Origin of the sequence: Stieleria mannarensis (assembly GCF_014154935.1) — a bacterium.
In the GTDB taxonomy this organism is placed as follows: domain Bacteria; phylum Planctomycetota; class Planctomycetia; order Pirellulales; family Pirellulaceae; genus Stieleria; species Stieleria mannarensis.
Genome location: NZ_JACEHH010000001.1, coordinates 230,685 through 288,355 on the forward strand (window position 1 = coordinate 230,685; position 57,671 = coordinate 288,355).

The 57,671-nt window shown below is 60.4% G+C and carries 37 protein-coding genes (2 of these 37 cut by a window edge); 8 read left to right on the forward strand and 29 right to left on the reverse strand.

Features of this window, described 5'->3' with window-relative positions; translation table 11 throughout:
* From H1B37_RS00755 to H1B37_RS00765, 3 genes are all read left to right on the forward strand, one after another.
* Window positions 1-3,657, forward strand: partial view of a patatin-like phospholipase domain-containing protein gene (locus tag H1B37_RS00755; RefSeq protein ID WP_182864838.1) — the 3' portion only. It extends 1,533 nt beyond the left edge of the window; 3,657 of the gene's 5,190 nt are visible here — the last part of the coding sequence; the start codon falls outside the window, past its left edge; the stop codon is at window positions 3,655-3,657.
* 130 nt (window positions 3,658-3,787) lie between these two features.
* Window positions 3,788-7,591 (forward strand): S8 family serine peptidase, encoded by a 3,804-nt coding sequence (locus tag H1B37_RS00760; protein WP_182864694.1) that lies wholly within the window; start codon window positions 3,788-3,790, stop codon window positions 7,589-7,591.
* A gap of 123 nt (window positions 7,592-7,714) precedes the next feature.
* The gene (locus tag H1B37_RS00765; RefSeq protein ID WP_182864695.1) at window positions 7,715-9,232 is read left to right on the forward strand and encodes an MBL fold metallo-hydrolase; all 1,518 of its coding nucleotides are present in this window, start codon (window positions 7,715-7,717) and stop codon (window positions 9,230-9,232) included.
* A 117-nt stretch (window positions 9,233-9,349) separates the two neighbouring features.
* On the opposite strand, the gene H1B37_RS00770 is transcribed toward H1B37_RS00765, so the two are convergent.
* From H1B37_RS00770 to H1B37_RS00780, 3 genes are read right to left on the reverse strand one after another with little or no spacing between them, the layout of a single operon-like run.
* Window positions 9,350-10,582 carry a two-component system sensor histidine kinase NtrB gene (locus H1B37_RS00770; RefSeq protein ID WP_182864696.1) on the reverse strand — a complete coding sequence of 411 codons (1,233 nt, stop codon included), beginning with the start codon at window positions 10,580-10,582 and terminating at the stop codon, window positions 9,350-9,352.
* A 12-nt stretch (window positions 10,583-10,594) separates the two neighbouring features.
* The gene (locus H1B37_RS00775; protein ID WP_182864697.1) at window positions 10,595-11,851 is read right to left on the reverse strand and encodes a DUF1552 domain-containing protein; all 1,257 of its coding nucleotides are present in this window, start codon (window positions 11,849-11,851) and stop codon (window positions 10,595-10,597) included.
* Window positions 11,848-14,232: a DUF1592 domain-containing protein gene (locus H1B37_RS00780; RefSeq protein ID WP_182864698.1), complete on the reverse strand. Its 2,385-nt coding sequence runs from the start codon at window positions 14,230-14,232 to the stop codon at window positions 11,848-11,850. Before H1B37_RS00780 ends, H1B37_RS00775 begins: the two co-directional genes overlap by 4 nt.
* A gap of 211 nt (window positions 14,233-14,443) precedes the next feature.
* Here H1B37_RS00780 and H1B37_RS00785 point away from each other — a divergent pair, with 211 nt between their 5' ends.
* Both H1B37_RS00785 and H1B37_RS00790 read left to right on the forward strand, forming a co-directional pair.
* Window positions 14,444-15,808: an SGNH/GDSL hydrolase family protein gene (locus H1B37_RS00785; RefSeq protein ID WP_182864699.1), complete on the forward strand. Its 1,365-nt coding sequence runs from the start codon at window positions 14,444-14,446 to the stop codon at window positions 15,806-15,808.
* Between the two features lie 395 nt (window positions 15,809-16,203).
* Window positions 16,204-16,515 carry a winged helix-turn-helix transcriptional regulator gene (locus H1B37_RS00790; protein ID WP_182864700.1) on the forward strand — a complete coding sequence of 104 codons (312 nt, stop codon included), beginning with the start codon at window positions 16,204-16,206 and terminating at the stop codon, window positions 16,513-16,515.
* Between the two features lie 4 nt (window positions 16,516-16,519).
* On the opposite strand, the gene H1B37_RS00795 is transcribed toward H1B37_RS00790, so the two are convergent.
* From H1B37_RS00795 to ilvB, 6 genes are all read right to left on the reverse strand, one after another.
* Entirely contained in the window at window positions 16,520-17,149 is a 630-nt protein-coding gene (locus H1B37_RS00795; RefSeq protein ID WP_182864701.1) for an arsenate-mycothiol transferase ArsC, read from the reverse strand.
* 27 nt (window positions 17,150-17,176) lie between these two features.
* The gene (arsA, locus tag H1B37_RS00800) at window positions 17,177-18,985 is read right to left on the reverse strand and encodes an arsenical pump-driving ATPase (RefSeq protein ID WP_182864702.1); all 1,809 of its coding nucleotides are present in this window, start codon (window positions 18,983-18,985) and stop codon (window positions 17,177-17,179) included.
* A gap of 25 nt (window positions 18,986-19,010) precedes the next feature.
* Window positions 19,011-19,382, reverse strand: coding sequence for an arsenite efflux transporter metallochaperone ArsD (gene arsD, locus H1B37_RS00805; RefSeq protein ID WP_182864703.1), 372 nt, complete (start codon window positions 19,380-19,382; stop codon window positions 19,011-19,013).
* Between the two features lie 116 nt (window positions 19,383-19,498).
* Window positions 19,499-19,825: an ArsR/SmtB family transcription factor gene (locus H1B37_RS00810; RefSeq protein ID WP_182864704.1), complete on the reverse strand. Its 327-nt coding sequence runs from the start codon at window positions 19,823-19,825 to the stop codon at window positions 19,499-19,501.
* A gap of 140 nt (window positions 19,826-19,965) precedes the next feature.
* Complete coding sequence (locus H1B37_RS00815; RefSeq protein ID WP_182864705.1) at window positions 19,966-22,236, reverse strand: DUF255 domain-containing protein; 2,271 nt, start codon at window positions 22,234-22,236, stop codon at window positions 19,966-19,968.
* A gap of 356 nt (window positions 22,237-22,592) precedes the next feature.
* Window positions 22,593-24,374: a biosynthetic-type acetolactate synthase large subunit gene (gene ilvB / locus H1B37_RS00820; protein ID WP_286177261.1), complete on the reverse strand. Its 1,782-nt coding sequence runs from the start codon at window positions 24,372-24,374 to the stop codon at window positions 22,593-22,595.
* 146 nt (window positions 24,375-24,520) lie between these two features.
* On the opposite strand from ilvB, the gene H1B37_RS00825 reads away from it, so the two are divergent.
* Both H1B37_RS00825 and H1B37_RS00830 read left to right on the forward strand, forming a co-directional pair.
* Window positions 24,521-24,913: a fluoride efflux transporter FluC gene (locus H1B37_RS00825; RefSeq protein WP_182864706.1), complete on the forward strand. Its 393-nt coding sequence runs from the start codon at window positions 24,521-24,523 to the stop codon at window positions 24,911-24,913.
* Entirely contained in the window at window positions 24,910-28,017 is a 3,108-nt protein-coding gene (locus H1B37_RS00830; RefSeq protein WP_220497973.1) for a hypothetical protein, read from the forward strand. The genes H1B37_RS00825 and H1B37_RS00830 overlap by 4 nt, the downstream gene beginning before the upstream one ends.
* A gap of 5 nt (window positions 28,018-28,022) precedes the next feature.
* Here H1B37_RS00830 and H1B37_RS33575 read toward each other — a convergent pair whose 3' ends face one another.
* From H1B37_RS33575 to H1B37_RS00845, 4 genes are all read right to left on the reverse strand, one after another.
* Window positions 28,023-28,208: a hypothetical protein gene (locus tag H1B37_RS33575; protein ID WP_286177262.1), complete on the reverse strand. Its 186-nt coding sequence runs from the start codon at window positions 28,206-28,208 to the stop codon at window positions 28,023-28,025.
* Entirely contained in the window at window positions 28,205-28,696 is a 492-nt protein-coding gene (locus tag H1B37_RS00835; RefSeq protein ID WP_286177263.1) for an SGNH/GDSL hydrolase family protein, read from the reverse strand. The genes H1B37_RS33575 and H1B37_RS00835 overlap by 4 nt, the downstream gene beginning before the upstream one ends.
* 271 nt (window positions 28,697-28,967) lie before the next feature.
* Window positions 28,968-30,035 (reverse strand): carbohydrate porin, encoded by a 1,068-nt coding sequence (locus H1B37_RS00840; protein ID WP_182864708.1) that lies wholly within the window; start codon window positions 30,033-30,035, stop codon window positions 28,968-28,970.
* A gap of 441 nt (window positions 30,036-30,476) precedes the next feature.
* Window positions 30,477-31,757, reverse strand: a complete 1,281-nt coding sequence (locus H1B37_RS00845; RefSeq protein ID WP_182864709.1) for a tyrosine/phenylalanine carboxypeptidase domain-containing protein — start codon at window positions 31,755-31,757, stop codon at window positions 30,477-30,479.
* Window positions 31,758-31,998: 241 nt separating this feature from the next.
* Between H1B37_RS00845 and H1B37_RS00850 the strand changes: the two genes are divergently transcribed.
* A complete protein-coding gene (locus H1B37_RS00850) occupies window positions 31,999-33,840 on the forward strand; it encodes a cyclic nucleotide-binding and patatin-like phospholipase domain-containing protein (RefSeq protein WP_182864710.1) in 1,842 nt (613 codons plus the stop codon).
* Between the two features lie 140 nt (window positions 33,841-33,980).
* On the opposite strand, the gene H1B37_RS00855 is transcribed toward H1B37_RS00850, so the two are convergent.
* The 16 genes from H1B37_RS00855 to H1B37_RS00930 all read right to left on the reverse strand — a co-directional run.
* The gene (locus H1B37_RS00855; protein WP_182864711.1) at window positions 33,981-36,458 is read right to left on the reverse strand and encodes a glycogen/starch/alpha-glucan phosphorylase; all 2,478 of its coding nucleotides are present in this window, start codon (window positions 36,456-36,458) and stop codon (window positions 33,981-33,983) included.
* A gap of 89 nt (window positions 36,459-36,547) precedes the next feature.
* Window positions 36,548-38,599 (reverse strand): glycogen debranching protein GlgX, encoded by a 2,052-nt coding sequence (glgX, locus tag H1B37_RS00860; protein WP_353620746.1) that lies wholly within the window; start codon window positions 38,597-38,599, stop codon window positions 36,548-36,550.
* 142 nt (window positions 38,600-38,741) lie between these two features.
* Window positions 38,742-41,078, reverse strand: a complete 2,337-nt coding sequence (locus H1B37_RS00865) for a transporter substrate-binding protein (protein WP_182864713.1) — start codon at window positions 41,076-41,078, stop codon at window positions 38,742-38,744.
* A gap of 65 nt (window positions 41,079-41,143) precedes the next feature.
* Complete coding sequence (locus tag H1B37_RS00870; RefSeq protein ID WP_182864714.1) at window positions 41,144-41,866, reverse strand: LOG family protein; 723 nt, start codon at window positions 41,864-41,866, stop codon at window positions 41,144-41,146.
* Complete coding sequence (locus H1B37_RS00875) at window positions 41,863-43,563, reverse strand: mechanosensitive ion channel family protein (protein WP_182864715.1); 1,701 nt, start codon at window positions 43,561-43,563, stop codon at window positions 41,863-41,865. Before H1B37_RS00875 ends, H1B37_RS00870 begins: the two co-directional genes overlap by 4 nt.
* A gap of 40 nt (window positions 43,564-43,603) precedes the next feature.
* Window positions 43,604-45,400, reverse strand: coding sequence for a V-type ATP synthase subunit A (locus H1B37_RS00880; protein WP_182864716.1), 1,797 nt, complete (start codon window positions 45,398-45,400; stop codon window positions 43,604-43,606).
* Entirely contained in the window at window positions 45,384-46,046 is a 663-nt protein-coding gene (locus H1B37_RS00885) for a DUF2764 family protein (protein WP_182864717.1), read from the reverse strand. The genes H1B37_RS00880 and H1B37_RS00885 overlap by 17 nt, the downstream gene beginning before the upstream one ends.
* A gap of 122 nt (window positions 46,047-46,168) precedes the next feature.
* Window positions 46,169-46,819, reverse strand: a complete 651-nt coding sequence (locus H1B37_RS00890; RefSeq protein ID WP_182864718.1) for a hypothetical protein — start codon at window positions 46,817-46,819, stop codon at window positions 46,169-46,171.
* 132 nt (window positions 46,820-46,951) lie between these two features.
* Window positions 46,952-47,398, reverse strand: a complete 447-nt coding sequence (locus H1B37_RS00895; protein WP_182864719.1) for an ATP synthase subunit C — start codon at window positions 47,396-47,398, stop codon at window positions 46,952-46,954.
* The gene (locus H1B37_RS00900) at window positions 47,389-49,263 is read right to left on the reverse strand and encodes a V-type ATP synthase subunit I (RefSeq protein WP_182864720.1); all 1,875 of its coding nucleotides are present in this window, start codon (window positions 49,261-49,263) and stop codon (window positions 47,389-47,391) included. The genes H1B37_RS00895 and H1B37_RS00900 overlap by 10 nt, the downstream gene beginning before the upstream one ends.
* Window positions 49,260-49,889: a V-type ATP synthase subunit D gene (locus tag H1B37_RS00905; RefSeq protein ID WP_182864721.1), complete on the reverse strand. Its 630-nt coding sequence runs from the start codon at window positions 49,887-49,889 to the stop codon at window positions 49,260-49,262. Before H1B37_RS00905 ends, H1B37_RS00900 begins: the two co-directional genes overlap by 4 nt.
* 54 nt (window positions 49,890-49,943) lie before the next feature.
* On the reverse strand, window positions 49,944-51,278 hold the full coding sequence (locus H1B37_RS00910) for a V-type ATP synthase subunit B (RefSeq protein ID WP_286177266.1): 1,335 nt from the start codon (window positions 51,276-51,278) through the stop codon (window positions 49,944-49,946).
* Between the two features lie 134 nt (window positions 51,279-51,412).
* Window positions 51,413-54,490 carry an efflux RND transporter permease subunit gene (locus H1B37_RS00915; protein ID WP_182864722.1) on the reverse strand — a complete coding sequence of 1,026 codons (3,078 nt, stop codon included), beginning with the start codon at window positions 54,488-54,490 and terminating at the stop codon, window positions 51,413-51,415.
* Window positions 54,491-54,650: 160 nt separating this feature from the next.
* Window positions 54,651-55,871 carry an efflux RND transporter periplasmic adaptor subunit gene (locus H1B37_RS00920; RefSeq protein ID WP_286177267.1) on the reverse strand — a complete coding sequence of 407 codons (1,221 nt, stop codon included), beginning with the start codon at window positions 55,869-55,871 and terminating at the stop codon, window positions 54,651-54,653.
* 56 nt (window positions 55,872-55,927) lie between these two features.
* Entirely contained in the window at window positions 55,928-57,391 is a 1,464-nt protein-coding gene (locus tag H1B37_RS00925) for a hypothetical protein (RefSeq protein WP_182864724.1), read from the reverse strand.
* Between the two features lie 125 nt (window positions 57,392-57,516).
* On the reverse strand, window positions 57,517-57,671 hold the final stretch of the coding sequence (locus tag H1B37_RS00930) for an SgcJ/EcaC family oxidoreductase (RefSeq protein ID WP_353620747.1). It continues 745 nt past the right edge of the window; the window shows 155 of its 900 coding nt (coding positions 746-900); the start codon falls outside the window, past its right edge; it ends in the stop codon at window positions 57,517-57,519.

Sequence of the window (57,671 nt, forward strand, 5' to 3'; positions counted from 1 at the left end):
CAGACGACCGGCGTTGCCGCGACCGTGCGTCGTGAATTCGCTCAGTTGAAATCACTCCGCAAGACGCAACGGATGCAGTTGCGTCGATGGAATCAATACCTGGAGAGCCCCGATTTGACCCGCGCATTGCTGGCCGGAATCGGAATCTCTCGCTGGGAAACCAAGCCGACAGTGGATTTCCCGAACTCGTTGTACAAGAACGTCATGGCATTGGTGTCGTCGAATGACTATGAGATGTCCAAGCAGCAGCGAAAGTCGATCGCCAACGCGGCCCATCGAATCCATTTGATTGAGCTTGCCCCGAGTGCGTCGCCGCCCACGACCCCCAGCGATCGGCTCGCCTATGCCGACGTCAACCGGTTGTTGTTGGAAGCCTTGTACCCCAGAGCGGTTCGCGCCAAGGACATCCCCAGCACCTACGTCGTGCCGCCGTTCGACCAACAAGCGCGCCGGTCCTGGCTCGGATTCTGGATGTTGATGGCGACGATCGGTGCGATCGGCGGAGTGTATCGTCACCAAGTCGCCACGGTGTTTCGGTTTTATCGAAAGCAGCTGGGCGCGAATTTTTTGGTGCGTTCGCACCGTCGCGACGAAGCGCTGGGGGAAGTGCAGCTTCATCAACTCGACCCGACACGCGATGGGCTTCCCTACCCGTTGATGTTGGCCGCCTCGCTGGAACCGGCGACCGTCAACGGAGGCTACGTGATCGCCTCGCGGGCGTTCATGTTCAGCCCCCGATACTGCGGCGATCTGGACGATCCCAACAATCGCATTTGTACCAAACAGGTCGCGTTGTCGAAGAACTCCCAAGCCAAATCGGTGACGCTGGCCGATGCGGTGACCTTGTCCGGTGCCGCGGTGACGGCATTCATGACAACCAACCGATGTCTGTCGTTGTTGGTCGATTTCTTCAACACCGGCTTGGGAATGCAGGTCTATCGGACCGAAAAGACTGACGTCAAAAGTGCCAGGCCGGACAATCTGGTGTGGTTGGTGACGGCGGGAATCGCCGCCGCCTTTGCGGGGTTGATCTTCGGGGTGATGCGGGGTGACTGGCCGACCACGCTGACGGCGTTTGCGCTCTCCTGGATCATCGGCAGTTGCGTGATTCACGAAAAAGGTGTGCCGCACTTCCTGAAGATGTTGCTGTTGCCTCGCGAAGTCGGCCCCCACGCGCCTAAAGAGCAACGTGAACGATCGGCCAAGTCGTTTTATGTCGCCGACGGCGGGTTCACCGACTATCTGGGCGTCTCCGCACTGCTGAAGCGTCGCTGCGAACTGATCGTGGTCAGCGACGCCGGGGCCAACGTCGGTGGCGATCACCTGGGCACGTTGGCCAAGATGTGCGAGAAAACCTCGGCGGAGTTGGGGATTCGTTTCGTCGACCTGGATCATGAAGCGCCCATCGATTTCGGTCGCTTGCTGTTCGACGAACAACGCTTGGTGCATCAGCCGTACCTGTGCATGCGGGTGCGTTATCCAGACGGGACCGAAGGCCTGTTGATCTATTGCCAGATGGCGATCTCGGATTCCGATCCGATCGAAATCCAACAGATTCGGCATCGTTTTCCGACTTTCCCCGATGAACCGACCGTCAATCAGTTTTATTCCGAAGATCAGGTTTCCGCCTATCGAATGCTCGGGTACCACGTGGCGTCTAAACTGTGCCGCGAATTGGAACGCTGGACGATGGGACGCCCCGACGCGAGCACCGCCGTCGAAAATGCCCAACCGGTTGGCGAGGGGGCGGAAGACGCGGCGACACGGCCGCTCGGATCACAGGCCTCGTCACCGCCCGGCGCCGCGGAATACGAACGATTTCAGCGTGAACTGCGGCAGGTTCCCGAGCCTGCCGCACGCTCTCCCCAGGACGGCGTCCCTTACTTTGATGTCCTGCAGGAACGACTACTGACGGCGTATCGATTGGCGTGTTATGAGGAAGTGACCTATCGCGAGGACGACATTTTTAACGAGGCGATCTGGCCGATCTCGACCTATGCCTTTCCAAATCTGCACCAACACGTTCGCTCCCTGCAAATCGATTCCGACCCGACGTCGCTGGCCGAATCCTGGCTGCGGATCTACGAACGAAGCGCCGACCTGCGGAGCGTCTATCGCAAGGCGGTGTTGGAAGACATCAATGTGCTGGACACCGGTGCCCAATCGTTTTGCGCGGCGCTTTTTGACCGACTTGCCCAGGAACGACACCCCGGATCGGACTGCAAACCCTTGATCGCGGCACATCTGGCGGCGATGGCCACGGCCTGTCAAGAAGTCCATCGCGGCCGCCCCCATTCGGCCTTCCAGGTCGGCGGCCGCCGCAAAGTCATCGACTTGTGTGAAAACTTGGCCGACACCATCGATCAATCACTCGCCCGACCGCCCTCGATCGCACCCGACCAGCAACTCCGCGATGTCTTGAGCAATGTCGTCGCGGAAATCTCGGAACTGGAACGATCGGTTTTCCAGGGCGGCGAGCACGTGACCACCATCTCGTTTGCACAGTGCGTGTGCGTGATGTGGGGGCGTTTGTCGCGGGGGAAACGCCCCTGTGGCTGGGGAATCGATGGCGTCGCCGAACGAGGCAGTTTGGTGTTTCAAACCGGACGCAAGACCCCGACCGAATCCCGCATGGTCGCCGCGCGTCACGAACTCGATTACGGACTGCGACGCGTCGATTTAAACCGCATCTTGGACACCCTGACCCGGTTGTGGTACCTGGGCTATTTTCATTCCGACGCCGACCCGTTGCTGAATCAGCGGGCTTTTAAAGGGTTCCGGGTTTCCGGATTCAAACGCTGCGTCCGAGCGATGGTCAGCGACGACCCCGCCAAGTGTGTTCGGACGTGGCTGCGGCAGTGTGAATTGAACCGGCGGATTCGACGCGCTTACGAAGACGCGATCGCGATCGATGCGATGGAGTTCAACGTCGGCGCAGATTCCAAATTGGTCGAACTGTGGAACGATCTGAGGCGGTGCGCGACATCGGTCCGAGCCGATGCCGCCGACCAACCGTTGATGGCAGCCCACTTGGCGGCGCTGGCAACGTCTTATGTCCGCCGTGAAAAAACGGAGGCCGACGTGCCCGAGGTCTTGTTCGCCCCGCGGGGAAGAGAACGCCTCTCACAGGCCTGTGTGGAAATCGCATCGCTGATCACCGCCGGCACGAATCACGGCGCCTCGCAGGTCGATGATACCGTGGTGGACAACATGGCCACCAGGCTAGGCGACTCAATCGCCGGGCTGCTTGATTCAGATTTGGTGCATTGCAATGCCAAGGCGATCGGCCATTTCACCCGTTCGATCATCAGCCTCTCGGCAGCCGTCATTTGCAGCACACGCCCGAGGCTGACGGTCCGGCTTCACCACGAAAAAACAGTTGAATCGCTCGATCGATTCACACCCCCCGATGACGAACAACAAATGAAAGACTTCGTCGATCGGTTGGACCAGGAACTGGCCGAAGCGATTCGCTCCGGTGCCCCCAAAGCGGTCCCAACACTGATGCAACTGTGGTATGTCGCGTTGGCCCATCGAAGCGAATTCGAACCGCCAGATGAACCCCCAGCGGACACGCAGGAACTGAAACAAAAGAAAAAGAAGAAAAAGCGGGGAAAAGATCCATCGTCGACACCTGACCGGGACGGCGACGATTAATCGTTGTCGCACCGATGGTCAGAAACGTCTGGCACGAAGGGCACGGGCATGCCTGTACACCAACACGTATTCCCGGCTCATTCACGCCCGACACCGAGATCAAAACCATCACGCTTGGGAGATACACCGGATGCCGCCAATCAATCGCCCGATCAAGGGGTTGTTACTACGTGTTCCCAGGGCCGCGAATGAGGCGCCGGCGGTGGCCGGTCAATCAATCGCCGCGTCAAGCGACAAGTTCGACTTGGAATGGTTGTTTTCGACGTCACCGGCGGAAACCGGATTGGCCGCCACGTCGGCAGGCCAAGCTTGGATGCTCGCGCGGCCCCAAGAGTCCGTCGATGGGGCGAATCCCTGGGACCTGGTGCACGACGCGCGTGAAATGATGTCGCGCGGTGTCGGATTGACGGGCGACGTCGTGCCCGATCTGATCGAACCGGATTTGGTCCAAGACTGGTTGCCCGAGATTCCCGGCCGTGAGATTCCAGATCACCACGCGGGACTTGCCGCCGCCGAGCAGGTTTGTGTCTTTGAGGACCAGAACCGCGAACTGCCCACGCGACCGGGACAGTTTGCCTGGCATTTGGGGGACGCCTATTCACAATTGGCCAGTGCGCGGGCGCAAATCGGCAGCGATCCCGCCGTGGTGCGAATCGCACACCTGGACACCGGGTATGACCCCGAACATCAGACCTTTCAAAACGAGTTTGTCGAAAGACACCTGCAACGCAATTTCGTCGACGGCGGCGCACCGGACGACGCCCGTGATCCGGGCAACACCGGACCGCTACGGAATCCCGGTCACGGAACCGCAACGTTGGCCTTGCTGGCCGGGGGGCCGTTTCAGTTTCGCGGGTCGGGGTATCAGTTTGAGGGGCTGCTGGGCGGCGCGCCGCAAACCCACATCGTGCCGCTGCGTGTCGGCAATTCAGTGGTTCAATTGACGACCAGCAGCGTCGCCCGGGCGATCCACTACGCCGCGAAATTGTGCGACGAAGCGGAGACCTGCGTGCACGTGATTTCGATGAGCATGGGCGGAGTCGCCTCACAGGCCTGGGCCGATGCGGTCAACCAAGCCTATGAAGCCGGGATCATTTACGTGGCCGCGGCGGGCAACAATTTTTCGGCCGGATTTTTCGGCGTCCCCACGCACCAGATCGTCTATCCCGCGCGGTTCCGTCGTGTCATCGCCGCGTGTGGCGTGATGGCCGATCGCACGCCCTACGACGACCTGGGCTTCGGAACGATGCAGGGCAATTGGGGACCGCGATCGGCGATGGCGACGGCGATGAGCGCCTACACCCCGAACATGCCCTGGGCCCGCATCGGTTGCAACGAATTGGTCAGCATGGATGGCGCGGGAACATCCGCGGCGACACCACAAATCGCCGCCGCGGCGGCGCTGTACCTGCAGCTCCACGCGGACGAATTGTTTGATCCGCAAAAGTACCCCGAACCGTGGATGCGTGTCGAAGCGGTCCGCCGGGCGCTGTTCATGTCGGCCGACAAGAGCGCCGATGGTGGCAGCCGGAAAAGGCTGGGAAACGGGATCTTGCAGGCCCTCAAGGCGTTGAGCATCGCACCGGCCGGCAGCACCACGCTGCGCAAAACCGCGACCGATTCGGCCGGGTTCCCGTTCCTGAACGTCTTGTTCCGACGCGGACTGGTCCCATCGCCGGAGGACAGGATGCTGCAATTGGAAGCCACCCAGTTGATCCAGCGTTGGCACAGCACGCAGGAGGAAAACCCGTTGGAATCCGCCGTGGACGACCCCGATTGTCCGCCGCAGGACGTGTCACAAGACCAGGTGATCGCGTTCCTGGAACAAGTCAGCCAGCACCCCGACGCATCAAAGGTCTTGAAAGCCCGAGCCAAAGACTACTTGGATTCCGCGTCAAGAAAATCCAGCAAGCCGAAACGTGCCGCGGCCCAGGCACCGCCCCAAACGCCAATCGAAACCACGACGGCGAAGAGTGTTTTCCAACCGCCATCCCCGCCCTATCGAACGCTGCACGCCTACGCCGTCGATCCCAGTCTGACGACGTCGTTGGAAACCGTCGGCATCAGCGAAGTCGAACTCAAGCTGCCCTGGGAAAAACTTGAACCCGGACCGATCGGCGAGTACTTGGAAGTGGTCGATGTCGATCCGCCCAGCGGCTGTTTTTATGAACCGGTCGATTTGGATGCCCCGGCGCTATTGGCCCAAGACGGATTGCCGCCGTCGGAAGGATCGCCACAGTTCCATCAGCAAATGGTTTATTCCGTCTGCAGCCTGACGATCAACAATTTCGAACGGGCGCTCGGACGCAAATCACTGTGGCGTCCCGGTCCGCCGGCCGAGGGCGCCCATCGGAAAAACGATGCTCACTATGTCCCCCGGCTGCGCGTCTATCCGCACGCGCTGCGCGAAGCCAATGCGTACTATTCGCCGTCAAAGGTGGCGTTGTTATTCGGCTATTTCAACGCCTCACGCGATCGCCCCGGAAACCAACTGCCCGGGGAACGCATCTTTACCTGTCTGTCGCACGACATCATCGCCCATGAAACCACGCACGCCTTGTTGGATGGCATGCACCGCCAGTTTCTGTTGCCCAGCAATCGCGACGTCCATGCCTTTCACGAAGGCTTTGCCGATTGCGTCGCGATGTTACAGCATTTTACGTTCCCCGAATTGGTCACCCACCAGATCGCCAACACACGCGGGGCAATCGACACGCATGAAAACTTGTTGGTGCAATTGGCGTCCCAATTCGGACATGCGACCGGTCGGCGAATGGCACTGCGGGATGCGATCGGCAAGGTCAACGAACAGAGCGGTCGATGGGAATTGCACCGGCCCGATCCGCGAGAGTATGAAACCATCGAAGAGCCCCACGCCCGTGGGCGGATCCTGGTCTCGGCTGTCTTTGACGCGTTCTTATCGATCTACAAACGTCGCACCGCCGATTTACTGCGTTTGGCCACCGGCGGCACCGGCATCCTCCGTCCCGGCGCCATCCACCCCGACCTGGTGGACCGCCTGGCACGCGAAGTCACACGTTCGGCCCAGCACGTGTTGACGATGTGTATCCGAGCGTTGGATTATTGTCCACCAACCGACATCACCTTCGGCGAGTATCTGCGGGCGATCATCACCGCCGATCACGACCTGGTCGCCAACGACGACTTGGGGTATCGGGTTTCGATGATCGAGGCGTTCCGACAGCGGGGCATCTATCCGCACGGTGTTCGCACGCTCAGCGAAGCCAGTTTGCGGTGGCGGTCGCCGGAGTCGGAAGACCCGATGCCGTCCGAAGCACTGATGCAGTACCTGAAAAACCTTCGCGGGGCGGGGAACGAGCACCTGTATGCCGATTCACGCAAGGAGATTTTCAGGCTGCAGCGAAAGATGCGTTATGAACTTCACTCCTGGCTCAGCCGACACCTGAAATCGACCGACGAAAATCATCGTGACGCCCGGTTCCTGGGGCTCGATCCGCAAAAGTCGTTCGAGGTCCATTCGGCGCGGATCGCCTGTCGCGTCAGCCCCGATGGCGACGTGCTACCCCAACTGTTGATGGGACTGTTACAGACGACGACTCAGCCGGTGGACCCCGGTGACCCTAACGGGCCACGCATGTCGTTTGAAGGCGGCTGCACCGTTGTCGCCGATCTCCGCGCCAGTCGCGTGCGTTACTGCGTTCGAAAGAACCTGCAAAGTGCTTCGCGGTTGACGCGACAACAGGAGTTCGCACTGGGCGAATTCGATTCCCTGCAAGCGACCTACTTGGGCGCCCGTTCGTTGGATGTTCGATCCCTGGGCGCCAGATCCCTGGGCGTCAGATCGCTGGGCGAGACGTCCGCCGATGACGATTCGTCGCCCGCACAGGACGATCCGCCGTCTGGGCGTCACGATGAACCGTTCGCACTGCTCCACCGTGGTCCATCCCTCTAGGCATCTGAAATGGCAAAACGCAAAACGGCCGGCAAGAAAGGCAAAACGCGGGCGCAGGCTTCGACCAAGGCCGGAGGGGCGAAACGTAAAACGAGCAAACGCAAGCGTTCGAAACGTAAGACCGTGACACCTAAAACTGCCAAACGAAAGACGTCCAAACGAAAATCCACGAAGCGAAAGAAAACGTCAACGCAAAGCGACCCGCCCGCCGTTCGTGTGCGGATGTTCCGCCAGGGTCTCGGGGATTGCTTTCTGGTGACGTTTGATGTCGGCGGTGACGAACGTCACATGCTGATCGATTGTGGCACCCTGGGAAACAAGGTTTCCGATGTCAAAACCGACGACATCGTCAAACACCTGAAAACGACGATTCTGAAGGACGCTCGGCTGGACGTTGTCGTCGCAACGCATGAGCATCAAGACCACCTGTCCGCGTTCCGGACCAAGGCGATGAAGGCAATCGTCGGGAAGGTCGATCACGTCTGGTTGGCCTGGACCGAGAACCCCAGCGACCCGGATGCCAAGACGCTTGCCAAGTACCGAGACGATCTGGGGAAGGCGTTGGCCGAGATCGCGGCGGCATCGCCCGATTCCGAGGTCGGCAAACAAGTGCACGACTTGATGGGATTTGCCGGCGAACCGTCCGAAGATCCGCTAGCCTTTGCCAAGACCGTCAACGAAGCGATGGAGTTCGTTCGCAGCGGATTGGGAGTCAAACCGACCTACCACGACCAGGGCGCGCTGATCGAAGCCGACTGGTTACCGGGTTTTCGTATTTATGTGCTCGGACCGCCCCGCGACAAAGAACTACTGAAGGATCTCGGCAAGCACGGTAGCGATGAACTGTACGGTTTGATGCGTGCGGCGAAATTGCACGCCGCAACCGCGGAACGTCCGCTGTCGGTTGCCGATCAGGAGGCGTCGGAGCTGGAACAGCCGTTCGATTCGCGGTTTCGTCTTCGTGGTGAAGAGCGAAAACGCGAGTTGTATCCGGGTTACTCGGATGATGAGAACCGCTGGCGTTCGGTCGACGGCGGCTGGCTGAACGCGGCCACCCATTTCGCCCTCCAGCTGGATAGTTTGACCAACAACACCTCGCTGGCGCTGGCGATCGAACGGGTCGCCGACGGAAAAGTGTTGTTGTTCCCCGCCGACGCCCAGCAAGGGAACTGGCTGTCGTGGCACGCCCCGGACCTTCACTGGTCGGTCACCGACGGCGACGGCACGACTCGCAAGGTCACGGCCGCGGACTTGCTATCGCGAACAGTGTTCTACAAGGTGGGCCACCACGCCAGTCACAACGCGACGGCACGTGGCCAGGGATTAGAACTGATGGCCAACGAGGACGAATTGACGGCTTTCATTCCGGTCGATCGTGAACTGGCGCTCGGTCGCAACCCCAAGGGATCCTGGCAAATGCCCGCCCGACCGTTGTACCTGCGGCTCTTGCAAAAATGCCAAGGCCGCGTCGTCCGAGCCGACACGGGGTGGGCGGCGAAAGCGAAGCCAGGCGACAAGATCGAAGAAGCATTGATTCACTTGGCCGACGACCCCCAATGGACCGCCTGGAAGAAATCCCAGACCGCCGCCAAGCACGTCCAAACCGACAACAAGCTGTTCGTCGAGTACACGCTAAGCTAGTATTCCGCCGCAGCTCAGTTTTTCGGCTGGGCTGGACACCGACGGTTACCGAATCTTTCTTTCGGACTCCGTATCGCGAACGGCCAGCGGAGGCCAATTCTTTGAATGGACCAAGCGTTACGTTTTGCCGTCCAACCGTCTCGGCAACCGCACGCGAAAGCGGCTGCCTTGGCCGGGGGTGCTGACGACATCGATCGTGCCCTTCATGGCCTCGGCCAAACTGTGCGTGACTGACAATCCGAGTCCCATGCCTTGACCGACCGTTTCGGTCTTGGTGCTAAAGAACGGGTCAAAAATCTGGTCGATGTGCTCGTCGGCGATCCCGCACCCCTGGTCGGTGACGGTGACGGTCAACCAGTCGGCGTCGGTTTCGGCGTTGATCACAACCGATTGTCCAGGCTGCGAAGCCTGGATCGCGTTGTGCACCAAGTTCAGCAGCACCTGTTTCAATTCGCCTTCGCGCAACACGACTTCGTCCGGCGCAAGGCCCGCGACGGCTTGCAATCCCGCGCAGTCGACTTTGGTGGCGACGTTCATCTTGCGCGCCAGTGGCCGCGCGAGCGAGACGACCACTTCGATCGTTCGCCGAATTGAAAACTGAGTGGCGGCTTGTCGACTGGGCCGATACAGCTGGTACATCTGGTGCGTGATGCCGCTGATTCGATCGATCTCGCGGTCGATCATTTCAAACTTGTCGGCGTGTCCGATGTCCGCGGGCAACCGGCGTTTGATCAACAGCAGGGCGTTGCGGATGCCGGCCAAGGGATTGTTGATCTCGTGTGCCACCCCGGCGGCCAATTCACCGAGTGCGGCAAGCTGCTGCATTTTTGCGCGGTGCTTTTCCAGTTCCGCCACCTGTGCGGTGCGTTCCTGGACCAGTTGTTCCAGGTGTTCGTTGTGCAGTCGCAACTGCTCGCGCATTGCACGGCGGTCTTCGATGTCGCGGATGCTGACGCGAAACCCGAGCGATCGGCCGGCTTGGTCGGTCATCGGTTGCCAGGACACGGCCACCCAGCGGCTAGCTCCGTCGCGGCGTGCGACTTTGAATTCGATGTGGTTGCCCGTGCTGCCCTCGGCCATTTCCTTCAAATAGCCGGCCAACCGGGCTTGGTCCTGCGGGTCAAACAAGGGCAGCGGATAGTCGTCCATCTGCAAACATTCCGCGGCCGAATAGCCCGTGAATCGTTCGACGGCCGGGTTGACCCACAGCAGTTCGCCTTGCGCGTCGTGCCACGCTTCCCAGTCGTAGGTGCAGTCGGCGATCGCCCGAAAGTACTCCGCCGGAATCAGCTGGCCGCGGCGCGGCAGCGGGGGATCAAGTGGATGGGGTTTGGTTTCCTTCAATGTCATTGCGGTTCGTTTTCACCCGATCGGTTCCAACCCGGTCATCGTGCCATGCCCGGTCCCGAAGCGATCGGTTTCCATGCCCAGGCGTTGCAGCATCGAGACGAACAGATTGGGCAGCGGGTAATTGTTGTTGCGGTCGAACGCCAAGTGTTGACCGTGACGGAATCCGCCGCCGGCCAGCAGCATCGGCATGTTCTTGGTGTCGTGGCTGCTGGCGTTACCGAGGTTCGATCCGAACAGCACCATGGTCGAATCAAGCAGCGATCCGTCCGCTTCACCGCTGGCCTGCAATTTGGCAAGAAACCTGCCAAACTCCTCGATCAATGCCGACTCGATCAGTGTCAGTTGAGCGATCTTGTCCGGATCTTTGCCGTGATGTGACAGGTTGTGATAGTCGGCGTCGACGCCGGGGATCACCGGAACGGCGTTCATGCCGGCGATGTTGTAGGTCAGGAAGCGTGTCGAATCGGTTTGGATCGCCAGGTGCATGACGTCGTACATCAACCGCATGCACTCGACGATCCGTTTGCTGTCCGGTTCGTCACGTGGCGGATCGACGTCGACCGTCGGTTTGGGCTTCTGCTGCCAAGCTTCCGCTTTGGCCAGTCGCCGCTCGGCCTGGCGGACGGCTTCAAAATACTGGTCCAGCTTTTCACGGTCGCGTGAGGTCAGCTTTCGTTGCAGCCGACGAGTTTGATCCATCACGACATCCAAGACACTTTGACCGTCTTGCAACCGCTGCATCTGGCGCGCTTGCTGATCCGCTTTGCCCGCCAGAAACAGTTTGCGAAACACGACTGATGGACGCGTCAGCGTGGGGATTTCGACGCCGCTTCGAGACCACGAGAGCCCCGGACCGGAACTGCTAAGGGAGAGCGATGCGAAACGTGTTTCACTGCCGAATTCGGCCGCCGCCAACTGGTCCAGCGAGATCGTGTTGCGAAACCCCGCGCTGTTGGGATGCGGGGCACAGGTCAGGTAAGATTTATAAGACGTGTGTCCGCCCCCGACTTCGGGATGCGACGCCCCTGAGATCACGGTGAATTGGTCGCGAAAATCCGCCAACAGCTTCAGGTAGGTTGGCAACTCATAATCGCGTCCAGACTGTTGTGGGATGATGTTGGGGGCATGCAGGCCCAATCCGATGTCGATCGCGACGATGCGTCGTGGTCGGGTCTGTGTCGTCGCGGCCGAAGCGGTGGATTCAAAGAACGGCAGGGCCAACGCCACACCGCAACCGCGGAGCAGCGTTCTGCGTTGAAATCGTGTCATGGTTTCTCAAAGGCGGGGTGTTGAACGATCGCGTGAATCAGCGAGCGGAAACCGTAGTCGCTTTGACGCGTTTGACGCACGATCTGGTCGACCGTCGCCCGGTCTGAAAAACCGATCTTGCGCCCCAAGGCATACGTCAACAGTTTAGCGGTCAGATTGCGTGCGAGCTGGTCGGGATCGGCGGCGAGAATTCTTTTGAAATCGCGAATGTCCTCGATCGATCGTCCGTCGTCCATCTGTGCGGTCGCATCCACGGGCAATCCGATCCGATACCGCACCCATGCGTAGGTGAACGGCGACTGCTTGATGCCCGGTCGTTGTCCCTCCGCTGCCATCGTTCGGTATCGATCTCGATAACCGCCGATCGGGTCGAAACATTCCAGCACGAATCCCGGCGGATCGATCTGGCGATGACAGGCGGCGCACGAGGGGATGTCGCGGTGTTTGGCCAGTTGTTCTCGGATGGTGGTCGCCCCGCGAATGTCCGGCTCGACCGACCCCACGTTGTCCGGCGGCGGTGGCGTGGGTTGCCCCACGATATTGTCCAAAATCCAAACGCCGCGCTGCACCGGTGAGGTGTACGTCCCGTTGGCGGTGACCTTCAAAACACTTGCCTGCGTCAACAGCCCTCCGCGCAAACCATCGGGTGGCAACGAAACTTTGCGAAACGTCTGGCCGTCGATACCGTCGATACCATAGTGGCGAGCCAGGCGGCCGTTGAGGAACGTGAAGTCGGAGTCCACAAAGTTGACCAGGCTGAGGTTCTCTCGCAGGATTTCGTCGAAAAACATTTCGGTCTCCTGCACCATCGAGATCCGCAGCAGTTCGTCAAACTCCGGGTACAGGGTCGCGTCCGGCTGGGTGAAATCGATGTCGCGCAGGTCAAGCCATTGGCCGGTGAAGTTTTTGGTAAACGCCGACGATTCGGGCGAATCCAGCAACCGTTCCACCTGTTGCCGCAGCACGTCGCTCCGGCGAAGCGATCCGTCGTTTGCCAGACGTGTCAATTCGTCATCGGGCATCGAACTGCACAGGAAGTAGGACAGCCGCGATGCCAACGCGTGTGGGCTGATCTGCGAGGTTCCCGCTTCGTGCAGGAAAAGGAACTCGGGCGAGCAGAGGATCGCCTTCAAACTGACTCGCAAGGCGGATTCAAAGGACCGCCCTTCGGCGACGGCAGCCGCGAACAGATCGACGTAAACCTCCGCTTCGCCGGACTCGACCGGTCGGCGCAAGGCCCGCGGCAACAACCGACCGATGATCTTGCGGGCATCGTCCTGGCCGGCCGTTTGCAGATCCAGGTCGCCCAGCAGGTGAACGCGTCCGGGCGGCGGCCAGTTCTCCAAGGGGCCTTCGATCACGATGTCGCTGACTTCAATGCCCGGTTCGGGCCAGGTGTCGGCGTCCTTGCGTGTGTCGCGTGTGCCATAGCACTTGGGCTGAAACGTCCCCCCGGCTTCGACCAACCGATCGGTAAACTCGATGGTGGTCCACCGGTCCGGGGGCACGTCGTAGTATCCGACCAAGTGGCGTTCGCGGCGATTGACGATCGTATCGCCCGCGTAGATTCGCAGTGTGACTGGTTGGTCGCTTTGCACCGCGCGGACCCGAAGCGTGCCCCGATAGGTCCCCGCGGGAGCCCGCAAGCGGGCAAAATTCACCAGGTTGGTGGGGCAATAGCCCGATTGAAAGATCACCAATCCGTCATCGGTGCGGCGGAACATCTTGCCGATCTGGTTTTCCAATTGCGGACGTCCTCGCCAGTCGACTTGGTCCAGCAAATTGGTCTCGTGACGAATCCGCTGGGGCGGTTGATCGCTGCCGAAAACGGCGTCAAGCACCTGGTCGGCGGCTTCCAAGTAGGCTGCCATCGCTTCGGCCGACACCGCCAGCCCTTCGCCGACCGTGTCGAAACCGTCGGTCGACGAATCCTCGGGCAACCCGTGGATCGTCACCGAAATGTGAAACAGATCCCGAACCGTGTTCTGGTACTCGTGCCGATTAAGGCGACGCAAGACCACGTCGCTGCGATCCGTTTCTGCCTCCATCAAATGGCTGGACAAAGTCGCCAGAAATGCCGCGGATCGTTCCGCGACCGGCTCGGTTTCCTCCGGCGGCGGCATCTCCCCGGCTGACACGCGATCGTGGACGCCGATCCAACGCCGCGCGGTTTCCTGGTCGGACAGATCAAAGTCCAAGGTGTCGAAACTCAAGCCGCCTTCCGGATCGTCGCCGCTGTGGCAATCGACGCAATGGGTGTCGATGAATGCGGACAGGGCTGACGGCGTTTCCCCCCGAGCCGTCGATGCTTCACCAAGTGCCATGCCGACAATCATCGACCAGGAAAAAAATGTGACGGCGACGACCTGTAAAGGATTCATGGGGGACGGTCTATCAGGAATTGGTGTTGGCAATCGCACATCATACTCCAGTTTCGACGCGTCGATACAAAGCCGAGCTGACCGGAGGATTGCGGCTGTCGCAGGGGATGCTTTGGTGGGAAGGAATCAGGATGCGGGGAACGAGCGGCGGCGGCTATACTTGCGTCTCGTTGCATTGATCGATTCTAACCTACCTGACATTAAAGCTGCCATGCACCTGTCACGCCCGACCTGGACACTCTTGTTTGTCGCCTTGATCACCGCCACGTTTCATCGCCCGGCGGTCGGGCAACGTGCTGCGACAACGACGCTTGGACCGTACCGCTATGAAACCAAGCCAGATCATGAAGCATTCGTCGCATTCAATCCGAGTCTGGCGCCGCCGATCGGTGATCTGTTGCTCCGCGAGGGAGATCGGTTGGCGATCTGTGGTGATTCGATCACCGAACAGAAAATGTATTCACGGATCATTGAAACCTACCTGACTGTTTGTGTACCCCAGCTGCGAATCACGGCCAGACAATATGGTTGGAGCGGCGAGAAAACAGACGGTTTTCTGCGCCGCATGGAACAGGATTGTTTGACGTTTCAGCCCACCGTCGCGACACTCGCCTATGGCATGAACGATTCACGCTATCGGCCCTTTGATGTCACCAATGGTCGCTGGTATCAGGACCATTACTCGGCGATCGTCCATCAATTTAAAGAGCGTGACGTGCGCGTGGTCGTCGGATCGCCGGGGTGCGCGGGAAAAATCGCCAGTTGGGTAAAAAGCCGATCCGGTACATTGCAACAACACAACCTGCATCTGTGCGCCCTGCGTGACATCGCGATCAATGTTGCCGATGAGCACGACGTCCGGTTCGCCGATATTTTTTGGCCGATGTTCCAGGCCCAGGTGTTCGCCCCCGCACAACACCAAGCAACCGCTGAAAAACCCTACTTGGTCGCCGGGCAAGATGGGATTCACCCCGGCTGGGCCGGACACGTGATCATGGCCTGGGCGATGTTGCGGGCGATGGGGCTGGACGGGCAAATCGGCACGATCACTGTCGATCCAGACCAGGGCGAAGCGACGGCGACCGAGGGGCATGTGGTGGAGTCTTATAATCACGACACGTTGACGATCACCAGTTCACGTTATCCGTTCTGCGCCCGCGGCGATCTTGATGATCACAACTCCATTCGCTCGGGGATGACACTGGTGCCGTTTGCCGATGACCTGAACCGATTTGTGTTCAAAGCGATGGTTCCCGTCGGGACACGTTGGCAGGTGAAGTGGGGATCGGAGGCCAATACCTATACCGCCGAGGAACTCGCCGATGGTATCAACCTTGCCTGGGATTTTCCCGAAAATCCGTTTTGCGATGCCTTTGATCGCGTCGATGATGCGGTCGCAAAAAAGCAAGCTTATGAGACCCGGCAGGTGAAGAAAGTCTTTCATGGCCGAGAAGGAAAGGTCGACTTTGATGCCGCGGTGGCGCGAACCGAGGCGATTCGCCGGCCGTTGGCCGCTGCGGTCGCCGAAGCGATGCAGCCCGTGACCCACACCATCGAATTGCATCCGGTCCCATAAAATTATCGGTACGATGGTCCCAAAGGGGCTCTGTCTTCATAGGATCAGCCCTCGATTGGCTCCTCCCGAAACCGGGGCGAAGGGTGTTGCGGCCCCTCTCTGGGTGGCGTTGTCTGGCATGAATACGCCAAAATAGGCTGCATGCGTAGGCGTGTTTAGCAAGCACGGTGCTTTACGATCACCTGCGATTGCTTCTTTAGGCGGCCACTGGCCATTCACGAGCTGTCTTAATAAAGATTATGCGAATTTTTTTCGTATAACCTGCTGGTATTTGTATGGAAAAACGGGACGATCATGTAGGTTGACCATAACATAGGCGGCATTGACATGCGTCATGACGCCGGTGTCAGCTCTCTTCTTATTTTCTACTTTCCTTCCCCCCACAGCATTGAACGATGGCCAAGAAAGCAAACAAGCAAGAAAAAGTCATTGACTACTTGAAGAAGAATCCCGAAGCGACCATTGCGGACACCGCCAAGGCTTGCAATGTGTCGGTCCCCACCGTCTCCGCGGCGAAACGTAAGGCCGGATTGACCAGGCGGTCCGCCAAGGCGCCGGCAACCCGCAAGGGAGCCAAGGGCAACGCTTCGTCGGTGATGGATCAGTTGGAGCCCGCTCTGATGCTGATCCAGTCTTGCGGCGACGCCAAAGCGGCCAAGGCTGCAATCGACGACGCCGCTCGCGTATTGGAAATCGCTCGCAAATAAGCGATCAGACTTTCGAGACCATGTAAAGCATCTCGCGACAGATCTGTCGCGAGCGTTCGTCGTACACCGTCGCCTCCTGCGGTGTGCCGTCGGCGACTTTGGGATCTTCATAGCGGATCGGCGATCGCAGGTCACACCCCGAAACCACGGGACATGCTTGATCGGCACTTGAGCAGGTCATCACGGCCGCATAGTCGCTCCGTGGATTCGGTGAATCACTGAAGACCTTTGAAAAGCATTCCAGCGGCTTGCAATCCTCTGAATACCTGACGCGATATCGCGGGTTGTCGGCTTCTTGGTTGTCGGCGTCGACGGCAATGCCGCTGCGTCGAAGCGAATCGACCACCCGCGGATTCATCGCGGTGGCCTCGGTTCCGCCGGAGTACGTCGTGACGCCGGTCAGCCCATGTGTGTCTGCCGCCACCTTTGCCCAGATCTGGGACAGGTGACTTCGCCGCGAATTGTGCGTGCAGATGAACGTCAATCGGGCGGTGCCGGTCTTGTCTAATTGAGTGCGAACGTAGGCCGCGACCTCTTCAAGCTCTGATTTTCGCGCCTCGGGAATCTGCTCAAACTCCCCTCGACGCTCGTCAATCCAGCGGGCAACAGCGGGGTACAATTGGATCGTTTCCATGGGGTTGCTGATGTTCCTTTTGTAGGGTTAACCGCTTGTGGTCGACACGAGAAACATCTCTCGCAGACCCTCGGCGCCTGTCGGTGGTGTCGTTTGCCAGGCGATGATTGCGGCCTGACGCGCGTGTTCGTTCAAGACTTCGTGAACAAATTTTTGTTCGTGTGCTTGCCGGCCGACGAGGATCGGATCGGTGATCTGGAGAGGGCCGAGTGACTGGTTGACGACCCAAGCAAACGGCTCGATCTTTGCGCGGCGAAGGTCGTCTTGCAATTGGGCGGCTTCGTGAACGGGCGTCGATTCGGGCAGCGTGACAATCAGCACCCGCGTGAAGTTGGGGTCGCGCAACCGCGGCAGCAAATTCTCGACCGATTCGGGCATCTGACTGGATTGACGTGTCACTTCGCGATGGTAGGCGAGCGCCGAATCGAGCAACAGGATCGTGTGCCCGGTCGGTGCGGTGTCGACCACGACGAAGCGGTCCTGGCCCTCGGCCACCGTGCGAGCGAAGGCTCGGAACACGGCAATTTCTTCCGTGCAGGGTGAACGCAAGTCTTCCTCCAGTAACGCCCGGCCCTGTTCGTCCAGGTCTGCGCCGGCGGTCCGCATCACCTCCTCGCGATACGCCTGGATTTCTTTCGCCGGGTCGATGCGGCTGACCGATAACCCGTCGATGTTGTCGGCGGCCATCGTCGCGGCGACATGCGCGGCCGGATCGGTGGTGGACAGGTGCACGGGAAATCCTCGTTCGGCCAACGCGACCGCAACCCCGGCCGCGACCGTGGTCTTGCCGACGCCGCCCTTTCCCATCGTCATGATGACGCCATGTCCTTGGGCGGCCAATTCGTCGACCAGTGAATCCATGGCAACCGGCTGGGCGGAGTCATTGACGGGCGCAGGAGCATCGGGGGAGGCGATCTGGGATCCGTCGATCGAGCCGGGGGCCTCTTCCGCCGCAACATCCACGCCCAGTTGTCGCAGTGCATCGACACCGACCAGGCCACGGGCAGCCAGCGGAACCGAAGTGCGATCGAGTTTCTGCAGGCTGATCGGCATCACTGCGATCGCCTGGTCGCAGCGGGATTGCATCGCCGTTGCGACGGGATCCGAGGCATCGAGCGCCCGGAAGACGCCGTTGATGGCCAGGTGTTGATTGGTCACGCCAAGCACGCGAAGCTCTCCGCTGGTGCGGTCGGCTTCGGCGAGTGCGGACGGTTCCGGGCGGGTGACCAAGATCAGCGTGGTCCGCGCGGCATCGCCGAGTGCTTCCACAGTTTTCTTGTAGAGTTTCTGTTGGGCTTGCAGTCCGGCCAATGGCCCCAGGCAGGAGGTGCCCGAGGTGTTTGTTTCCATGAACCCCGACCACGCCGATGGCAGCGTCAGCAACCGCAGGGTATGACCGGTCGGTGCGGTGTCGAACACGATGTGGTCGAATTCCTTTGTGGCCTGCGCGTCGCCGAGTAGCTTGGCGAATTCATCAAAGGCCGCGATCTCCAGCGTGCAGGATCCCGAAAACTGCTCCTCCATGCTTTGGACGGCAGCATCGGGCAGTACGCCGCGATAGGGAGCCACCATCCGGTCACGGTAGTCTTGGGCCGCCTGCTCCGGATCAATGTTCATCGCCCAAAGGTTCGGCACCGCGTCGACGGCCGTCGGCTCGCTGCGGAGTGTCGTTCCCAGCACTTCGTCCAGGTTGGACGCGGGGTCGGTCGACACCAGCAGCACGCGGCGGCCTTGATCGGCCAACCGGATCGCGCTGGCGCAGGCCATCGAAGTCTTGCCGACCCCGCCCTTGCCGGTGAAAAACAAATTCCGCGTCGGGGTCTGTAGAAAATCCATCGCTCTTGCTCCTGTCTTGTAAAACCTAGCAGCACCCCGTGTCGCCACAGCAACCGCCCGAGCCGGCTACCGGAAGCGTGCCCTTGGGGGCCAGTGCGGTCCCGGTCCAAAGCGCCAGGTTTTCGCGAGACGGATACTCGTTGCGGCTGACGACGCGGCCATCAACGATCACCAGCGGCAGACACTCGACGCCTTCGGTGCCGAGCAGCGATTGCACGGTCGGGTTCTTGGTGAATTCCGCCGCGTCCTGGGCGAGGTTGAATCGTTGCACGTCGTGCCCCTGGCTTTTCAGCCAGTCCAGGTCGGCGGCAAACTTTGGCAGCACGGGGTCCACTTGGGGGCCACAGACTCCGGTGCTGCAGCACATGGCGCGGTCGTAGATTTGAACGGTGCTCATTGGGAATTCTCCTCGGGTGAAAGGGCGAACGTTCATCGCCGATAGGCGATTTTGTGTCAATGAAAATCGGTTGATCGGATGCGTTTTCGCGGGGCGTCGTACATGGAGGTCGGTCGTTACAGCCCCGCCACCAAACGTTTCAGTTGTTCCAGTCGTTTCGGGTTGACGCAGTAACAGACCTTCGGTCCGTCGACTTCGCCTTGGATCAAGCCGGACTCTTTGAGGATCTTCAGATGCTGTGAGACAGTCGACTGGGCCAGGGGCAAGCAGTCGACGATTTCACCGCACATGCAGGCGTCGCGGCCGATCAACAGTCTCACGATCTGGACCCTGGCCGGGTGTGCGATCGCCCAAGCCAGCTTTGCCAATTCCTCCGCCGTCGGGTCCGCCTTGAGCTTCGCCGGCGAGGGGTCACACTTCTTCTGGGACTGTTTTTTGGCCATTGAGCCCGACTCGTATTAACGTCTATCGTCGATCAACGATTTGATCTTAAGCCGCGTTCGAGAATTTGGCAAGTGCGGGAATGAAAATTGATGCGTGTCGGCACGCCGCTCGGCTGCCCGATTTGGCCGCAGGCTGCCCGTTAATCTTTGCCCGCGACGTTGACACTGACGCCAATCGTTGTCTTGGCCGGCTTCAGGCACCTGGCGTCATCACACGCCTGCCAATCGACGACGACCTTGAGCGTCGACTCGCCAAGCGTCGCCGCTTGGTTGATGGTGACCGGGACCTTGAATTCAACCTTCCCGGCGTACGTGTTAAGCTTTTGTTTCAGAATCGGATCCACTTTTGAATCAGGTTTCGGCGCAACGACCTCGCCGGCCGTGATTTCGGGATCGCCCGCCACGGAAACCGTCGTCGGGATCAAGAACTCCGCCTCGGGGTTGGCGGCGTACAGGTGCCAGCCGTCGTCGATGTCCAGTGTCACGGTGACCGTCAGCTGCTCACCTGGGCTGACTTCGTGTTTCGACAGATCGACCTGGAAGGTGACCGGGTCAGCCCGCCGGGTGTTCCCGCCGCTGGCTGTCGCGCTGGCCGCTTCCGCCGGTGTGCTCAGGTAGCGAGCGACCCCGATCAACAGGTGTTCGGTCGTGTGAGGTTGCTTGGCCATCGCTCCGGAGAGCGATTGCAGCGTTTTCTGGGCGGATTGGCGATACTTGTCCCGCCCGGTCCGCTCGGCCAGGTCGACCAGCACCTGGGCGGCGATCCCGTTGGTGTTGGGCATGTTGCCCCCGCCGCCAAGATTTTTCGAACGCGCCATCAACGCTTCGTGCGAATCACCGGTAAAGAAGAACCCTCCCTCGACGTCGTCCTCAAATTCATCGAGCATGATGTCGGCCAGGCGGACCGCTTGATCAAGCCAGCGTTGATCGTCGGTTGCCGCGTGAAGTTCCAGCAGGGCATTACAAAAGTAAACGTAGTCGTCCAGGTAACCGGGCAGCTTGGCCGTCCCGCTTCGGAACGTGCGGAGCAATTTTCCGTCGCGGGTCATCGACTGAAGGATAAATGTCGCCGCGGCTTCGGCGGCATCGATGTACTTTGGTTCGTCCAGCACCCCGCCGGCGTGGGCGAGTGCATCGATCATCAATCCGTTCCAACTGGTCAGGACCTTGTCGTCTTTGTGCGGTTGTGGCCACGTCAGTCGATGGTTCAGTAGTTTCGTTTCGATCGCGGCGATCCGATCCAGAAAGGCTTGCTCCCCCAGCGGATGCGTCTTGGCGGTTTCCTCCAGTGGCGAATTCAGGTGGGGAATGTTCTCGCCGGTTTTGCGTCCGGTCGACTCTTCCAGGAAGTTGCCGTCGGGAAGGAAGTTGTAGGTTTCCATGTACAGCGCGGCGTCTTGTTCACCGAGCACTTCTTTGACCTGCTCCGCCGTCCAGACATACGCTTCGCCTTCTTTTCCGACTTCGCCGGAATCGAGCGCGCTGTAAAACGCCCCGTCGGGTGAGGTCATTTCGCGCCGCACCCAGCGATCGATATCGTCCACCGCTTCCCGATAGCGGTCGTTGCCGGTGATCTGGTAACCGTCGACATAGATCCGCATCAATTGAGCGTTGTCGTAGAGCATCTTTTCGAAGTGCGGCAGCAACCAGTCGGCGTCGGTGGCGTAGCGATGAAAGCCGCCGCCGAGATGGTCGTGCATGCCGCCCAGCCACATGGCGTCGAGCGTCCGGGTGATTGGCACGAGCAACGACTCCTCGCCGCTGCGTCGGTAGTGATCGATCAGCAATGCCAAGGTGCCGTGCGGTGGAAACTTGGGGGCGCCGCCGAATCCGCCGTTCTCGGGATCAAACTGCCCGACCAGCTTTTGGGTCGCCTGATCGACCAGTTCCATCGTCAGCGGCACGGGCTCGATGGTCGACGTCGTGCTCGTCTGCTCGGCGGCCTTGGCGAGCGCGTCGGCTTGGCGATCGACGTCGTCGCGGCGATTGACCCAAAACTCGTTGATCTGTTTCAGCACCGAGATGAACGTCGGCTTGGGGAAATAGGTTCCCGCCATCCAGGGCTTGCCGTCGGGGGTCAGCCAAACGGAATTCGGCCAGCCCCCGCGTCCGGTCATCAATTGGGTGGCCAGCATGTATTGCTCGTCGATATCCGGCCGTTCCTCTCGGTCGACCTTGATGGCGACGAAATACTTGTTGATGACCGCGGCGACTTCGGGGTCTTCAAACGATTCGACCTCCATCACGTGACACCAATAACAGGTCGAATAGCCGACCGACAGAAAGATCGGCTTGTTCTCCCGTTTCGCTTTGGCGAACGCTTCCTCGCCCCAGGGGTGCCAGTCGACCGGGTTGTGCGCGTGCTGCAGCAGATACGGACTGGTTTCGTCGATCAATCGGTTTGTGTGCATGTGCTCGGGCTCCTGCGTGGAAACCGGTCGCCCAAGAGCAAACAACGCCATGGCGATGGCTAATAGAGAGGTGCGCATGCGTTGACGCCGATTGACCATGATCGCCACTTGAATGAGTCGTCCAGAAGTGTGTCGGACGGTTCATTGTAGCGGGTGGCACGATCGGCTCCGCGGAGTCACCCTCCCTCTGGGAGGGTCGCGGAGGAGTGAGCGACGACGCGGGGAGGGTTCTCTGTGGCTCGGGGCACTTAAACACCGTGAATCGACCCTCCCCTCGCTACGCTCGACCCTCCCTTCCAGGGAGGGTGAGGTCGTTCACTACCGTGAACGCAGCAACCGCGGGTGCACAGCGTGACTTATTGCAGGATCATGTCGTCGACGGTCATTCCGCCGGGGATCATCGGCAGCACGTGCTCTTGGTAGGGCACTTCGACGTCCAGCACGTAGGGGCCGGGGTGGGCGATCATTTCGCGGATCGCACCTTCCAGGTCGGCCTTCTTGCGCACCGTCGCCGCGCCACAGCCGTAGCCTTGGGCGATCTTCACAAAGTCGGGGTAGCGTTCTCGGGCATAGGAGAACCGTTCCGCTTCGCTGTTCCCTTTCGCTTCGTCGTGATGGATCGGCCCCAGGTAGGTGTGGGCACGGTTGCGATCCATGAAGCGGTCTTCCCACTGCACCACCATGCCCAGGTGCTGGTTGTTCAGCAAAAAGACTTTGACGGGCAATTCTTCGCAGAAGCACGTCGCCAGTTCTTGGACGTTCATTTGGAAACTGCCGTCGCCATCGATGTCGATGACCAACGAGTTCGGCAGCGCCGCTTGAATGCCCATCGCACACGGCAATCCGAAACCCATCGTGCCCAGGCCGCTGCTGGAGTGCCAGGTGCGGGGGCGCCGGAATCGATAGAACTGGGCCGCCCACATCTGGTGCTGTCCGACGCCGACGGAGATTTGCGCGTCCATGTCGGCCGTGACGTCGCTGAGCGTCTTGATGGCGTGTTGCTGCAAGATGCCGTCGAATTCCGAATCATACTTGAACGGGTACTTCGACTTGAGTTCTTTGCAATGATCACGCCACGGATCGATGTCGCATTTGGTGACGGTTTTGTTCAGTGCGTTGAGCGCTTGTTTGACGTCACCGCGGACCGGGATATGGGCTGCTTTGTTCTTGTTCAGCTCGGACGCGTCGATGTCGATATGGATGATCTTTGCGTCCTTGGCAAACGCCTCGACTTTACCGGTCACGCGGTCGTCGAAACGGACGCCCAAGCCGATCAACAAGTCACAATCCCGGACGGCATAGTTGGCGTAGGCCGCGCCGTGCATGCCCAACCAGTCCATCGAGTTTTCGTTGTCCGGCGGGACGGCACCGATGCCCATGACGGTGGTCACGGTCGGGATACCGGTTTTGTTGATGAACTCGTTCAGTTCTTCGCTGGCGTTGCCCGCGATGATCCCGCCACCGGCATAGATGACCGGCCGACGGGCCAAGCGGATCGCCGCGGTGATCCGGCGGATCGTTTCGCTGGGCACCGGGGGCGGGGCGGCTTCGTAGCCGGGCAGGTCCATCGGGGGATCCAGGTCCAAGTTGCTCGTCACGTCGGACAACTGGACGTCTTTGGGCAAATCGACCAGCACCGGCCCCGGGCGTCCGGAGCTGGCGATGTGAAACGCCTCCTTCATCACCCGCGGCAATTCCTCGATGTGGGTGACCAGGTAGTGGTGTTTGGTGATTCCGCGGCAAACTTCGACCATCGGCGTCTCTTGAAACGCGTCCGAGCCGATCGCACGGGTGGGAACCTGGGCGGTCAGACAGACCATCGGGATGCTGTCCAGTTTGGCGTCGGCGATCGCGGTGACCAGATTGGTCGCCCCCGGACCGCTGGTTGCGAGCACCACGCCGACCCGGCCGGTCGATCGGGCATATCCCTGGGCGGCGAACGCCCCGCCTTGCTCGTGACGCGGCAAAATGGTTCGAATCGAGTCGCCGAATCGCGTCAGGGCTTGGTGCAACGGCATGCTGCATCCGCCGGGATAGGCGAACAGTACATCGACCCCGTGATCTACCAGCGATTTGACAATGATGTCGGCTCCGGTCATCACGCGATTTTCAGTGTTGGCAGCTTTTGCGGTGCTCATGAGTGGGAAATTGTTAGCTCGAAATGGAAATGGAGACGTCGAAAGTAGGGAAACTGACATTTACGTGGCAGGGAGAACTTCCGAACCTAGCTGCTTAACGTAAGTGGGGGCCGAAGCTTAGGCAATGCGAAAAACACCCGGCACAGATGACTAGTTGGCTCAATTTGGCAGCGATCGCCCTCGGCGGTGCCGGGGGATCACTCTGCAGGTACGGCGTGACGCTGCTGGCCGCCGCGTTGCCGGGCGGGTCGACGATGCTGGGGACCACACTGGCCAACGTCATCGGATGTGGCCTCTTGGGGGCGTTATCCTCCCTTGCCCCCGCGGATTCGGAGTCGATTGGGCGATTAATGCTGGCGCTGCGGGTCGGTTTCCTGGGCTCGTTGACCACGTTTTCCACCTTCGCCGCCGAATCTTCGATGCTGGCCGGCGAGGGACGTTGGGGGGCATCAGGGGCGTACGTTTTGGCCAATCTGGGCCTCGGTTATTTGACGTTGATTCTTGCCGGAAGCCTGGTCAGGGGATGGATCCAAACATGAAATGCAGGACTTTCAAGACCAGTGGTGCTCCCAGGGGCAACTCCAATCGGTGCGGCGTGTCGTTCAACACGCTCGCAGCCCTGCGACGATCGGCAGACACTCGTTTGACACCAACTGGTTCGCGCAGCCGCCCACGCCACGCTAAACCTCTCCTGATTGCGATCCTGGCCACCACTTTGGCGGCCATCTCACCCGCCGCGGCTCAGGATTTCACGAACGTCCGCGATCCGCTGCGATCGCTGCCTCCGATCCAAGCCGCCCCGATCACATCCGGGCCCACTGCGATCGGGCCCACTGCGATCGGGGCCACTGCGATCGGGGCCACTGCGATCGGGGCCACTGCGAAGGGGATTGCCCCCGACGCGCTGACCTCACCGGACTATTGCGATCACCAGACGCTGCGCGCCTCGGCGACGATCCGCGCGATCCGATTCGCGGGCCAGCGACGAGGCGTCGCGGTCGGTGACCACGGCAGCATCTTGGTGACCGACGACGGCGGCCGATCCTGGCACGCGGTGGAAAGCGGCGTGCAGTGCCGATTGAATGACGCTGTTTGGGTCGATGCCCAGCGGGTGATCGCCATCGGCGGTGGGGTCGATGTGGTCACACGCATCACGCGCGGCGTCGTTCTGGTCAGTCACGATGCGGGAGCTTCGTGGCGCCGATCCGGTGATTCCGAATTGCCGCTGTTGCACATGATCGAGCAAACCGACGACGCAGGTCTCTCCGGCGGTCGACGCCCGACGATCAGCGTGCGCGGTGCAGCGGATCCGATCACCGGGGCGACCTTGTTTCAATCGCGCGACGGCGGCCGAAGTTGGCAGTCGACAGTCGACCCGCAGTCGAACTCCAACCCGGAGCCGCAGCGAGGCTCATCCCCAAAGGGGGCAACGGCCGAACAGTCGGCGTCGCTGGCAAACATGATCCAGACGCGCTCGGTCATCCGCACCTTCTGTCGATTGGACGATCCAACGATGCTCTGTGCCGGCGACCATGGAAACCTCTTTCGCTCAACCGACGGAGGCCAAACCTGGTCCCCTGTGCCTCGGTTGTCGTCCGAGCACTCGCTCGCTTCCACGTCCGGTGGACCCTCCGCGTGCGCGATGCTGGTGATCGCGGCCAATGTCGATCAGATCCCGTGGACGCTAATCGGACGCGAAACGCTGGAGAAACGCTTGCGTTGCAACCTGATCGTCGGCACGGCCGATGGGCGTGTGACGCATGCCCTGGAACAGGCCGCGATGCAGTTGGGTGTCGCAGCGGTGGACACGTTTCGCGAATCAGACACGGACACCTCGTTGGCGACACTGCGGCGTTGGATCGACGTTCATCAGCCACCCATTTTGGCCCTCGCCGCGGGGCTGCCCGCCGAGACGCAAACCGCCCTATTGCAACACGCCGTTGCCGGCGGCAGCGAAAAAGTCGTCCACTATGCGCTCCACGGCCAGGGGGAAACGTTGTTGCACGACAGCGCGATGTTGCCCGATAGCGGCGTGCTGGCCGGTGACTTTGCCGATGACAGTTTGATGTTGGTCGCCGACTTCGATCTGCACGCCAGCCCACACCACGCCCACGCTGGTCCCGCCGACAACCCTTGGGTCGCGATCAACACACGCTACAGCAGCGGTTCACAATCGGCTCGCGGCGACAGTTTGGGCGTGGGCGTTCGACTTGGCCGCGGACATCGATTGCCGCCGCGAAAATCCAAAGCCAGTCATCGTCGATTGCAGGTGATCCAGGGACGGTTGAAGCAGCAAGCCGCGATCAAGAATCTGTTCACTCTGGAACCTGACAAGTTCGCCGACGCGATGCGTCGCTTGTTGGACCAAACGAGTCGTGAAGACCAATTTCGATCCGCCTGGTCGATCGCCCGCCGGTCGACCACCGCCCCGTCGATCGCCCGAGCCAGTGTGGTCACCGTGTGGAACGAAATCGCGCATCGATTCGAGGGATCATCGGCCGCCCAGTTGATGCAGCTTCACGCCCGGGCGCGTCACCAGAGTCTGGAATGGGATCGGCACCCGGTGTTGACGACCAGCCTGGATCCCGCGGGCCGGTCGCTTGCCGAGACCGAGACATCGGCGAGGTCCACCGGAGAGCGTCAATCGCTGCCCGAGACAGCCCACGAATTGCTTCCCACACGCGGCGGTCACGCCGCAATCGTTTCGCCGTTCCAGTCCCACACCTCTCTCGCCGACAGCGCGTCGATGCTGGAGTCGCAATCGCGCGTCATCCAAGCCTCGGCGACACTGCCGCTGGGAGGCAGTCGCCGCAACGGGTTACTCACGCCGTTGCGCCCGACTCCGCCGACACGTAAGCAGGAACTCGATTTGGCGTGGCAGATGCATCCGGTGCGACTGATCACCGAAGACGCCATCGCGCGGCGGCAGCACGGCGTCGCCGATCAAACCCGAACCGAATCCTCCGACGAACCTGCCCCCGCCGACGAACCCGCCCCCGCGACGCCCCAACACGACTTTTCGGCCGACGTGCGCCGCATCGCCGATCGCCAGTCGCCGTGGTCCAGTTTGCTCCAGTCGGCTTCCGAGCAAACCGCCGTTGCCGTCGCGACCGCCTTGCCGCCGCGGCTGGACGGTTTACTCAACGAATCATTCTGGAACACCGACCGCGCCCGACCGGCACGGACACGTGGATCGACGCCATCGACATTGCGATTTGGCTGGGACGAGCGATTCATATACATCGCCATCCAAATCTCCGAGACTCATTTTGCATCGACCGACCAAACCGAACCGGTCGGTCGTCGTGACGCGGACCTGACGCAATCGGATCGCATCCTCCTGGGGCTGGACATCGATCGCGACCTGCTGACGGCGATGAATCTGGGGTTCACACGCGACGGCCGCACGCACGATGATCTGGACGGTTCCGATCACTGGAATCCGACCTGGTACGTCGCCACGCATCGCTCCGATGACGGCGTCGTGACCGCAGAGATCGCGATCGAACAAAACGGACTGGGGGCCTCGGTCCAAGCGGGCGACACCTGGTTCGTTCAAGCCCGATCGATCGCCGCCGGACGGCTGCGACGTTACCCGATGATGCCCGATCCGATGACACGCGTCCGAGTGGACTTCCGTTAGAGCCGCTATTCCAAGTCGCCGATCAGCATCAGCGACGATGCATACCAAGTGTGCCCCTGATACTTTTCGGGTTTGGAATCGAAATCGGCTCGATTGCGTTCGAACAGAATTTCGCGTTTGTCGAGTGTTTCGGATGTCAGGGTGACCTTGACCTTGTGACGCCCCGGCGGCAGGTCCGAGGCAATGGTCAAAGTCGCCATCCGGTGGTAGGTGCAGTAGCCGTCGATCCGCTGACGTGTGACGCCGCCGTTGTCGTCCAAGTGAATGACAACCTCGCCGCCGTGCAGGTTTGACGCACGATGCCTTCCATCGCCTTGTGGATCCGTTCCGGTGACGCTCCGCCGTCGTTGACCGCGAACTCCACGAACAGCAAGTCGGGATGATGCTGCAGTACGTCGCGGCCGAGCCGAAACACGCCAAGATCCGACCCCGTGCCGCCGATCGCCGCGTGAATTTCGTTGACCGTTGCCTCGGGATACTGCTCTTGTAGCCACTGTCGCGACTGAACACGCCATCCGGGCGCGGCAGTGATGCTGCCCCCAAGGTATGCGACATGAACCGTTTCGCCCGCCTGTGCTTTGGCGATGAAGTTCGGCAGCCCGCCGCGGGGATGGCATTCAACGGCCTCGCGGAGCGAATCGTCGCCCAGAGCCGCAGCGGTGGCGGGTATGAAGAGCATCAAGAGAGCAAAGCAACGAATCGAGTCGATCATAGGAAAACGAAAACGGGGAAGAAACAAAACTCGGGGAAAAATAAAACTCGGGGACAGGGCACAAGTCAAATCCGCTGCCGTCACAACATGCTAGCAAAAAAGAGGAGCGGGGGTCGTGGTGCCATGTCCCCGAGCCCATCTGTCCCCGAGCCCATCTGTCCCCGAGCCCATCTCCCACGTAGGACATCCCTTTCGGGGTGTCCTCCTTCAGCCCCCGGCTGAACGCGCGGGGTGCGTGTTAAAGTTGCAGTTCGAAACGGGTGCCGACGGCGAGTGCATCGGGATAGATTCCCGATGGAGTGGAGATGTATTGCAGGTCGGGTTGCACGGTCAGCTTGGGTGTCAGCCTGGCTTTGTAGAACAGCTCGACGACGGCTTCCTCGTTGGCACCGCCTTGGTGGAGGCCTGCCCAGGCATAGCCGGCACCGGCGACGTCCCCGTCACGCCCGGGAATCAGTCCGGTGTAAACCACTCCGCACACCAGCGCGTCGTCAATCGAACTGATCGGGGCCGACCCGTTGGCGAATCTGGGAAAGTACGATCCGAAAATGCCCAGGCCTTGAACCGGTTCTTCCTGCCGCGGCGTCTCGCGGAACAACGTTTGTTCGACCTGGACATAGTAACCGTAGCCCGACGAGAGGGAGGCTCCTGGCACGACCTGGCCCTCTGACTGGTATCCGACTCCCACGTCCAGCGTTCCAGGCAAGTCTCCATCGGCCAGCGCATAGCGATACTCCAGCTCAAGAACCGAAAACGTCACCTCGTTGTCCGAGAATCCCCATCGGCCGCCATCGGCGAGGCTGTCCCAAAAGCCAACTTTGAGCGTCGCTGAGTCGGTCAGCTTTGCCTGTAACACGGCCGCCATGCCTGGGTCGGGGTAGGACGGAAACCCTGCGGACGGCGAGAGCCCAAAAGACGACTGGATGAAGTCCGACGCCAGATCCATGACCAGGAATTCGGTATTCAAATCCTGTTTGCCGAGCCGGACGGTGATGTTTTCATGCAGCAGCATGAATTCCCACCAGTACTCGCTGACCTGCATGATGTTGTCACCGGAGTCGATGTTACTGATCACCTGCGTGTCACCGATAAAGTCGTCGGTCAGCCCGCGCCCGTGGGTGTTTTGGGCGAGCAGCACGAATCGCCCCGGCAGAGGAATCGGCAACTGTTCCAGATCAGTCGTGACCAGCAGGTCGAGCAGCCCCTGGTACCGTGTCGCATTCTTCGTCGCGATTCCGCCCCGCGCGTTGGTGAACAGTTCGCCGTAGTAAATCGGTTCGCAAGTGATCGCGGAACGTGGGCCCAACAGAGGATCGAGCAGAGTCAGATCCGACGTGTCATCAGTACAAACCGCGTCCGCACTGCGTGGCGGTTCCCCAGCGCACCGCTGGCGCGGAACCAGCGATGCAATCAACCCAGCCAAGAGCAGTATGCCATACGCCGGGAGGTGAAATCGGTGGTGCAGGTACCGCTGTCGCGGAAGCATGGTGTCGATCCGAACGAAATCGTGCAAAACCCATACCTTCATGAGTCGGCAGATTGATCGCCCTGATCCAGTTTTGGCCTGCGGGGACCGACGCCCGGATGTGGCGATGCCGGCGTCTTTAATGCCTGGGGCACCTGTTCAGCCTTGGGCTGACCCCGTAGCGTTCAAAGCGACGGCCCGGAAGGGACCGTCGTACCATCGCCCACGTAGGACATCCCTTCCGGGTTGTCCCCCGTCCGCCAACGGCTGAACGCGTGGTGATCAATCGATCTCCGAGCGTGTTGCGGCGGCGACGAAGGCGTCCAAAGTGACTGGCTCTAGGTTCACGCTCATCATGAACGAGGAGTAGGCGAGCGAGGCAGCGAGCCGGCGCACGTCGGAGGCCCAGGGGGGGACATAGCGGGGTTGTTGCAGGAACCCCGAATCAAAGTAGTGGCCCAGCGTCACAGTGTCGCTCATCGTCAATCGCCCGGCAAATAGCCGCTGGATGATCTGGGGTTGGTTGTCGCGGATCGCCACGTTCAATAACACGTGCGTTTCCATCACCCCCTTCAGGTAGGCGCTGTCTTTGGTAAACGCAATGCCGCCACGAACGTCTCCGCCCCGGAAAATGCGTTGGGCCGATTTATACGATTCGCGTTCGCTTTGGCCTGCGTTGAGAAAGATCTTGAAGCAGTCGATGAAATCGGCTCCGTCCAAGGCATGCTTGAGGGCCTGGATCCGCAGGGCCAGCCGGCGGAGTCGATCGATGTCGATTGCGCGGGTCGCCAGTTCTGCGAACACGGCAATTCCTTCTTGCGTTCGAGTCGTTCGCGGGGCGCCGAGTCCAAGGGATCGGAGATTCGTTTGCCGGCGACCGTTGATTGCCGTCGCCATGTGAACGAGCGCTTCGTGTTGATAGAGTTGATCAAAGTCGAGTTCGGAAAACGCCGCCGATCCCCGAATCCGCAAGCGTGTGGTTCCGGCAATCGCCTTGGACGACAATTCGTTATCAACAACCACCTCGACGGCGTCGTCGACGAAGTAGGCGTCGATCGCCTGTTGCATTCGCCGGGCAAACGGCTCGGCGGGCTGATCGGCTTCGCCGGCCGGAATCGAGGCGCCGCCGAGCAGGTGGTCGGTCTTTTCGAGCAGAAACGCTGCCGCATCGACGCCCGTGAACGATTGGCTGGCATAGGCGTCGTCCGGACGCCCGTAAAGCTGGATCGAACGCTCAGTGAACTCGGCAGTGCCCGCGGCCATCAGCATCCGCCCCGCCAGGGCATAGCTCGTTGCGGTTCGTCGCAAGAATTGGAGAATCGGATCGTCGCCCTCGCACGATCCGACAAAGTCGTCGAGCGCCGAAATCTCCGTCCCGAAATCCGGCAAGTTCAACTCGACGACGGGAAGCGCCGGCGTTCCGGCTCGCCAATTCTTGAGAAACGTCTCTTCGAGCGAGTCGGGCCAGTTCAAGTGTCTCAAAACCAGGATCGACTTGGCCAGCTTGGGCAATCGGGCATCAAGCTCTGCGATTCGGTCCGAAAACGCGGTTAGGATTGTCATGCAATTCGGCTTGACGGTTGGAGCGTCGAAGTCCCTTGAAGTTAAAGTGTCCAAAACAAACAACCACGGAACCAGTGCCAGGCAGGGCGTATTTTATCGCCAAAGAAGCGCGACTTGCACTTGGAAAAAGATTCGTGTATTCAAGAATTTTGCCGGCACCACTCCGTGAGCCCCTGGCCAGTTTTCGGGCCGCACCTCGCGTGATTTGGATCGTTCGCAACCTGCTCCAGGAGGGACTTCCATGACTCTAGATCGGCAACGGCTTCGTGTGGAGCTGCAGCGATTGGACTGGGCCCGCCACCTCTCGCCGGACGTGATCGAGGACATCGCGGCAGCCGCAGAAATCTCGCAGTTCATGCCGGGTGACGAGGTGATGGCCACGGGCGCCGAAATCACAAAGGTCTACTTTGTGATTGAAGGAAGCTTGGAAAGTATCTTATTCGATCGCCTCGACAAGCAGATTCATTGCGAGAGGTTGGCCCGCGGTTCGGTACTGGGACTTTTTTCGGTCGTCCTGCCGGAGCGTTCTCACTTGCAGGTGTCAGCGGTCGAGCCTACGACGGCCATCCACTTTACGTTGGACGAATTGCTGCGGCTGACGACCAAGCATCGCGAGTTTCAGCTTTCGATCTTTTCTGCGGCGGCGAACGTGGTGAAGCGATTGGTCGTGGTTGATCGAGACCTGCCCAAGCCGGCCGTGGTCGGCGTGGTGCATCCATCGGACGCCAGTCGTTCCCTGACGGTCGACCTTGTCCGTCGGTTAAGGCAGCTCGAGGAGACTGTTTGCGTGGCCGGCGATGACGATCGATGGTCGCCGAGCGAGGGTGTTCCGTTCAAGCAGCTGTACGAAAACGGCGCGATGATTTCCCCTGATGCAATCACAAACAGTTTAAGGGAATGGTCTTCGCTCGGGCGTTTGTTCATCGACGTGCGCGCCGATCATCCGCAAGACGATCTCAATCGCCTGCTGAGCTACTCGGAAGTCGTGCTGTGGTGCATCGCGCCGGCGGATGTCGATGCCGCGATCGAGCAGCTACGAGTCTTGCAGCGTGCCGCTCCGTGGTTGCGGGACAAGGTGCGGATCGTCTGGTGTCTGACCTACGACGATGCTGCTCCGCCCTATCTTCCGAAGCTCGATGAACTCGCTGCGGGAGATTTTAAGACCTACTCCGGGCAATCATCGACGCAGCATGGAAAGCTGCTTGGGCGAGGCCTGGAGCGGATCGTTCACCATTTGCGAGGCGTGCATATCGGTCTGGCGCTCGGCGGCGGTGCGGCGCGCGGCATGGCCCATCTCGGGGTGCTGAAATGTTTGGAACAGCATGGCATTTTTGTCGACCGACTGGCCGGCACCAGCGCGGGGGCGATGACCGGAACGGTTTACGCCGCCGGCATGGATCCCGACTACGCGACGCAATGTTTCAAAACGGACCTGATGCCGGGTTGGTTTTTTCGCCGACTTCCGGCGGGCGGATACTGGTACCTGATTTACAAGTACCGCTATGACCAATTCGATCCGATGCTACGCAAATACCTGCATGACTTCCGCATGGAGCAATTGGCGATCCCGATGACGACGATCGCCGTGGACCTGGTTGAAGGTGCACTTTTGGAGCGACACTGCGGCGACGCGACACACAATATCTTGGAGAGCATCAATCTACCCCCGTTGGCCTTGCCGATCGTGAAACAGGGGCAAGCCGTGGTCGATGGAGGATTGTTGAACAATGTTCCGGCCAACGCACTATTCGACCAAGGCTGCAACTTCGTCGTCGCGTCGACCGTGACCGCGAGTCTTGAAAAAGACTTTCTGTCGATCCGTGGCAAGCGGTCCTCGGCGGTCAGCGGTTTCTTTCCCACGTTGAAGGTCATGATGCGTCAACACATGATCCAGGGTTACAGCATGAACGATGTCGGCGTTCAGCCCGCCGACCTGGTCATCGCCCCCGACGTCACATCATTCGACCTGTCCGAATTCACGCGTGCCGACGAGATGGCCGTGATCGGCGAAGCCGCCACGAATGAATCGATCGAGCGGCTCAAGGCGATGCTCCGAAAACTGGATCCGCAACTGTTTCGGTAGGAAGACGCCAACCCCGTAGGACATCCCTTTCGGGTTGTCCCCTTTCAGCCCACAACTGAACCCGCGGGGTTCAAAGCGACGGCCCGGAAGGGACCGTCGTACGGTTTTTCGCCGGCCCCGAGGGACCATCGCAGGATTTCTTAGCCGACTGGACAAGGCACGGCGTTCCAGATCTGTGTGGCGTATTCGGCGATGGTGCGATCGCTGGAAAACTTTCCTGATCCGGCCACGTTGATGATCGCCTTTTGCGCCCAGGCGTCGGGATCGGCGTAAAGCTCGCCGAGCCGTTGCTGGGCCTCGGCGTACGATGCGAGATCCGCCAGGTGCATGAAGTAATCGCCGTGATCCAACAGCGACTCGCGGATCGGCGTGAAGATCCCCGGTTCATCGCGACTGAAGTGATCATTGAAGATCAGGTCGAGCGCGGCGCGCGTTTCCGGCTCGTTGTCGTAGTGCCAGTGGGGGCTGTACCACTGGCGGCTGTCGGCGACTTGTTCGGCGTTCAATCCGAACAGGAAAAAGTTCTCCTCGCCGGCCTCTTCGGCCATTTCGATCGTCGCCCCATCGCGGGTGCCGATGGTCAGCGCGCCGTTCATCATGAACTTCATGTTGCCCGTACCGCTGGCTTCGTAGCCGGCCGTCGAGATTTGCTCGGAGACGTCGGTGGCGGGAATCAATCGCTCGGCCAAGGAGACGTTGTAATTCGGCACAAACACGACTTTGATGCGACCGCGGGAAACCGGGTCTTCGTCGATCACCCGACCGACATTGTTGATCAGCTTGATGATCCGCTTGGCCAGCCGATAGGCGGGGGCTGCTTTTCCGGCAAAGAAGAATGTCCGCGGCGGGATCTCCAGCGAGGGATTATTTCGGAGCCGGTGGTAGAGAACGATCACGTGCAAGATGTTCAGCAACTGCCGTTTGTATTCATGGATCCGCTTGATCTGGCTGTCGAAAATCGTTTCCGGATCGACCACCTGTCCGGTCGTGGCTTTTAACCAATCGGTGAATCGTTCTTTAGCGGCCTGTTTCGTCTGACGAAACCGGCTTCGGAACGTCTGGTCGTCGGCCAAGGGTAACAACTGTCGCAATTCACTGAGATCGGTGATCCAAGCGTCGCCGATCGATTCGGTGATCAATCCAGCCCAGTCGCGATTGGCGGCCAGCAGCCAACGCCGCGGCGTCACGCCGTTGGTCTTGTTGTTGAACCGCTCGGGGAACATCTGGGCAAAGTCGGCAACGACGCGTGTGCGGAGCAGATCGGAGTGGATCTGGGCGACGCCGTTGGTGCTGTGCGAGCCCACGATCGCGAGGTTGGCCATCCGGATCTGCCGCTCACCGGAATCCTCGATCACACTCATCCGGGTCGCGCGCTGGTGATCGTCGGGGTAACGTTGCTGCACATCGGCGACGAATCGCCGATTGATTTCGTACACAATCTCCAACAGTCGCGGGCAGACCAGTTCAAAGAACCGCACCGGCCACTTTTCCAACGCCTCGGGCAACAGCGTGTGATTGGTGTAGGCCAGCGTTCGCACGGTCAGCTCCCAGGCCTCGTCCCAACCCAGCTTTGCCTCGTCCAACAGAAGCCGCATCAACTCCCCCACGGCCATCGCCGGGTGCGTGTCGTTCAGTTGGATCGCAACCTTTTCGCTCAGCAATCCCCAGTCGTCATTGGTGCGTCGGAAGCGTGCCACGATGTCGGCCAGCGAACAGCACACGAGAAAATACTCTTGAACGAACCGCAAGGCTTGGCCGGCGCGTGTCGAGTCGTCCGGGTACAGGACGCGAGTCACCGTTTCGGCCAGGACGCGATCGACGATCGCGCCCACGAAGTCCCCCGAGCTGAATTCGCCAAAGTCGAATTGGTCTGGTGATGCGGCCCCCCACAACCGCAGCGTGTTGATCGTCTGGCCGCCGTACCCGACCACGGGGCGGTCATAGGGAACACCCAGCAGATGAGTCGCGTGACCAGAGACGGCCCGAAGCATGCCGTCGTGCAATTCGAATCGACACGCCACCGGGATCTGAGCGGTTTGGCGTGGCTGACAGACCTCCCAAGGGTCCGGTTGTGCCAGCCAGTGATCGGGCTGTTCGATTTGATATCCGTTTTCGATCTCCTGGCGAAAGATTCCATACTCGTATCGCAGTCCGTAACCCATGGCCGGAATCTGCAGCGTGGCCAGTGATTCAATGAAGCAGGCCGCCAGTCTTCCCAGACCTCCGTTACCCAAGCCGGCATCGGGTTCGGTTTCGACGACTTCTCCCCAATCTTGTCGCGGGTCGGACCGCAGTTCCTTGCGGACGTACGGTTCGACACCCAGGTTGATGATGTTGTTGGTCAGCGCCCGCCCGATCAGAAACTCCATCGACAGATAATAGACCCGCTTCGGGTTTTCTCGGTCGTGGGTTTGCTGGGTGAGCAACCAACGCTGCGTCAGGAAATCACGCAAGGTGCGGGCGACCGCCTCGAAACGTTCGCGTTGGCTGGCGTCTTCGGGACTGACGACGTGGTCCAGCAACAGGTGCCGGTTGTAGGATTGGCGGCCGGAATCTTCGCTTGCGACTTCAGGTTCGTCAGACGTGGCGGCGATTTTGGAGTTTGTGTGGTTCGCCATCAAATTTATCCTTTCGAGTCGTGTGGTTGGTCTCACATGGATTGGCAGGTTGTTCAAACGACGGCCCGGAAGGGACCGTCGTACCGTCGTCACGGACCATTGTCGTCGATCGCAAACAGCATGACGACGGAACGTTCGACCACCTGATAGGATTCGCCGAGATGTTCCGGAGCCTCCTGCCAGGGGACTATGTCTTGTGGCGAATCGAGCGCCGTGTCGATCCAACGCCGCCATGGCTGACGGTCCAATCGCGGCAACTCGACCTCAAGCGGCTGCCAGCAAGCGTTGAGGATCAAGTGGAAATGGATTCCCGTGCGGGGCATTTCACCGCCGAAGACCAGGCAATGTGACGTGTCGCTCCAATCGGGCTGGTTCAATTTGACACCATGCCACGCCTTCTTTGCTTCATGCAACATCCTGCTGACGCTGATTCGCTGGCGTTCATGGTCGACGTTGCGAAGCACACGGCGTGCACACAGCAACGAAACGAAGCGATGCAGGTCGGCGTGTCGATCCAGGTTGGTCCAGTCGAACCAGCTGAGTTCGTTGTCCTGGCAGTAGGCGTTGTTGTTGCCTCGCTGGGTGTGTCGCACTTCGTCACCCATCAGGATCATCGGAATGCCCAGCGACAGCAACGTGGTGGTGAGATAGTTTTTCACCTGGCGATTGCGGAGGCCTTCGATCAGCGGGTCATCGGTCGGACCTTCGACGCCGCAGTTCCAGCTGCGGTTGTGGCTTTCTCCGTCCCGGTTGTCTTCGCCGTTGTCTTCATTATGTTTGCCGTTGTAAGACACCAAGTCGTTCAACGTAAAACCGTCGTGGCAGGTGACGAAGTTGACGCTCTGTTCAGCCTCGCGTTCCTTGTGACCGTAGATTTCGGGACTGCCGACGATCCGATCCGCGATCCGCCGCACCGAGCCCGGCTGGCAGCGAAAAAAGTCGCGAACATCGTCGCGGAATTTGCCGTTCCATTCCCGCCAGGCATCGCCGACGAAGCTGCCGACTTGGTACAGTCCCGCCGCATCCCAGGCTTCGGCCAAAAGCTTCGTTCCGGCCAGCACCGGATCGGACTCGATGTCCCACAGCACCGGCGGATTGGGCAGCGGTTGGCCGGATTGGTCACGCGACAAGATGGATGCCAGATCAAACCGAAATCCATCAACGTGCATTTCCTGGACCCAGTAACGCAGGCTGTCGACGATCAGACGGCGGACGACGGGATGGTTGGCGTTGACGGTGTTGCCGCATCCGGAGTAGTTGGCGTAGCGTTCGCCGCCGTTTTCCAACATGTAATACGTCGGGTTGTCGATGCCGCGAAAACACAGCGTCGGTCCCTGATGGTTGCCTTCGGAGGTGTGGTTGAACACGACGTCCAAAATCACCTCGATCCCCGCGCGATGCAGGGCCTTGACCATGTCGCGGAATTCGTCGACTGCGCCGAGCGGATCCCGACGCGAGCTGTAGGCCGCATGAGGCGCGAAGAACGAGATCGGCGCATAGCCCCAATAGTTGACCTTTCCCGGCGGAGCGTCCCAAGCATCGAACTGAAACACCGGCAGGAGTTCAACCGCGGTGATGCCGAGTTGTTGCAGGTAGGGGATCTTCTCGATCAAGCCGGCGTAGGTGCCGCGTTTGGATTCGTCGAGTCCGGAACTGGGATGCCGCGTGAATCCACGCACGTGCATCTCATAGATGATCGTCTGTGCCGCCGGGCGACACAGAGGCAGGTCGCCTTCCCAGTCGTAGTCCGCGGGATCGACGACGACACTCTTCATTGCCGTTACCGAGTTGTCACCGGGATCCGAGGCCGCTTGGCGATCGTAGCCGGCGGGCACCACCACGCCGCGGCCGTAGGGATCCAGCAGCACTTTGGCGGCATCGAAGCGGAGGCCTCGCTCCGGATCGCGTGGTCCATGCACACGGTAACCGTACAGTTGTCCGGGGCGTATTTTCGGAACAAATGTGTGCCAGTAGTGATAGGTTCGATCGTGGTGTGGATCGATCGGAATCACGCGAACCGGGGTCACGTCGTCTTCGTGATCGAACAACAGCAAGTCGAGGCTGGTCGCGGTGCGAGAGAAGAGGCTGAAGTTGACGCCGCCATCCATGACGGTAGCGCCCAGGGGCGAAGGTCGACTCACGATGTTGGCCTGCGGCATTGGATGTGGGGTTGTGTTTCGTTTCGTTCAACCATGTAGGACATCCCTTCCGGGTTGTCCTCTTCAGCCCCCGGCTGAACCCGTGCGGTTCGCTCGACGGCCCGGAAGGGACCGTCGTACGGTTTTAGTCGGCCAGTCGCGACGTCCATTCGTTCCCCCAGCCGATGTAAAGGTCGTGCAGAAAGGCTTTCCAGTCCTCGGCGGTACGACTAGGCGGATAGGGTTCGGGCCGAATCGGTTCGTCGGCACTCCAGACGATCTGAATTTGCCCGTCGCTGCGAATTTGGCCGATCCTTGGGATTTGAAAACAGTGTTGCGTTTCTGGATCGATGCGGACTTCGCCTTCCGGAGCGGCGAGGTGTTGCCCCAGCATGGCTCTACGGATTCGTTTCGGTTCAATGCTCTCCGCGTCACGCACCGCCTGGGCCCACAAGTGAACGCCCGCGTAGGCATTCTCCATCGGGTCGGAAACGACGCGATGGGGATGGACGGCTTTGAATCGGGCAAGGAATTCCTGGTTGGCCGGCGTGTCCAACGACTGGAAATAGGTCGAAGCCACGTAGTCACCTTCGACCGAAGCCATCTCCAGGCCGCGGAGTTCCTGTTCGCCGATGCTGAACGACAAACAGGGCACTTCCTCTCGCTTGATCCCGGCGGCGCGAAGGGTGCGAAAAAACGCAACGTTGGAATCGCCATTGAGTGTATTGAGGATCAAATCCGGAGCGGCTTGCAGGATCGCTTGCACGACCGGGTCGAATTCCGAACTGCCCAACGGCACATAGATTTCGCCGACCACTTCGGCTTCCATGTCTGCCAGTTGGTCCTTGATGACTTCGTTGGCGGTCCGCGGAAAAACGTAGTCGGACCCCACGAGAAAAAATCGCTTTCGGTTCAATGTGTTGCCGGCCCACGCGACGGCGGGAATGATCTGTTGGTTGGGGGCGGCGCCCAGGTAAACGATATTCGGTGACTCCTCCATCCCTTCGTACTGCAACGGGTACACCAGCAGATGGTCGTGCTTTTCAAAGATCGGCCGGACGGTCTTGCGACTCGCCGAGGTCCAGCAACCAAACACCGTACAAACCCGTTCCTCGGTGATCAGCCGTTCCGCTTCGCGGGCATAGACTTGCGTGTCCGACCGGCCGTCGGCGACAACCGCCTTGACGGGACGTCCCAACAGACCTCCCGACTGATTGATTTCCTCGATCGCCAGCAGCGTGGCATCAATCACGCTGTTACCGCTGGCAGACATCGTGCCGCTGAGTGATTGCAGCACGCCCACTTTGATCGGCTCGCCTTGCGGAGTGATCGGCGCCGGGACCGATGGACGGAAACTCCAAAGGACCAGTCCAATCACGAGGAACAAGCCCGCTCCGGCGATTCCGCCGATCAACCAGCGACGTGAGTCGAGCGGCTTGGTGACAACAATCGGCGGAAGCATTGCGCCGGATTGGCTGGGGAGATCGATACGAGCTTCACCGGACAAGGCGGCGGCCACGGCTTCCAAATCACGCAACATCGCCTCGGCAGATTGGTAGCGATCGGCGGGGGCTTTCGCCATCGCACGGGAAACGATCGCCGAACAAGCGGGCGGGACCGAGGGACTGACCTCACGCGGATCGGGAATGCTTTTGTTGCAGTGGGCATACATCACTTGCACGACGCTATCGGAATCATCGTACGGTTGTCGTCCGGTCAGCAGGCAGAAGTAGGTTGCGCCGAGAGAATAGATGTCGGTGCGGGCATCGACCGCTTGGGCCTGGCATTGTTCGGGGCTCATGAAGTACGGCGTGCCGATGATGGTTCCCGACTGGGTCAGTTGCATTCCGCCGCCTGCCGAAGAAAATTTTGCCAGCCCAAAGTCGGTCAACTTGACCGCGCCGTCGGCCGCCCGCACGAGATTGGCCGGTTTGATGTCGCGGTGGACCAACCCTTCGGCATGGGCGGCCGCGATGCCACGGCAGGCGTCGATCAGGATCCGAGTCGCTTCCAGTGCGGTGTACGCACCGCGGGTTTGCAATTCCGCGGCAATGCTGCCGCCGGTCAGCAGTTCCATGGCCAGATAGTGCAACGATCCTGCTTGCCCGATCTCGTAAATCGCCGCGACGTGGGCGTGGCTGAGTTTTCCTGCCGCCTTGGCTTCGGATTGAAAACGACTGAGCGCGGTCGTATTGGCGGCCAAATTCTCGGTCAGGATCTTGATGGCGACGTCGCGTTCCAGCGTCGGATCGTGGGCCTGCAACACGACACCCATGCCTCCTTGGCCGAGCACGCCGGTGATTTCGTATTTGCCCAGTGACTTTCCGATCCAGTTTTCCGCCGGCAGACTCCCTGGCGAAAACTCAAACCCGGTCGTGTCACCCGGTGTCGCGGCCATGCTCTCGGTTTCACCGAATGGCGCTCGCGTGACATCGTCGCGTGGTTCGGGGGAGTCGGCAGGAGGTTTGTTGTCTGGCGACATGTCGCTCTGAATTCGTCTGCTGGGTATTCGCTCGACAGCCCGGAAGGGACCGTCGTACAAACTTTCTAGTTTCCGCCACCCGCGTCACCTTGTTGTTTCAGCCAAGCGGCGTGGTGTGGTCGAATCACCGCGAGAGCTTCGTCAGCGTTGGCGACGCATTGTGGGATGCTCATATCCTCGGGGCTGGCCAGCGGAGATTCCGTTGACAGCATCGACTCCTTGGCCCACTCGATCAGCCCGGGCCACATTTTGCCGACCAGAATCAGCGGGGTGTCGTTCAAGTGATGCACTTGCAAAAGCTGCCAGACCATCAGTGTCTCCAGCACGGTCCCGATCCCGCCGGGTGCCACCAAGAACGCATCGGACGTGAGCACGAATTGATGCAACCGAGTGAAGAATGTGCGGTGTTCGAATGCCTGGCCGACGAACGAGTTGATTTCCTGTTCGAACGGCAGGTCGACACGGATCCCGATCGACTTTGAACGCTCCGGAGCACTCGACGCACCTTCATTGGCGGCCTGCATCAATCCGGGGCCGCCACCGGTGATGATGTCGCAACCCAATTCTGCCAGTGCGGCGGCACAGCGTTTGGTTTCTTCGTAGCCGAACGTGCCGGGCTGGACGCGGGCCGAGCCGAAAATCGTCACGCGGTATCGGTCTCGCCTGGACGGCCGCAAACGGGTCAGATTGTTGACGACATCCCACAGCCCCAGCACGGCATCGGCGAGCACTTCTTTGACCTCGTCTTCATCGCCAAGGCTGACGGTCGATGCTTCTGTTCTGCTCATCTTTCGCTCCGCATGTCAATTTCTGTGCGCTCGTTCTCCGGCAGATGAACGGTCAATGCGGGGCTGGCGAATGGAATCCGTTCGGCCTCGAACTGCCCCATCACCTGGATGTTCAACTGCTCGGTAAACGCCAAGAACTCCCAATAGTTCGCCGGATGGTACCAATAGAACAACACGATTCCGGTGGAGGATTCGTTGACGTCTCGCAAAAACACGCGGGGCGGATAGGCCTCCTTCATCCCTTCGTGCTCGTGCAGGGCATCACGCACAATCTGCACGGCGCGTTTGACTTTGGCGGTCGGCGTGTCCGATGGAATCTGGATTTTCGCCACGCCGCGAATATGGGGGCGACGACTGACGTTCTCGATGTCACAGCGTGCCATGTCGTCGTTGGGAATGGAGACCTGATGGCCGGTCAGCAATCGCAGTTTTGTCGAACGCAATCCGATCTCTTCGACAATCCCGTCATAGCCTTTGGCAACAATCCTGTCACCGACCTGGAAGGGCTTGTCCAGCGTCACCATGATGCTGCCGAAGACGTTCTTGAGTGTATCCTGTGCGGCCAAGGCGACCGCCAAACCGCAGACGCCCGCACTGGCGACAAGCGTCGTCAGTGGAATGCCGAATTGCTGGCCGCCTTCGAGAAAAACGATGATCGCGGCCAAGATGCTGCCCACGCGGCACACCAAACGCACCCATTGTGAATCCAGTCCGTGCGGCTTAATCCAAGGCGTCGCGATGATCAGTGCCGCCAGGTAGTTGCCCGCACCGAGCAACACCACCATCAACGTCAACAAAAAGATCAGCCACGACAAATAGCTGATCACCAACAAAACGGTTCCGCTGATCCGAACGTGCTGTTCCAAAAAATAAAGTGCGCCCAGGGGGACCAGCATCGCCGTCAACGGGGACACGAGCATGACCAAGTAACGCAGCCAATTCGGTCGCAGATGACTCGTTCGCCATCGACCGAAATAGTAGATCGCCACCATCAGCGCGAGCGAGACGCCGATCGTGAGGATCAGTCCGCACCATTGCCAGATGGCTTGTCCGAGCAACCGGACGTGCGCCCACGAAGGTAAACCTTGGATCAACGAACGCGGCAAAAGCCAACCCGGTTCGGAAAGGTACAATTGATACAATCCGGGGGTGACGTATTGGCGTTCCTTGTAGGGAAGATTCTTGACCAGTTCGTAGAAATCGGCCGCGCGATCGACGGTCTCGGGCGAGAACAAAAATTCACCTTCACGCGGCCCCTCCTTGACCCGCTGGATGACGATCTCCGTGTCAGAGACCGCCCATTTCGTAAGCCCCTCTTGGTCGACTTGCTCGGCATCGGGCCAGGAGTCTTCGGGCGCGAGTTCAATTCGGTCCAGCACTTCCTTGAGACAGGCAGCGGTTTCCCGGCCGACGCCGACATCCACCGATTCGGGCACCTCGCTCAAATCCAGGCAGCGGAGGATTCGAGCCGCCAGGGCCCGTCGCTCGGCTTCGCTTTCAAAACTCCGCCCCTCGCGGCTGAAGTCCCTGTAGACCTCGTCCACCGCCGAGAGGAAGGTTGTTAGGGTCGCACGTGGGCTGGAGGTGTCGGTCGCCCTCAACGGATGCGACGGTTCGACCGAAGCGGGCTGAGACCACGCCGTCACGCTGCCAAACGCGAACAGCGCCGCCACCACTACGACCACCAATCTTGCCATCAAGTGCATACTCGCTCAGACCTGCCCAAATGCGCGCCGCCTACGCGGAAGCAGCGGCCTGTTCCAATTCGTTCTTGTACCGTTGATAATCGGCCGAATCCGGCGGGCTGTAGTTCCAGTTTTTGTAGAGCCCGATCACTTTCGTAAAAAAGCCGCGCGCTTCGTCGCGGTCTTTGAACGAATAGTCACGGTCGATCAGCTTCTTGATCAATTGTACACTCTCGAATTGTCTTGATCGTGGCATGCAGGCGTCGATTTCGTCAAACGCGTCCTGCTGCAGGTAGGCCATGTCCAACAGCACCGATTTTTGCCAGATCACGAAGTCCTCCAACGTGATGCCTTCTTCGCCGGTGACCTGCATCATTTGGTTGATCGAGTCGCCCTGCTGCAACAATTCGCTCATTCGCTTGACATCGCCGACCCAGGTGGCGTCCAGGTTTTCGTTCAGCCAGGGCTTTAGCTGGTCCAAGTAGCGCGACCAGGAAATCAATGGGTCGATCGCCGGGTAAAACCGTTTGTAGGCACGATCGTACGATAGCCCCAAAAACGTTTTGACGGTCCCCAGCGTGGACTGGGTGACGGGTTCTTCGAAGTTCCCCCCGGCGGGCGAAACCGTGCCGATCATCGTCAACGAACCCTGCGAACCGTCGGGGCATTTCATCACGCCGGCCCGCTCGTAGACGCTTTTGATCGACGAATCCAGATAGGCCGGGAACGCTTCCTCGCCCGGGATCTCCTCCATCCGCCCGGACGTTTCACGCATGGCCTGGGCCCAACGCGAGGTGGAATCGGCGATCAGCAAGACGTTCAATCCCATCTGGCGATAGTATTCCGCCAGCGTCACGCCCATGTAGATCGACGCCTCGCGGGCCGCGACGGGCATCGAAGAGGTGTTGCAGATGATGATCGTGCGATCCATCAACGTGCCGCCGCTGCGGGGGTCTTTCGTTTCCGGGTACAGCGTGATCGTCTCAACCACTTCGCCGGCCCGTTCTCCACAGGCGACGACGACCACAACGTCCACCGAAGAATACCGCGCGATCGTGCTCTGCAACACGGTCTTGCCGGCACCGAACGGGCCGGGGATGCATCCGGTTCCGCCCATCGCGATCGGAAAGAACGTGTCAATGATCCGGGTGCCGGTCGTCAGCGGTTCCTGCGAGTAAAGTCGTTCGGCGACGCGGCGTCGCAGCAACGGGGCGGGAACGGGGCGCCGGACCGGCCAACGCTGCACCATCGTGAGTTCGCGTTCGACGTCGCCGGATCGAACCCGTGCGACCGGATCCTTCAATGTCAGATTTCCCTCGGCGATCCAGGTGACCGTGACCGACTCGGGTTCGCCGAACGGGACCAGGATCTTGTGAGTCAACGGGCCTTCGGGAACGGTTCCTAAGACGCCTCCGGGCGGGATTTTTGCGCCGACCTGGACCGCCGGTGTGAATGGCCAGGTGCGGTCAAGATCGAGCGGCGGAACCGATACCCCACGGGGCAGGAAGAACCCGAACTCCTTGGCCAACTCGTGCAGCGGGTTCTGCAGCCCGTCGAAGACGCGTCCCAGCAACCCGGGCCCGAGGGTTGCCGACAGCATTTCGTCGGTCATCTCGACACGGTCGCCGACCTGCACGCCGGTGGTGTCCTCGAACACTTGCATGTCCGCGGTGCGCCCGCGAATCCGCAGCACTTCAGCCTTCAGCCGTTCGTCACCGACACAGACATAACCGACCTCGTTCTTTTTGATCGACGCCTGTTCGTCGACTTCGATCAGCACCAAACTTTCGCGAACTTGAACGACGGTCGCCGAATGACCGGCACCGTTTCCTTCATGTGTTTTGGACATCAGTCACCTTGTCGATAAGTTGCGTGAATCGCACCTTGGCTTTCACGGGATCTCCGTTGATCCACGCGCGAAGCATGTCCCACTTCAGAACGAAGGCGACGACCGCGTCGATTTCAAACATGGACAATTCGGATCGGCGCGTCAGCCACTGCCAATGCAGGTCCATCATCAGTCGTTCCAATCCGATCGCATCGCCGGCGGACAGTTTTTCCGTTGCAGGCGGTAGCCAGGGGTAGCAATACTTCAAACCGAAAAACGGCAGCTCCCAGTTCCGCCGGATCGTGTAAGCCAGTCGGCTGTTGCCAAACGCATTGGGATCATCAGGAAAGCCCCGTCCGTCGTGTTTCCGTCGTAGCGCCGCCAGCAGCGTCAATTGCGTCAGCCGAAACTGGACGTAGTCACGCAGTGGTTCGTTGAGTTCCGATTCCAATAGTTGCGAAAACGACTCGATCGTCTCGCGGTCGGATTGCCCCGTCAAACGCTCCGGACGCCAACGAACGATCTGACGGGCGCGGTTGAGCTGATCGGCATGTTTAGGACGCAGTCGGCGCAGTCGTTGCTCCAGTCGAAGCGGCGTGATCGGCAACCGATCGGCACGCTCGAAATGCTGAAGGTACGGCAGGCTTGTGATTAAATCGTAATACATTGCAATGGAAGGACGTCTATCGAATCAGCCAGCGTTGCGCTGCGGTAGCTACGCTCGCCAGAGCGTGTGAATCCCTGGGAACCACCTTCTGGCGAAGGTAGCTACGTCATACCCGGAGACATTCACTCCGCTCCCTCCATGATCGCCTTGAATCGTGGAACCATTCGCTGCGAAATCAGTCGGGCCACGGCGCGATCGGAAAGATCGACCTCCAGTTTCTCATGGACCAGACGAATCCGAGCGCCACCTTCGACCTCGTCATCCGGCACCAACTCCAGCCCCTCCCGCAACATGTCGCTTGACAGGGCCAGGATCGCTTGTTTGCCTTCTTCCTTGAGTGTGCCTTCGCCCAGCAGGGCGCGCGAGATTCGCACCTCGACGTCCTTGTCCTTGATCAGCGATTCCGCCGCCCGGCCCGACAGAACCAAAACGATGTCGCGGATCAGTTGTTCGTCGCGTGTGGCCGAGACCACCAGTCGCTTGACGAACTCTTCGAAGCGGGCGATGACCCGGGCCTTCAGGTCGAGCACGGTGTCGCGGGCGGCCAGTTGCAATGCGTCCAGCGAGGCCGTTCGATGGGCGTCGATTTCCGCGGCGGCCTTGGCCCGCTCGGCATCCGCTTCTTTCCTGGCCGTGGCCAGGATCTCGGCGGCTTGTTTGCGGGCATCGTCCAACAAGCGGTCCGCTTCCGTTTGCGCCGCTTGGACGCCTTGATCGCGAATCCGATCGATCAAACCTTGCACGCCATCGGACGTCTTGGTGGTTTCTTGCATAGGGCAGTCTCAGTGCATCAAGTACAGTCGTTTCGCTCAACCCCGTAGGACATCCCTTTCGGGTTGCCCTTCTTCAGCCCGCGGCTGAACCCGCGAACTCCAAGCGACGGCCCGGAAGGGACCGTCGTACATTCATTCCGGCAACCGTCCCGCCAGCACCAGCGCGAACACGAACGCGAACACGGCGAAACCTTCGATCAGCGCGGCCGGCGCCAGCGAAATCCCGAACACCTCGGGCTTGCTCTTGGACGCATTGATCGCCGAAGCACAGGCGGTGCCTTGCGCCAGCGCGCTGAACAACAACGCCAACCCCGACAACAACCCCAGGGCGAACATGCCCGGCGACTTGTCCGGTGTGATCGCCGCCGGCAAGGCCATCGTGACGACGATGCCGTAAATCGTTTGCGAAGAAGGCATCGCGGCCACGCCGACGAAGCGGCCGAAGCCCCCTTCGACCTCCAGCATCGCTCCACAGGCGGCCATTCCGCCACGCAGGCATCCGATCATGCTGCCGATCGCCCCCAAAGCCAGCGGCGCATAGAGACCGATCCAGCCCAAAGTCATGATGATCAATTCCATAAGGAACCTCCTTTTCGTCGAAACGGGGTGAAGCGACGTCCTTCACTCTTTAAGCCCCAGTTGAAAAACTCAATGACATTCAGCCGCAGTCCGTGGATCACCCCGCTCGAAACACCGAGCAGCATGTTCAACGTGTGTCCGAACAGAAGGATGAGTGCCGCCAACAACAATCCGAATCGCGGCAATCCGCTGTGCATTCCCATCGCCATGTCGTTGAACGCCGCGGCGAGCGAAGCCGAAGCCAGCCCGAGCGCGAACAATCGCAGATAGCTGAGAATGTCGCCGAACGCCGCGGTGACCTTGGTCAACCCCAGCAAGCCGCCGAGTAGTCGCCCCAGCGGCCGCTCATGTCGCGCGGTGTACCCGACCACCAGCAGCAAACCGGCGATCGCGATTCCCCCGCCCAGTACTTTCAGGATCGCGGCCGCCGGGAACGCGGCGCCCACCGCTGCCAACAGGCCGCCGACCACCGCCGCGGCCCAACCGATCGACGCCAGCCCGTCGCGCCAATCGGCATGGCGACGTGCATCCATCACGTTGGCCAGGATCACATGAATCGCTCCCACCAAGACCGAGATGCCCATCATCAACTGGGAATTGTTCATGTCCAACAGATGCAAGCGTCCCGGCAGCGAGTCCGGCGGCGGCGCGATGCCAAAGTAGCTGCCCACCAGCATGCCGTAGATCAAGGAGAACAGAACGATCGACAACAGCATCGGTCGAAATCGCTGACCGGTGGTGCGTTGCGGTGCCGGTTCGCCTAATTCGATGTCGGACGTACTCGTCAGCAGGGCGTCTCCCGTCGTCGGGCGACCGAGTTTTCGCCAGATCAACAGCAACCCCACCCCCAACACCGCCGCATAACCGGCGTCCGCCAAAATCATGGCGAAGAAGAGAGCGAAGGAAACAAACACGATGCCCGACGGGTCCCAGGTCCAATAGCCCGGCGTCATGTAAAAATTGACCAGGTCCTCGCCCGCTTCGACCCGAGGTGCATTGTGGACCAATGTCGGCGGGTCTTCGTCCGGCAGCGGCGGCCGAGATTCGAAAACGAATCCATGCTGCCCGGCGTACGTCGCCAACTCTTCCGCATGCTCGGCCGGCACCCAAGCCTCAAGCGCGAACAAAGGGTCGCGATCGAAGGTCTGGCCGGCCGCAACCGCTCGCGACGCGGCGTCTTCCAACGCGGTCAAGCTTCGGGCAAACAACAGACACCATCGAGTCAGATAGGCTCGCTCGGCTTGGGCGTCTTCGATCGCCAATTCCACTTGCTCCAATTGTCTCGCCAATTCCAGGGGACCGCGCGAGCCGATTTTTTCCCGCGGGACCGGCATGTCTTGGGGCTCCTCGGGTGCCGCCACGACCACGTAGCAAAACCGCTGGTCACGTGAGACGACTTGCCAGGCCGATGGAGTCGCGGATGCTTCGGTCGGATTCGCCGCCGGCAACTGGTCCATGTCGGTGTGTGGGACGATGTAGAACCACAACCGGATCGCGCCCATCTGTTCCGGTGGAGCGAAGTGGAAGTCGCCGAACGGCTTGGCGGCGGTGAGTCGTTGCACCAGATCATCGCGCAGGGATTCCAACGAATGGATTTGGTCTTCCAATTCCAACGCCCGTCGCTGGACCTCGTCGGCGTCAAACAGGCTGCTGTCATGCACTTGAGTCCGTCGCTGCGGCGAGGCCAGCAAGAATTTCAGCGCATCGCGCGATCGGCTCGATGGCCCGCCCTCAGCGACGACGTCCTCTTCATCGCCCAGCGGGATGATCTCCAGGCTGCCGAATCGATGCAGGTCGTCGAGCAGCTTTTCTTTTTCGCCACTCAAGCCGACGAAGGTGGCTCGTTCCAGGGGGACGATACTCACGACGGTCCCTCCTCGGTGTCCCATCCACCGCCGGGCTGTTGTTGTTTAACCTTTGCCAGCTTGGACGTGACCACGGCCGCCCGTTCGGCGTCGCCGAGGTAGATTCGGATGCGTTGGATGTTCTTTTCGGCGGTCGGGATCAAGACCTTGTCGAACAAGTTGACGCGTTGAGTGATTCGGCGAACGGCTTGATCGAGCACCGCCACACGTTCGCCGGCGATCTTCGCCCGGACACGCATCTCAGCGGCATCCTTCAATCGTTGCACGAGCATGTCGACCCAGGGCGGAGTGGCGAGCCGCGAGTAGTCGGCGACAGCAAATTCGATGGATTCGAGGATCGGCAACCGCGTCCCGACGACGTTCTGCTGGCCGACACGATAGTTCGTCATTTCGACCGGACCGATGAGATCCGTCCCCTCGTCGGCCAACATCGGCAACTCTTCGCCGATCGTTGCTTCCAGCGTCTCGGCCGCCTCGATCGCGGCGCGGTGTTCGGCCCTCGCCTTTTGGGCTTCCACCGTCAATTGCCGGCGTTTCAAGTCCAGCGAAGGCAGCAGCTTGCGGTACAGCTTGAGTTGCTGCTGCTGTTGCTGGAGTGAATTTTTGCTGAGTCGAAGTTTTGCCATCGTCATTCGTTACTTCTCGACGGCCCGGAAGGGACCGTCGTACATCGGCTTTGCCTACGCCCCCTGCTTCGGAAAGTACTTGTCGATCAAATTCTGCTTCATCAACAGCTCATCCGGCTCGAAGCACTCCGCCAGCGTCTTCCAACACAAATCCAGCGCCTCGATCACGCCCATCGAGACGCGGATGTCCATGAACCGCTCGCGGAACAGTGCGCCATACTTGAGCAGTTTTTGATCGAACGGCGACAATTCGAACGCCATCGCTTGCTTGCGTTGGGCTTCGACGGCTTCGCTATAAAAGCGGATCATCGTGTTCATGATCTGCGAGTGGTCGTCACGGGTCGCTTTTCCGATCACGTGTTGCTTCAGCCGCGACAGCGACCCGAACGGATCGATGATCCCGCCGTGCAAGTAGAATTGGCCTTCGGTGATGTAACCGGTGTTGTCGGGCACGGGGTGGGTCACGTCGTCGCCGGGCATGGTGGTGACCGTCAAGATCGTGACCGATCCGGCGCCCTTGAAGTCACACGCTTTCTCGTAACGTTGGGCGAGCTGGGTGTACAGGTCACCCATGTAGCCCCGCACCGCGGGAATACGTTCTTGGGCGACACCGATTTCTTTCATTGCATCGGCATACGCGGTCATGTCCGTCAACAGCACCAGCACTCGCTTGCCTTCTTCGACGGCAAACTTTTCCGCCACGGCCAAGGCCATGTCGGGAACGAGCAACCGTTCAACCAGCGGATCGGAAGCTTGGTTGACGAACATCACGGTGCGTCCGAAAACGCCGTGTTGTTCAAAGGCCGTGCGAAAGAAGTGATAGTCGTCAAAGATCAAGCCCAGTCCACCGAACACCAGCACATCGGCATCGGCCTGGAAACCGATCCGCGCCAGCAATTCGCTGTGGGGTTCGCCGGCGACCGAAAAGATCGGGATCTTTTGACTTTCGACCAGGCAGTTGAACAGGTCGATCATCGGCACACGAGTCTCGATCATCTTCGTCGGCATCACCCGCATCACCGGGTTGACGGTCGGCCCGCCGACCTTCGCCTGCGGCTCGGCCTTCAAATCCGGTCCCCCGTCGATCGGCTCGCCCGAACCGCGAAAGATGCGTCCGAGGATGTTCGGGGAATAGACGACTTCCAGGGGTTTTCCGAGGAACTGGACGGTGGCGTCGGTCGACAACCCTTTGCCGCCGGCGAACACTTGCAAACTGGCGAGGCCACGATCCAGGCCGATCACCCGCGCCAAGGACATCTCACCGTCGGTGTTTTCCACCTCCGCCATGTCGCCAAGCGCGACACCGGAGGCACGCAATCGAATCACGTCGCCGACGATTTCTTGGACGCGTTGATAACGAACCAATTGCTGCAAATCGGACTGCATCATCTCACCTGTCGAACCGTCGTCCAATCAATCATGTAAGCCACCCTCCCTGCCAGGGAGGGTTTATTTAAACTTGATGCTATGCCCCTTTTCCCGGTTGTCCTTCCGTACAGCCTCCGGCTGAATCCGTCGTACATTCAATTTGACGCCTCTTCGCCGCCGTGCGGTATCCGGTACAGGGTCGCGTAGAGCGTGGGCACCATCACCATCGTCAGCCCCGTGCCGACGATCAGCCCGAAGAAGATCGTCACGGCCAAGGCGACCCAAAACACGTCTTGCAGCATCGGCAACACGCCCAACACGGTGGTGCCCGCCGCATTGACCACGGGACTCAAACGCGAAACACCGGCTTCCACCACGGCGTTGTATGGCGTCAAGCCTTTCCCCAGGTTGGCGTTCACTTCGTCCAACAACACGACCGCGTTTTTGATCATCATTCCCGACAGACTCATCGCTCCCAACAACGCGATGAACCCGAACGGGGTCTGCGTCACCAACATGCCTCCGGTGATGCCGATCATCACAAACGGAATCACGCCGATGCAAATCAGCATGGGGCGGAATCCGTTGAACAGGGCAACCAGAATGAACAGCATGATCACGATCGCCGGGACGATCCCGGGCACTAAGGCTTCTTGGGACTGCTTCGCACTCCAGTACTCGCCGTCCCAATCCAGACGGTAGCCCGGCGGGAGTTCGATGGCGTTGAACTGGTCCACGACTGCGTTTCGCAGCGTCGGTGCCGTGACGTCATTGGGCGAGCACTGCACGGTGATCGCGCGACGCCGGTCCCAACGCCAGATGATCGGGTCCTCCCAAGGTACCTCGATGCCGTCGATGACTTGGGAAACAGGCACCGACGTGGTCGACAATTTTGGTGTGACTTGAAGCTCGTCCAGCGAGGTGGCGGCGCGCTCGCGTTCGGATTCGACACTCCGCGCCACGATCGGAATCAGATCGTCTTCCTGTCGGTACTGTCCGACGACCACGCCATCGGAAGCACGTTTCATCACCCGGGCCAAATCATCACGCGACACACCGGCCCAGCGGGCACGTTCCTGGTTGTACTGCGGCGACAAGGCCTGGACGCGCTCGCGCCAATTGACGCGCACTTCCTTGGCCAGCGGCGTGTCACGCAGGATCTGTGCGCCCTCTTCGGCCAATCGTCGCAACGTCGCGGGGTCCGCGTTGGCCGGTCCGCTGAAGCGGGCTTCGATCTTCCAGTCATCGAACGCGCCGACCGCGTACTTGCGGACCCGCACCATCGCCTCGGGGACATTTGCTTTCACCCATGCATCGGCGTCGGCGACCAGTTGGTTGACACCGTCCAGCGAGTTGACGTTGACGATGATTTGGGCATACGAGGTGTACGGGTCTTCGGCACTGACCGGCAAATAGAACCGCGGCGGCCCCTTGCCGACAAAGGCACTGACCGTGGTGGTCGCTTCGTGCTGCTGGACGTATTCCTCGATCCGTTGCAAATTCGCGTCGGTCTGCTGGATCCGCGTTCCCTCGGGCGCCCAATAGTCGATCATCACCTGCAATCGACTGGAGTCGGGGAAATACAACTGCGGCACCCAGCGGAATCCGAACACGCTGACCGCCAACAAGCCGACCATGCTGGCCAGGAACAAAAAGCGATAGCGAATGGTCAGCGACAACAACGCCCGGAATTTTTGATACAGCGATCCCTGATACGGGTCGGTCGGTCCCTCGCCCTGCTTGGGGTCCGGCAAGATCGCCATGCACATCAGCGGTACGATCGTCTGGCAAAACACCCAGCTCAACAGCAACGAGATCGCCACGACGGTGAACAGACTGCCGGCATACTCACCGGTGTCGTAGCTGGACGCAAAGATCGGATAAAACGCCATGCTGGCCACCACGGTCGCGCCCAACAGCGGGATCGCCGGTCCGTCGGCCGCTTCGATCGCCGCTTGCTTGCGGTCCATGCCCTTGGCGATGCGCACCATGATGCCGTCGGTCACCACGATCGCGTTGTCGACCATCATCCCCATCGCGATGATCAGGGCACCCAGTGAAATGCGGTGCAGGTCGATCCCCATGATCGCCATCACGACAAAGGTGCCGAGAATCGGAAACACCAATCCGCTGATCCCGATGATGATGCCGGGCCGAATGCCCATCGTGATCGCCAGCAACGCCAACACGATCGCGACCGCTTCCAGCAGGCTGATCATGAATGCGCGAATCGATTCGCTGACCTGATCGGATTGCCACGAAATGCGTTCGACATTAATTCCGACCGGCAATTGGGCCAGCAACTGGTTGATCCGCGCGTCGATTCGCTCGCCCACTGCCACCACATTCTCGCCGGCGGTCGGGGCGATCGCCAACGCGATCGCTTCGCGGCCGTTGTGCCGCAGCAGTGCCGCGGGCGGGTCGACGTATCCGACATTGACTGTCGCCAGATCGCGGATGCGAATGATTTCGTCGCGTCCGTCGGCCACGCTGGTGATCGCCAACTCGCCGATCGCATCCGGGGTGGCGAATTCACCCGTCGGTGTGACCCGCATCCGCTGTGTCTGGTAATCGACGTGGCCGGCATCCACGACCAGGTTTTGCGATTGCAGCGTCTGGATAAACTGAGTCGGTGTGATGTTTAGCTCGGCAAGCTGTGAGGAGGAGACATCCAGATAGATGCGTTTTTCTTGAACGCCCCAGAAGTCGACTCGCGCGACGCCTTTGACGACGCTCAACTCCTTGCGCATGTCCTTGACGTAGCGTTCCAGCTCCGCGTAGCTGTACCCGTCGCTGCTGACCGCCAACAAGAATCCGAACACGTAGCCGAAATCGTCGCCAACCTTGGGCTTGCCGGCCCCCGGCGGCAGCGTCGGTTCGATGTCCGCCACCTTCTTGCGCAGCACGTCCCAAACCTGTGGCAAGCGATCCGACCAGTAATTGCTTTTGATATCCACCTTGATGATGGACAGCCCTGGCCGCGAATTCGAATAGATGGCTTTGACCTCGGCCATCTCTTGCAACTTGGTTTCGATCCGGTCGGTGACCTCCAATTCGACCTGCTCGGCGCTGGCGCCGGGATAGGTTGTCGTGATGGCGGCCGTCTTGACCGAGAACTCGGGGTCTTCCAACTGACCGAGTTGCAGGTAGGAAAAGACTCCGCCGGCGACGATCAACACGATGCCGAAGAACGTGATCGCGCGTTTTTCAATCGAGATTGCAGCCAGACTCATCGACCAACCACCCCGTGCTTGGGGGACGCGTCTGACGTGTTGGATGGCCCTTCCGGGCCGTCCATCGCGGTGCGAGCACCGGTGCGACCGCCCGGAAGGGCCGTCGTACGGGTGCGGGGCGGTGTGCTGTTTTGTGGGGACAGGAGCGTGGGTGTCGGTTTCATAGCAGCTTCACCTCCTGGCCTTCGGTCAACGAGTTGACGCCGGAGGTGACGACGCGTTCTCCCAGTTGAATTCCTTCGACGACCTTCAGTCCGACCGGTGTCAGTTCGCCGGTCTTGACCGCACGGCGGGAGACTTTGCCGCTGCCTTCGTCAAACACCCAGACGTAGGTTTGCGTGTCGTCGTCGGGCAGCGTGAACACCGAACTGGGCGGCACGATCAGATCGGCCTCCTCGGTAGCCTCGCCTTCTTCGCGGTGGTTGCGAACCATCGCGGCCATCCCGGGCAGGATCTTGGCGTCATCGGGTTGTGCGATCTGAACCGTGACCGGATAGGTCCGCGTGGTCTGCGAGGCTTCTCGACCGATCTTCGTGACCGTGCCGTAAAAATCCCGATCCGGAATCGCGTCAAACCGGCAGGCCACCTTTTTGACTTGTGGGACCAGGCCGATCAAAGACTCCGGGATCTGGATCGTGACTTCGATTTCCGACAAGTCGAACATCCGGACGATCGGTTGCTTGGCTTGGACCCGCTGGAAATTGTCGACGTAGCGGACGGAGATTTCACCGTCAAATGGTGCCGTCAACGTCGCATCCTTGAGTTGGTTTTTGGCGTCCGCGACGGCGGCTTCCAACGCCCGGATCTCCGCGCGTTTGGCTTGGATGTCTTCCGGACGGGCCCCGGTCATGCCGATGTTCAACGCCTCTTTGGCGCTTTCGACTTCGGCGATCGTCCGCCTTTTACGGGCCAACGAAATGTCAAATTCCGTCTGCGACACCGCCCGGTCCTTGATCAACCGGGAATTGCGTTCGTGCTCCGCCGCGGCCTGTTCGGCCGACGCCTCTGCTTGGGCCAGCGACGCCTTGAGTTGCTCGATTTCTTCCGGACGAGCGCCGGCTTCCATCGCCGCCAGGTTCGCTTTGGCGCGATCCAGGTTGGCTTGGTTGCTGGCCAGTGCGGTCTCGAAATCGCGAGGATCGATGGCGGCAATCACGTCGCCCTTGGCCACTTCGCTCCCCACGTCGACGGGCAGCGAAATCAGCGGGCCGGCCACTTGAAATGACAACTCGACCTCTGATTTGGCCGCCGCGCGACCAGGAAACTCGCGACCAGAGATTATGGTCAGGTCACCGACTTTGACCGTTCGTACGGGGCGAATCGGCGGCGGTTCCGCCGGCGGGTCGCCACACCCGGACACAAGCGCGGCGGTGACTGTCATGCAGATCGCCGCTCGGATTTTCGATAGTACCCGGGTCATCCGGTCGCTCTCCTTCGTTATTCCTGTTGGCCTTGGGGATCGTCCATTCGCACCAATAACCATTGCTGCGTGGTTCCGTCGGCAAAGTGTACCAGCGCCGGAGCGGAGTCTTTGGTCAAATTGACGATTCCCGTTTCCATAATCGGTCGCGTCTTGCCGACCACGTTCCAGGCCGATCGCTGGGTTTCTTTGTCGACCATGCCTTCGATGGTCTGGGTGCTGTCATCGGCGGTGTTGTTCAGCGTTCCGGAAATGATCCCCTCTTTGCTGATCACCAACTGCAGGAACAACGTGGGCTCGGGGCCCGTTTCCTGGCCGTCGGGGGTCACCGCGAACACGCCCAGCGGCATCCACTCGGTTTCATCGGCCGGGACCTCGGGGGCACTGGCGGCGATCGCTTCGGCTTGGGCCGCATACTCTTCCTCGGTCGCGACGACTTGGTCACCGTAGTAGACCGAGCCTTCTTGGTAGTAGACGTTTTCGCCATAGCCGTAGTAAATCGGTTCGCTCCATCCGTAATTGACCCAGCCGGTCACTCCGCCCCAGGCGGCCCAACGGTACGGACGTGTGATCGCCCACGCGCCCCACATCGGATGGTCGGACCAGAAATCGCGAATCGGGGTGTCTTTCATCTGATCGCGGATCTCGTCGCGGCGGTCCGAGCGAATCTGCTGGCGGTCGCCTCGATTCTCAATCCGTTCGGGCCGATTGCCCACCAACGGCCGATCGGCAGGCAGGTTATCGATGCCCGGTCGATTGCCGATTCCAGGGCGGTCCGCGATGCCCGGTCGGTCGCCTACTCCGGGTCGGTCGCCGATTCCGGGACGGTCGCCGATTCCGGGACGGTCGCCGATTCCGGGGCGGTCACCAACGCCCGGGCGGTTGCCAGCCCCCGGAGGCGTCGCGGGCAGCTGGCTCGGCCGCGGGCCGGAGTCGCGCAAGAAGTCTGCCGCCGCACTACCGGCCAGCCCGCCGGCGACACCACCGGCAATGCCGCTGGCGATGTTGCTGCGACGATTCGACGCCGAGCCACCGGGGCGTGTGCTGGGGAGTGTACTGGGACGCGCGCCGCCCGATCCGCCCAGATTCAGAAAGCTTTGCAAATCACCCGCACTCGGCCGCCCGCCTTGGCTGGGACGTGAGCCCGTGCTGGGCCGCGAACCAACACTCGGCCGGCTGCCCACGCTGGGCCGACTACCGACGCTGGGCCGACTACCGACGCTGGGCGGCGAAATACTGGGGCGTGAGACGCTGGGGCGGGAGACACTCGGGCGCGAAGTGGGACGACTGTAGGAAGGCCGGCTCATCGAAGAGGACGGGCGAGAGAATCCGCCGCCACCGCTGAAACCGCCTCGTGCACCACCGCCGCTAAAACCTCCGCCACGGGCGCCGCCACCCCCGCGGCCTCCCCGAGCCAGCGCGTCGGATGCCGTCGGAAGACTCAGACTGACGACGGCCAAAAACAATAAAACGCGTTTCATTAGATTCACCTTGCCGGATGCGATTGTTCGATTGCATGCCACCGAGGACGCCTGGCGCCGCCCGATGAAACCTCGTCCATGCCGTTGATGACGTCCTTGCCGTGTCTTGCTCACCTGGGTTTTACTCACTTGGATTCTTCTGCCCCGCCTGCTCGAACGACCACCACTTCATCCAAATTGGGTAACAGCTCCCCGGCGACGATCCGATTGATCGATTGCCAAGTCAACGTGTTGTCGTCGACAGACGTCAAAATGTTGGTCGACGTCATCTTGCTGCCGT

What these genes read in the sequence shown, in the direction of transcription:
- H1B37_RS00845 (WP_182864709.1), bottom strand. Translation starts at nt 31,757, where the DNA reads ATGACAATCCTAACCGCGTTTTCGGACCGAATCGCAGAGCTTGATGCC.
- H1B37_RS00830 (WP_220497973.1), top strand. Translation starts at nt 24,910, where the DNA reads ATGAAATGCAGGACTTTCAAGACCAGTGGTGCTCCCAGGGGCAACTCC.
- H1B37_RS00865 (WP_182864713.1), bottom strand. Translation starts at nt 41,078, where the DNA reads ATGTCGCCAGACAACAAACCTCCTGCCGACTCCCCCGAACCACGCGAC.
- H1B37_RS00925 (WP_182864724.1), bottom strand. Translation starts at nt 57,391, where the DNA reads ATGAAACGCGTTTTATTGTTTTTGGCCGTCGTCAGTCTGAGTCTTCCG.
- H1B37_RS00895 (WP_182864719.1), bottom strand. Translation starts at nt 47,398, where the DNA reads ATGGAATTGATCATCATGACTTTGGGCTGGATCGGTCTCTATGCGCCG.
- H1B37_RS00855 (WP_182864711.1), bottom strand. Translation starts at nt 36,458, where the DNA reads ATGGCGAACCACACAAACTCCAAAATCGCCGCCACGTCTGACGAACCT.
- H1B37_RS00880 (WP_182864716.1), bottom strand. Translation starts at nt 45,400, where the DNA reads ATGTCCAAAACACATGAAGGAAACGGTGCCGGTCATTCGGCGACCGTC.
- H1B37_RS00785 (WP_182864699.1), top strand. Translation starts at nt 14,444, where the DNA reads ATGCACCTGTCACGCCCGACCTGGACACTCTTGTTTGTCGCCTTGATC.
- H1B37_RS00790 (WP_182864700.1), top strand. Translation starts at nt 16,204, where the DNA reads ATGGCCAAGAAAGCAAACAAGCAAGAAAAAGTCATTGACTACTTGAAG.
- H1B37_RS00910 (WP_286177266.1), bottom strand. Translation starts at nt 51,278, where the DNA reads ATGATGCAGTCCGATTTGCAGCAATTGGTTCGTTATCAACGCGTCCAA.
- H1B37_RS00915 (WP_182864722.1), bottom strand. Translation starts at nt 54,490, where the DNA reads ATGAGTCTGGCTGCAATCTCGATTGAAAAACGCGCGATCACGTTCTTC.
- H1B37_RS00870 (WP_182864714.1), bottom strand. Translation starts at nt 41,866, where the DNA reads ATGAGCAGAACAGAAGCATCGACCGTCAGCCTTGGCGATGAAGACGAG.
- arsA (WP_182864702.1), bottom strand. Translation starts at nt 18,985, where the DNA reads ATGGATTTTCTACAGACCCCGACGCGGAATTTGTTTTTCACCGGCAAG.
- H1B37_RS00850 (WP_182864710.1), top strand. Translation starts at nt 31,999, where the DNA reads ATGACTCTAGATCGGCAACGGCTTCGTGTGGAGCTGCAGCGATTGGAC.
- H1B37_RS00780 (WP_182864698.1), bottom strand. Translation starts at nt 14,232, where the DNA reads ATGAATCCTTTACAGGTCGTCGCCGTCACATTTTTTTCCTGGTCGATG.
- arsD (WP_182864703.1), bottom strand. Translation starts at nt 19,382, where the DNA reads ATGAGCACCGTTCAAATCTACGACCGCGCCATGTGCTGCAGCACCGGA.
- H1B37_RS00890 (WP_182864718.1), bottom strand. Translation starts at nt 46,819, where the DNA reads ATGCAAGAAACCACCAAGACGTCCGATGGCGTGCAAGGTTTGATCGAT.
- ilvB (WP_286177261.1), bottom strand. Translation starts at nt 24,374, where the DNA reads ATGAGCACCGCAAAAGCTGCCAACACTGAAAATCGCGTGATGACCGGA.
- H1B37_RS00760 (WP_182864694.1), top strand. Translation starts at nt 3,788, where the DNA reads ATGCCGCCAATCAATCGCCCGATCAAGGGGTTGTTACTACGTGTTCCC.
- H1B37_RS00905 (WP_182864721.1), bottom strand. Translation starts at nt 49,889, where the DNA reads ATGGCAAAACTTCGACTCAGCAAAAATTCACTCCAGCAACAGCAGCAG.
- H1B37_RS00810 (WP_182864704.1), bottom strand. Translation starts at nt 19,825, where the DNA reads ATGGCCAAAAAACAGTCCCAGAAGAAGTGTGACCCCTCGCCGGCGAAG.
- H1B37_RS00795 (WP_182864701.1), bottom strand. Translation starts at nt 17,149, where the DNA reads ATGGAAACGATCCAATTGTACCCCGCTGTTGCCCGCTGGATTGACGAG.
- H1B37_RS00885 (WP_182864717.1), bottom strand. Translation starts at nt 46,046, where the DNA reads ATGTATTACGATTTAATCACAAGCCTGCCGTACCTTCAGCATTTCGAG.
- H1B37_RS00815 (WP_182864705.1), bottom strand. Translation starts at nt 22,236, where the DNA reads ATGCACACAAACCGATTGATCGACGAAACCAGTCCGTATCTGCTGCAG.
- H1B37_RS00770 (WP_182864696.1), bottom strand. Translation starts at nt 10,582, where the DNA reads ATGACATTGAAGGAAACCAAACCCCATCCACTTGATCCCCCGCTGCCG.
- H1B37_RS00775 (WP_182864697.1), bottom strand. Translation starts at nt 11,851, where the DNA reads ATGACACGATTTCAACGCAGAACGCTGCTCCGCGGTTGCGGTGTGGCG.
- H1B37_RS00875 (WP_182864715.1), bottom strand. Translation starts at nt 43,563, where the DNA reads ATGGCAAGATTGGTGGTCGTAGTGGTGGCGGCGCTGTTCGCGTTTGGC.
- H1B37_RS00825 (WP_182864706.1), top strand. Translation starts at nt 24,521, where the DNA reads ATGACTAGTTGGCTCAATTTGGCAGCGATCGCCCTCGGCGGTGCCGGG.
- H1B37_RS00920 (WP_286177267.1), bottom strand. Translation starts at nt 55,871, where the DNA reads ATGACAGTCACCGCCGCGCTTGTGTCCGGGTGTGGCGACCCGCCGGCG.
- H1B37_RS00835 (WP_286177263.1), bottom strand. Translation starts at nt 28,696, where the DNA reads ATGCTCTTCATACCCGCCACCGCTGCGGCTCTGGGCGACGATTCGCTC.